The sequence below is a fragment of the Streptomyces sp. NPDC014676 genome (genome assembly GCF_043084105.1).
Lineage (GTDB): Bacteria > Actinomycetota > Actinomycetes > Streptomycetales > Streptomycetaceae > Streptomyces.
Window position 1 is genome coordinate 252,384 of record NZ_JBIBZI010000005.1, and the last position, 55,827, is coordinate 308,210.

Here is a 55,827-nt window from a genome sequence, read left to right on the forward strand (position 1 = left end):
CCTTGTCGATGACGGTGCGCGCGTCGGGGTTGGTGAAGGGGTCGATGTCGGAGGAGTTCTCCGGCCACAGCACGATGTCGGGGCGCTCGGCCTTGCCGGCCGCGACGTCCGCGGCCAGGCGCTCCGTCTCCCGCGCGTGGTAATCGAGGACCGCGCGCCGCTGGGAGTTGAAGTCGAGACCGAGGCGGGGCACGTTCCCCTGGATGACGGCGACGGTCACGGTGCCGGCCTCGGCCTCGTCGCTGACCAGCGACCGGGCGGCGAGGGCGGCCACCAGCGGTACGGCGACGCTCAGCACGCCGACGGCCGCCGCGGCCCGCCGTACGGTCCCGGTGCGCCGGGCCCGCAGGGTCAGCCGGACGATCTCGTACAGGCCGAAGCCGCACAGCACGACGGCGAAGCCCAGTACGGGGGTGCCGCCGAGCGCGGCGAGCGGCAGGAAGACACCGTCCGCCTGACCGAACGCGATCTTGCCCCAGGGGAAGCCGCTGAACGGTACGCGCGCGCGTACCGCCTCGCCGGCGATCCACAGCGCCGCCGCCCACACCGGCCACCCGGGGAGTTTCGACACCGCGGCGACACCCGCGCCGACCAGCGCGACGAAGACCGCCTCGATCACCACGAGGGCGATCCACGGGCCGGGGCCGACCTCCACACCGGTCCACACCAGCAGCGGCAGCAGGAAGCCGAGGCCGAAGAGGTAGCCGAGGCCGAGCGCCGCCTTCCAGCTCCGGCCGCGCAGCACCCAGCCGAAGACGGCGAAGGCGGGCAGGGCCAGCCACCACAGGGTGCGCGGCGGGAAGCTGACGTAGAGGAGCAGGCCCGAGAGCGCGGCTGCGGCGGCCGGGAGGAGGCGCACCAGCCGCCCGCCCCGCGCCGGGGGCGCGGTCCGCGGCGGCATCGGGTCCGACTCGTCGACGGGGGTTGCGGTGACGGTCACTCCGGGAGTCTACGGCGCGTGACCTGGCGGCCGACAGCACGGTCGGCGGGGTGCGGGACGCCGGGCGGACCCTCGCCGCCCCGGGTGTGCGGGCCGCGTGCCGCATCGTTTCCGCGCGGCTTGTCACCACACGTCCCCACACCGTGCACCAGCCGTTACGGTGTGCCGGTGCCCTGGTCGCGCGGCCCGGCGCTTGCGGGGCTTCTCCCAGGTCCCTGAGGCACTGGGGAGGCAGGACTGCCCGCGGCTGCGCGGTCAGTGTCTGCGGGGGCGGAGGCGGTCCCGGATGACTGTCACCGCCGCTTCCGCGTCGTCCACCGTCACCGTGAAGGTGTGGCCGTCCCACAGGCGCAGGATGATGCCCTCGCCGCGGCGTACGACGACCGCCGTGCCCTTCTCGGGGCGCCAGCGGTATCCCCAGCCGCCCCAGTGCCGCGGGGTGACGTGCGGGGCGAACTCCGCGCCCGCGACGTGCGAGAGCGGGATACGGCGGCGGGGCACGCCGATGTGACCGCAGCGCACCTCCAGATGCTCCTCGTCGACCCGCAGCGCGACGTGCACGAAGGCGAGGGTGCCGAACAGGACCAGCAGCCCGGCGGCGATGCAGCCGACGACGGCCATGGCCAGCGGCGCGATGCCGGACGTCCACTGGGAGTCGACGGCCAGCGCGATGCCGAGCGCCAGGCAGGCGGCGCCGATCAGCGCCAGGAACCACTGGAAGCGGTTGGTCGCGCGACCGGTCCAGACCTCGGGGTACGGGGCATGCTCGCCGTGGCGGTGGTCCCTCATGAAATCGAGGTTACTCAGAATTCGCTCCGCGGGTACCGCGTGGCGCAGCGTTACTGGGCCGTCCGGGCGGCAGCGGCGTGCCGCAGCAGCCGGCCCTCCGCGTAGGTGAGGGCGGCCGTGGGCAGCGCGCCCTCGCGTCCGCTCAGCAGCACCGTCAGGGTGCCGCTCGCCGACGTCTGGGGGGCGGGCTGCTCACCGAGGCGGCGCAGGGCCTGTGCGGCCACCGCTCCGGCGGAGCCGTGCAGGGCGAGCGGGGGGCGGCCGGGACGCTGCACGGCGGCCCGGATGCGCTCGGCGACCAGTTCGTAATGGGTGCAGCCCAGGACGACGGTCGTCACGTCGTCCGGGGTGAGCTCGGCGGCCGCGGCGACGGCGGCGTCGATCGCCGTCTCGTCCGCGCGCTCCACCGCCTCGGCCAGCCCCCAGCACGGCACCTCGGTGACGGTGACGCCGTCGGCGAAGTTCTCGATCAGGTCCCGCTGGTAGGGGCTGCCGGTCGTGGCCGGTGTGGCCCAGATCGCCAGCGGTCCGCCGCCGGCCGCCGCCGGTTTGATCGCCGGGACGGTGCCGATGACCGGCAGGCCGGGCTCGAGGCGGGCCCGCAGGGCGGTGAGGGCGTGCACCGTGGCGGTGTTGCAGCCGACGATCAGCGCGTCGGGCCGGTGCGCGGCGGCCGCCTCGGCGACGGCGAGGGCACGCCCGGTGAGGTCCTCCGGGGTCCTGGGCCCCCAGGGCATGCCGTCGGGGTCGAGGGAGAGGACGAGATCGGCGTCGGGGCGCAGACGCCGTACCGCGGCGGTGGCCGCCAGCAGCCCGATTCCGGAGTCCATGAGCGCGATCTTCACCCGGCCACGATAGACGATGAGCCGCTTCGGGCCTCTGTCGTGGGGCAGACTGCGGCAGGTGAGCGCCATTGTGTGGAGTGCCGCCGGATCACTCGCCGCCTGGTGGTGGCTGCTGTTCTGCCAGGGCTTCTTCTGGCGTACGGATGTGCGGCTCCCGCCGTCCCGCGACCCGGGGACCTGGCCGTCGGTGTGTGTCGTGGTCCCCGCCCGGGACGAGGCGGCGGTGCTGCCCGCGAGCCTGCCCTCGCTGCTCGCCCAGGACTATCCGGGCCGGGCCGAGGTCTTCCTCGTCGACGACGGCAGCACGGACGGCACCGGGGAGCTCGCGCGGGAGCTCGCGGACCGGCACGGCGGGCTGCCGCTCACGGTGGGCTCGCCGGGCGAGCCGCCCGCCGGCTGGACCGGCAAGCTGTGGGCGGTGCGGCACGGCATGGGGCTGGCACGCGCGCGTGACCCCGAGTACCTGCTGCTGACGGACGCCGACATCGCGCACGCCCCGGACAGTCTGCGCCGGCTGGTGGCGGCGGCCCGTACCGGGGGGTTCGACATCGTGTCGCAGATGGCCCGGCTGCGGGTGGAGAGCCTCTGGGAACGTCTGGTCGTACCGGCGTTCGTCTACTTCTTCGCGCAGTTGTACCCGTTCCGCCGGATCGGGCGGGAGGAAACCCGTACGGCCGCCGCGGCGGGCGGCTGTGTGCTGCTGCGTGCCGAGGCGGCCGGGCGGGCGCGGGTCCCGGACGTGATCCGGGGGGCCGTCATCGACGACGTGGCGCTCGCCCGCGCGGTGAAGCGGGGCGGCGGACGGGTCTGGCTGGGACTCGCGGACCGGGTGGACAGCGTGCGTCCGTATCCGCGGCTGCGCGACCTGTGGCGCATGGTGGCGCGGAGCGCGTACGCGCAACTGCGGCACAGCCCGGTGCTGCTGGCCGGTACGGTCGCCGGGCTGGCGCTGGTGTACCTGGTGCCGCCCGTCGCGGTGATCGTGGGCGCGGTGACGGGAAGCGGGGTGGCGGCGGTCCTCGGCGCGGCGGCCTGGCTGGTGATGTCGGGGACGTACGTGCCGATGCTCCGGTACTACCGGCAGCCGCTGTGGCTCGCTCCCCTGCTGCCGTTCACCGCGTTCCTGTACCTCCTGATGACGGTGGACTCGGCGGTGCGGCACCACCGGGGGCGCGGTGCGGCCTGGAAGGGCCGCACCTACGCACGTCCGGACGCCGTACCGGACGAGGGCTGAACAGCCCTCACTTGCGGCCGGGGGTCCAGTTCATGCCCCACCCGTAGGCGTGATCGACGGTGCGCTGCGGGCTCACTCCGCGCTCGGGGACCAGGTAGCGGGCCTCGCGCCGGACGACGAGCTCGCCGCCGCCGGTGTTGGTGATCAGGGCGAGCGCGCACACCGTCGAGGGGACGGTGCACTCGTCGAGGGAGAAGTCGATCGGCGCGCCGTGCTGCGGCCGGAGCGTGACCGTGGCGTGCAGGTCGGCGAAGGAGCGGGCGCCCTCGTAGATGGTGACGAAGACGAGGACGCGCCGGAGGAGGTGCTTGTGGTCGAGGTTGACGGTGAGGTTCTCGCCGTTCGCCGCGGCACCGGTGCGGTCGTCGCCGTCCAGGTGGATGAAGGGGGGCTGGTGCAGTGCGCCGAAGGCGTTGCCGAGGGCCTGGACGACGCCCTTGCGTCCGTCGGTGAGTTCGTACAGGGCGCACAGGTCGAGGTCGAGGTCGGAGTGCAGGGCGACCGGGCGGCCCAGCTTGCCGGCCCAGCCGGAGAACTGCTTGCGGACCTCCCAGTCGAGGTTCACGTGCAGGGCGCCCGACGTGCCGCCCTGTTTGGTCAGGGAGACGGAGGGGGCCGCCTTGGTGAGCGTCACCTTCGTCAGCCGGACCGGTGCGGGGGGTGCGGACGGCGGGGGCGGTGCGGCCGGAGGGGACATGGTGACCGGCGGCGCGACGGGCGGCACCGGGGCCACGGGGGCGGCGGGTGCCGCGGGGGCGCGCTGCGGCTCGTCCACCGTGATGCCGTAGTCGGTGGCGAGGCCCTCGAGTCCGCTGCTGTATCCCTGGCCTACGGCGCGGAACTTCCAGGCGCCCTGGCGCCGGTAGAACTCGCCGAGGACGAACGCCGTCTCGGTGGTCGCGCCCGTGCTGTCGAAGCGGGCCGCCACGGTGCCGTTCGCGGCGTCCTTGACCTCGATGCACAGGTCCTGGACCTGTCCGAACGTGCCGCCGTCGCAGGAGGCGGCCAGGATCACCGTCTCGATGCCGGGCTCCACGCGCGCGAGGTCGACGAGCAGGGTGTCGGTGGCCCGCCCTCCCGCGTCCCGCTTGCCCTCGTGGCGCACGGCGCCGGAGGCGTGGGCGGGCTGGTTGTAGAAGACGAAGTCGTCGTCGGAGCGGACCTTCCCGCCGGTCAGCAGGAGGGCCGAGGCGTCCGCGTCGGGTACGCCGGGGCCGGAGCGCCGGCCCACGTCCACCCGTAGGGCCGTCGTCGGCACCGGTGTGTTCGATCCCTTCGGCATTGACATGTCCGCCCCCATCACGGGTCGCCGCGCCGGGCCGGGACCCGGTGTCCGTCGGTGTTCGTGCGCACAACTTATTCCCCCGCCCGGGGAACTCCCACGGGGAGTGCGCGGGAACCGGTGGCCAACCGCCGGTAACCCGTCCGGAACTCGGCCTTTACACGAAATACTCCTGCCGATGTGCCCGTTTTCCACAAGTTCGCTCGTATTGGGGATCCCCGGTCACGCCGGGCACGGAAAACAACCCTCTTATCGGTCTCCCCAACCAGCACATCGTGGGCTTAACTTATGTGCCATGACCTCCCCCCGCTCCACTTATGGCGGCGGCTACTACTCCGCTGCCTTCCCGGACACCCCGATCTACGACTCCCTCGTGGCCGAGCGGGGTACCCCGCAGATCGCCCCGATCCGGGTCCCCGCCGCGTACGAGGCGCCGGCCAGCCATCTGCCCGCCCTCCCCTCGGCATTGCCCGCCCTCCCGGCGGCTCCGTCCCAGCCCTCCTACGGCTACCCGCAGGCGCCGCAGCCCGCCCCGTTCCAGCAGGCGCCCGCGGCGTACATCCCGCAGCAGGCGACCGCGCCGCGCGGCTACCCCGGCCCCCAGCCGCAGCCGCCGCGTCCGGTTCCGCCCGCGGGCTACGAGGCGATGCGCCCCGCGGCCCCGCGGCCGGGTCCCGCTCCCTACCAGGACCCGTACAACAGCCAGCAGTACCGCGGGTACTGAGCCTGCCCGGGGCTGTCGGTGCCGTACGGCACGACGGCCCCGCGGGCGTGCCCATCCGCACCCGATCCGCCGGAGGCCCCGAGGTCGCTTCCGGCTGTCCCCGGGGAGGGAACCGGACCTCCGCCCAGCGGGGCGGGAAACACGGTTCCGCCTCGGACAGCACCGACCGCCGCACTTCGCACGGAACGCCGCCGGGCCTCCGACCGGCGGCGTCCGGCTGTCCGCGGCGGGAACACGGGCATCGGCGCCGACGCGCGGGTCCGCGGCCCCGCGGTTCCCCTCGCGGGCGCGGGAACCGGGCCCCGGGCCCGTGCGTTGGCCTTTCACGAGAGATCCGTGAAAGGACCCGCGGGGGGAAGGGGGCGCGGACCGTGCGAGCGATCAGCGGACTCTGGCGCTGGCGGCACAACCCGTTGTGCCGCGGGACCGACCTGGCCGAGGCCTGGGTGGCGTTCACGGCGCTGCTGCTCGTCCTCGTCGCCGCACCGGTGGCCGGCGTCCTCGTCGGAGGCGCCGCCCAGGACGTCCTGCAGCGTTCCGTCCGCGCACAGCACCAGTCCCGGCACCTGGTGACGGCCACGGTGGTGCGCGAGCTCGATCCGTCCCCGTCGGCCGGCGACCCGGAGACGTCCGCCGGCGGGGATCCGCCCCACCGCGTCCTCGCCCACTGGACCGCGCCGGACGGCACCGAGCGGAGCGGGCCGGTACCGACCCGCCTGAAGGACCCCCGCCCGGGCGACCGCTTCCGGATATGGACCGACGGGCACGGGAGAACGGTGGCCCGGCCCCTGGACACCGCGACGGCCACGACGCACGCCGTGCTCGCCGGCCTCGGCGCCGCCCTGGCGACCGCGGCCCTCGCCGAGGGCTTCAGACGGCTGGCCGTCCGGCGCATGGTCCGCCGCCGGTACGCGCGTTGGGACCGGGCGTGGGAGAAGGCGGGCCCGGACTGGGGCAGGACCGGGACCGGCAGCTGACCGACGTTCCGGCTCCGGTCAACCCGGTGCCCGCGCGCACGCTACGGTGGTCCGGCCGAACCGATCGGCGGCAACACGCGCGCGAACGAGCCACGTACGACAAGGTGGGGGCACAGCTACGCCATGGCACAGGGCACGGTCCAGGTGACGCACACCGGCACATCGAGGTGGCGGCGCCGCACGGGTGAGTACGCATCGCTCGCCGCCGCCCTGGAGGCCGCGGCCGAGGGCGACGTCCTCACCGTCGCTCCCGGGACCTACCGGGAGAACCTCGTCGTGCAGCGGGCGGTGACCCTGCGCGGCCCCGAGGGCTCACCCGGCTCGGTGCGCATCGCGCCCCCGGACGGCGTTCCGCTGACCGTGCGCGCCTCGGCGGTGGTCCAGGACCTGCACGTGGAGGGGCAGGACGCCACCGCCCCGGCCGTGCTGGTCGAGGGTGGCACCCCGGAGCTGCGCGACATACGCGTGGTCACCCGGTCCGCGGCCGGCATCGAGGTGCGCGGTGGCGCCCGGCCCACGGTGCGCCGCTGCACGGTCGACAATCCGGCGGGCGCCGGCATCGCCGTACTGGACGGCGGGGGCGGGGTGTTCGAGGAGTGCGAGGTGGTCGCCGCGGGGCAGGCGGGGGTCGCGGTGCGCGGTGGCGCCCATCCGCGCCTCGAGCGCTGCCGGGTGCATCACGCCTCGGGCTCGGGACTGACCGTGACCGGGGAGAACTCGGCGCTGGAGGCGGTGGGTTGCGAGGTCTACGAGGTGCGGGGCAGCGGTGTCCAGGTCACCGGCCGCGCCACCGCGCACCTCACCGACTGCGATGTGCACCGGACGACCGGGGACGGCGTCACGCTCGACACGGACGCGGTGCTGACGCTGGCCGACTGCCGGATCCACGACATCCCGGAGAACGCGGTCGACCTGCGGTCCCGTTCGGTGCTCACGCTGACCCGCACCAGCGTGCGGCGGTTCGGCCGCAACGGTCTGTCGGTGTGGGACCCGGGCACCCGCGTGGACGCCAACCAGTGCGAGATCTTCGACAGCACCGGTGACTACCCCGCGGTGTGGGTGAGCGACGGCGCCACCGCCGTACTGGACTCCTGCCGGGTGCACGACGTGCCGGACGCCCTGTTCGTGCTCGACCGCGGTTCCCGCGCGGACGTCGTCGACAGCGATCTGACGCAGGTGCGCAACACGGCCGTGTCGGTGAGCGACGGCGCCACCGCGCAGCTCGACGACTGCCGGATCCGGGAGGCGGCGACGGGCGCCTGGTTCCGCGACCACGGCAGCGGCGGCACCCTCGACAACTGTTCCCTGGACGACGTGCAGACCGGCGTGATCGTCACCAAGGGCGCCGACCCGACCGTCGAACGCTGCACCGTCGGCTCCCCCGCCGAGGCCGGTGTCTACGTCTCGGCCGGCGGCCGCGGAACCTTCGTGAACTGCCGGGTCACGGGCAGCGGCGGCTACGGCTTCCATGTGATCGACGGCAGCCGTACGACGCTGCGGAGGTGCCGTACGGAGCGCTGCGCGCGCGGTGGGTACGAGTTCGCCGAGGGCGACGCGGCGTCCGGTTCGGGCGGTCCCGTCGTGGAGGACTGCACCAGCGACGAGAGCGGGAGCCCGAAGCCGGCGGCGGCACCGGAGCCGGCCGCCGTGCGGACGGTGAGCCACACCACCGGCCTGCTGAGCTCCGTTCCCGCCGCCCGCACGGCCGAGCCGGCACCCCCCGTCCCCGCCCCTGAGCCGCAGACCCGCACCTCCAAGGCCGTGCTCGGGGAACTCGACGCGCTGGTGGGCCTGGAGAGCGTCAAGCGCGAGGTGCGCGCCCTCACCGACATGATCGAGGTGGGCCGGCGCCGGCAGCGGGCGGGCCTGAAGGCGGCGTCGGTCAAGCGGCATCTGGTGTTCACCGGCTCCCCCGGCACCGGCAAGACCACCGTGGCCCGTCTGTACGGCGAGATCCTCGCCTCGCTCGGGGTGCTGGAGCAGGGGCATCTGGTCGAGGTGTCCCGGGTCGACCTGGTCGGCGAGCACATCGGCTCCACCGCGATCCGCACCCAGGAGGCGTTCGAGAAGGCGCGCGGCGGTGTGCTGTTCATCGACGAGGCGTACGCGCTCTCCCCTCAGGACGCCGGGCGCGACTTCGGCAAGGAGGCCATCGACACGCTGGTGAAGCTGATGGAGGACCAGCGGGACGCGGTGGTGGTGATCGTGGCCGGCTACACGGCCGAGATGGAGCGGTTCCTGTCGGTCAACCCGGGTGTGGCGTCCCGTTTCTCACGGACGATCACCTTCGGCGACTACGGCCCCGAGGAGCTGCTGCGGATCGTGCGGCAGCAGGCCGAGGAACACGAGTACCGGCTGGCGCCGGGCGCCGACGAGGCTCTGCTCGCGTACTTCACCGACATCCCCAAGGGGCCCGCGTTCGGCAACGGGCGCACCGCGCGGCAGACCTTCGAGGCGATGGTCGAGCGACACGCGAGCCGGGTGGCCCAGCTCGACGAGCCGACCACCGACGACCTGACCCTCCTCTACGCCGAGGACCTGCCCGCGCTGTCCTGAGCGCCGTCGGGCTCCTCCGTGTGCCGGGGCGCCGGTACCCCGGGACGCAGACGGGCGAGCAGCCGGTGCCGTTCCTCGGCGAACGCCGGGTCGGCCTGGTAGTCGGAGTGGCCGAGGATCGGCGCGGGCAGGGGGTGGGCCTCGGTGCGGCCGTAGGCGAGGGGGTCCTGGAGGGCGGGGCGGTCCACGGCGGGGCCGCAGTCGCCGGGCAGCCGCATCGGTCCGCCGATGGGGTCGGTGCGCCGGTGGAGGTTGCGCCAGCAGTCGACCTCCCGGTGCAGGGAGGTGAGCGCGTCCGGGCCGAAGTGGGCCGGGAACCAGCGGCCGTACAGCCGCTCCAGCGGGGAGCCGTAGGTCAGCAGCGCGACGCGTCTGCGGGTGGACGGCGCGAGCTGCCAGGCCGTGGCGGCGGCGAGGACGCTGCCCTGGGAGTGGCCGGAGATCACCAGCCGGCCGCCGGTGGCCCGGGTCCAGGTGGCGATCCGCCAGGTCAGGTCGGGCACCGCGCGCTCGGCGTAGCAGGGCGGCGCGAAGGGGTGCGCGGCGCGCGGCCAGAAGGTGCCGACGTCCCACAGGATGCCGATGGTGCGCCGCGCGGAGGCGTCCTTGTAGGCGCGGCGGCCCGAGGCGACGAGGAGGACGAAGCCGAGTCCGATCAGCCAGGAGCCCAGCGCCTGCGCGGTCTCGGCGGCGCCATGGACGACGGCGTACGAGCCCCGGGCGGCCTCGCCGGGTGTCCTGTCGGTGGTCAGGGCGCCGACGAGGGCACCGGCGCCCAGCAGCAGGGTCGCGGCGGAGGTGACGGCGAGGACGCGCGGCGCGCGGTCGGTGAGCGTGGCCATGGCGCGCACGGAGGCGATACGGCGGGTGCGGCCGGGGTCGCCCGTCTCGCCGGGGTACTCGCGTTCCACGGCGGCGCGCTCCGCGCGTGCGAGCCGCCAGGCGCGCCGGGCGAGCCAACCGCACAGCAGCAGCACCAGGACGAGCAGCGGCGGGATGACGGACGCCTGCCAGGTGAGCAGCACGGGCGGGCCGGGGATCGAGGTCCCGGTGCCGTCCAGCCAGTCGGAGACCCGCTGGGAGACACCGCCGGACATCACGCCGCCCAGCGCGCAGGCGAGCATGGCGACCGCCGGTCCGGCCAGGCCCCGCATCGCGGCGCGCCGGTCCGGGGCGGTGCGGTGCAGGCTGCGGGCGACTCCGGCGAGCACGATCACCAGCAGGCCCTGGACGAGGGCGAGGGCACCGAAGGTGGCGTCGCCCGGCAGCCTGCCCGCCGACTCCCAGCCGGGGCGCTCCCACCCGGCGTAGAGCAGGGTGAGGGCGAGCAGGACGAGCGCGGCGAGCGGCAGGTACCGTACCAGGCGCCGGTCGAGTCCGGCGTCCAGCCGGCGTTCGGAGCGGCCCCGGCGGCACACCACCCCCACCACGGCGCACGCCCCGGCGGCCAGTGCCGCCTCCAGGAGCACACCGAGGACGGCCAGGACGGCCGGGCCGCCCGGCTCGCGGTCGTGGCGGGCGGCGGCGGAGCCGACCGCGGCGGCGACGGTGAGCAGTCCCGCGGCGGTGTGCGCGGCGCGCAGCCGGGCGACCAGGCGCCGGCCGTACCAGAAGCCGGGCCGGCCCAGTGCGGCGCGCCCGCCGTCCTCCTCGGGCTCGGGGTCGTGGGTCATCGGCTGCTGGGACTCGTACGCGCTCCAGGTGCGCAGGGACAGGAACCACAGCAGGCCGGTGAGGGCGGCCGGCACCAGGGCGGCGAGCGCCAGCCTGCGGCCCGGCGCGCTCCACCAGCCGCCGTCGGACATCACGGGCGAGAGGAAGCCGAGCCAGGAGTGCCGTTCGGCGCACGCGCGCGTGCCCGCGCACTGCCAGGCGGCCAGGTCGAGGGCGACCTCGCAGACGGCCGCGACGAGCAGCACCGTCAGGCTCAGTGCGGCCAGCCGCACCAGCAGCCCGTACAGCCGGACCGCGCGCCGGCGGCCGTGGGCGGTGGGGCGCATCCAGTGGGCGAGGTTGACCACCATGAAGGGGAGCAGCAGCAGCCACAGGGCGCGGGTGCCGTTCCCGGAGGTGAGGTTGCACCAGACGTAGGCCTCGGGGACGGGCCCCTCGCGCCGTCCGGCGGGCCGGTGCTCCGCGTCGGCGTCGTCGGCGCGGCGGAACACGGCGGCGATGTCGTCACCGGTGATCCGGACCGTGCGCGGGTCGTCGAGCATCTCCTGGGGGGTGGTGCCGCCCACCCCGTGGACCAGGAGTTCCAGGGCGGTCCCGTCGGTGCCCTCGGCCGGTCCGTGCCGCTGCGCGTTCTCCACTGATCCGCACTTCCCCCGTGACGCCCCGTCGGCTCCGTCCGTGCGGGCACAGGATCTCCCGTACCGGAACGGCTCACACCTCTCGTCACGTAGTCTCCCCGATCCGTGGGGCAAGCAAGCGACATGTGGACCATCAGTGACATGCGCGCGACGAATCATCGATGGCGCCGCGCGGGGCACGGCATGCGAGGATGGGACGTCCGCGCACCGATGACGGTCGGAAACCTGCTCGTCGCAGAGGGTGCGGGGCGTGTCGGACGGTTTGCGGCGAAAGGACCGGAGCGTACGTGAGCGAGAATCAGAACCTGCTCGCGGAGCAGCGGCGCACCCTGATCCTCGACGAGGTCCGGCGCCGGGGCGGGGTCCGGGTCAACGAGCTGACCCGCAAGCTCGGCGTGTCGGACATGACGGTCCGCCGCGACCTGGACGCACTGGCCCGGCAGGGCGTGCTGGAGAAGGTGCACGGCGGCGCGGTCCCGGTGGTGGAGGCGAGCACGCACGAGCCCGGGTTCGAGGCCAAGTCGGGCCTGGAGCCGACCGCCAAGGAGGACATCGCGCGGGCGGCGGCCGAACTGGTCTCCCCCGGCGCGGCGATCGCGCTGTCGGGCGGTACGACGACCTTCGCGCTGGCGCACCGGCTGGTGGACGTCCCGGACCTCACGGTGGTCACCAACTCGGTACGGGTGGCCGATGTGTTCCACGCGGCGCAGCGCACGTCGGGGACCCGGCAGGGCGCGGCCACGGTCGTCCTGACCGGCGGGGTGCGCACGCCGTCCGACTCACTGGTGGGGCCGGTGGCCGACCAGGCGATCGCGGCGCTCCACTTCGACCTGCTGTTCCTCGGGGTGCACGGGATATCGGTGGAGGCGGGGCTGTCCACGCCGAACCTCGCGGAGGCGGAGACCAACCGGCGTCTGGTGCAGTCGGCCCGGCGGGTGGTCGTGGTCGCCGACCACACCAAGTGGGGCACGGTGGGGTTGAGTTCGTTCGCGTCCCTGGAGCAGGTCGACACCCTGGTGACGGATTCCGGGCTGCCCGCGGGGGCACGCGCGGAGGTGTCCGAGCATCTGCGGCGGCTGGTGGTGGCGGGCGAGCCGGAGGAGACCGCGGACCTCTGACGGGCCCGTCGTCCGCGGTGCGCCCGCATGCGGTCAAGTCCGGTGTATGTCAAGGAGGTTGTGTCCATGGCCCACCGTCTGCGCCCCGTGGGGCACGAGTTCGCGGCAACGGCACCCGTACGACTGGTCTTCGGGCGGGAGATCACCGCCGCACCGGAGCGGGTCCACCGTGCTCTCGCCGGGACGTGAGCGGCTGGACGGAATGGTTCGGGCCGGTCACGCCGGCCCGCCCCCTCGACGACGGGGCGGGGCGTGAGATCCGGCTCCGGGGCGGCGCCCGGTTCCGTGAGACGGTCCTGGTGGCCAGGGAGCCCGAGGTGTACGCCTATCGCGTCGACGTGACGAACACGCCGGGCGCCCGGGCCATGGCCGAGGAGTGGCTGCTCACCCCGGCCGGGTCGGGCACACGGGTCCGGTGGACCTTCGCAGCCGACGGCACGGCGGCCTTCCGGCTCGCGCTGAGGGCCGCGCGCCCGGGGCTGGGCCAGACCTTCCGCAACGCGCCGGCCGCTCTGGACCGCCGCCTGGCGGGGTAGCCGTCAGGCGGCCCAGACCCCGGTCCGCAGCAGGGAGTCGATCGCCGCCGTGTACGGCGCGATGTCCAGGCCCTGGCCGGACAGCCAGGCGTCCGAGTAGTACTTGTCCAGGTACCGGTCCCCCGGGTCGCACAGCAGCGTCACCACGCTTCCCCGCCGCCCGTCCGCCACCATCTCCGCGACGATCTTGAGCGCGCTCCACAGCCCGGTGCCGGTGGAGCCCCCCGCCTTGCGGCCGATGGCCCGCTCCAGGGCCCGCACCGCGGCGATGCCGGCCGCGTCGGGCACCTTCATCATCCGGTCGATCGCGCCGGGTACGAAGCTCGGCTCCATACGGGGCCGTCCGATGCCCTCGATCCGGGAGCCGCGGTCGCAGGCGACGCCCGGATCGCCGGTGGTCCAGCCCTGGAAGAAACACGAGTTCTCCGGGTCGGCGACACAGACGCGGGTGTCGTACTGCATGTAGTGGACGTAGCGCGCGAGGGTCGCCGAGGTGCCGCCGGTGCCGGCCGTGGCGACGATCCACGCGGGTTCCGGGAACCGCTCCAGCTCCAGCTGGCGGAAGATCGATTCGGCGATGTTGTTGTTGCCCCGCCAGTCGGTGGCCCGCTCGGCGTAGGTGAACTGGTCCATGTAGTGGCCGCCGGTCTCCGCCGCGAGGGCGGCGGACGCCTCGTACATGGTGCGGGGGTCGTCCACGAAGTGGCACCGACCGCCGTGGAACTCGATCAGGCGGCACTTCTCGGCACTCGTCGTGCGCGGCATGACGGCGATGAAGGGCACGCCGATCAGCTTCGCGAAGTACGCCTCCGACACGGCCGTGGAACCGCTGGACGCCTCGATCACCGGGCGGCCCGGACGGATCCAGCCGTTGCACAGCCCGTAGAGGAAGAGCGAGCGGGCCAGCCGGTGTTTGAGGCTGCCGGTGGGGTGGGTCGACTCGTCCTTCAGGTAGAGGTCGACGCCCCACCGCTCGGGCAGCGGAAAGCGCAGCAGATGGGTGTCGGCCGAGCGGTTGGCGTCGGCCTGCACCCTGCGCACGGCCTCTTTCAGCCAGGCCCGGTAGGCGGCGTCGCTGTGGTCGACGTCGAGGGTGGCACCGGTCAGGGTCTGTCGGGGAGTGCTCACGGCAGGGCTCCTTACGCTGAGCACCGACGGCGTACCGCGCTGCCGGTACCCCGATCATAAACACCATCCGCACCACCTCTCACCTGCATAAACACTCCTTTGAGCCGCTCAAAGGCGCCCTGGGGCGCGCAACGTGGCGACAGGGGGGCGCATTGGCGCGAGTGCACCCCGGGCCCCGGGGAACGGTGGCGCGCGCACTGGTGCTCGACGGCCGGTGCGGGCAGACTGCACCGGCGTGAGCAGGGCCCCGTACGGGGGCACACTGGAGCTGGGCAGGAGCCGGCCCGTGGAGCACGGTCCGGCACACCGACGCGCACAAGGGGGCGGGTGGCATGGCGGAGCCGGAGTTCACGGCCACGGGCGTGCGGATCGGCAAGCGGCTGCGTTCGCTCACCCGGGCCGGCCAGGTCCGGATCAGCGAGGGCCGGCTGGAGCTGCTCACCAGCTACGGCAGCGAGATCGACAGCGCGCCGGTGCAGGCGGTGCGGGCGTCCAGGCCCTGGTTCGCACCCGAGGACCGGGCGCTCGCGGACCTCAACGGCAACCGGTACTCGCTGACTCTGGGCGATCACGACCCCGCGCCGGGTGAACCCGGCCCGCCTGCCGCCAGCCGTTTCATCGAGGCCGTGCGCCGGGCGTCGGGGCGCGGCGCCTGAGATGTCCGTGACTTGCGTCACTTCGCCTCGTACGTCACGCTGGTCTCACGTCACTCTGGGTTTACCGGCGATAACGCTGCGAACCAGCCCGCCGGCCACGACAGCAGGCGGCAGTGTCACGCAGGCGCCCTGCTGGATCCGTCTTCCGTGTTCTTCCGGACCTCACGTCGGGGAGTCGCAGCCGTGATCACTCACCCAAGCAGGCACTGCGCGGTGGAGCTCCAAGCCCTGCCGTCGCGGATCGGCCAAGTCCGCAGAATCGTATCTGCGCAGTTGCGTTACTGGCATATGGACTCGTTGATAGACCGGGCATCGCTCGGTGTGACGGAGCTGTTGTCCAACGTCCACCGGCACGCCCGGCCCGACAAGACCTGCACCGTCGAGATCGAGCTGCTGCTCGACCGGCTCAAGGTGTCGGTGCACGACCACGACCCGCGCCTGCCGGTCATGGCGGACGCGAGCCCGCTCGCCACGTGCGGGCGCGGGCTGGCGATGATCGCCGCGATGAGCGAGAGCTGGGGCGCGGTGCCGGACGGCGAGTCCGGCAAGATCGTGTGGTTCACCCTGCCGACACCGTCCGCGCCCGCCGCGCCCGCATGGGACCGGCAACCGCGGATCACGGCCGACGAGCCCGCCGGCCACCGCTTCGCGGAGATCGCCCTCGTGGAACACACCACCGAGGACCACCACGCCGAACGGGCCCCCGCCCGCTCCGCCGTCCCCGGCTGACCGGCGCCGCACCCGCGGGCGATCGTGCCTCCTCCGGTGCCGTACAGGCCCGGGAGGCACCCCGCGCCCCGGGTCGCGCGCCCCGTCCCGCCCCGCGCCGGAGGTCGTGCCGGTCAACGTCCACCCCTCTCACCACGTCGGCCGAACTGCTCCTCCAGGACCGACGACCGGCGCCAGTACTCGTCCTCGTCGATCTCACCGGAGGCGAAGCGGTGGCCGAGCACCGCGAGGAGCGAGTTGTCCTCCGCCGTGAACCGTCCGGGGCCGGTACCACGGTGCCCGCGCCCCACCGTGCGGCGCAGCAGGGCGACACCGCCGCCGATGACCAGGGCCCAGATCAGGGGGAAGAACAGGATCCACGGGCCGGGCCCGCCGTCGCCGAAGTGCGCCAGGGTCTGCATGATCGTCCATCTCCTCGGATGCGCCGTCACGTCGCTACCTTGTGCGACGTCTTCCGAGCATCGCCCCGCGAGGGGAGCCGGGGCGTCGTACGGCCGGCGGCACTGTGCGTACCTCGCGGGGAGTACACGGACGGCCGCGTCCTGCCGAGGAGCACTCGGCTCCCGTGACCACCGGCACGCGCGGCGCCTCTGAGCGGTGGTGCGGGCACGCGCCCGAAGGGGGTCCTGGAGCGGTCGGGCGCGGGCCGGGGCAGCGTGCGTCACCCCCTTCGCGGGGAAGCCGGACCTCGTGGCCGTCCGGTCGGGCGGCGGTGGTCAGCCGCCCGCCTGGTCGCTGTCCTTCATCGCGCCCCAGCCGTGCCAGCGCTCGACCTCGAGCCAGCCGCTGACCCTCGTCCGCTCCCGGTCCGGGTACGGGTTGCCGGTGTAGTGGCGGGAGAGGCGGTCGATGTCGGCCAGGTCCTCGTCGTCGTAGAGCTCGGTCACCCGGCCGATCAGGGTGACGTGGGTGTACCAGCCGTCGCCGTCCAGGACCGTGAGGGTGACGCGGGGGTCGCGGCGGACGTGCTTCAGGCGGACCCGGCCCTCGTCGAAGTTGATCAGCGCGCGGCCGTCCTCCCACAGGTACCAGGTGGGGGTGGACACGGGCGCGCCGTCGGAGCGCAGCGTGGCCATGACGCAGGGGTTGGGCTTGCGCAGCAGTTCCTGCGCCTCGGGGGGAAGCGGGGGCTTGGACACCACGGACTCCTTCGTGTTCGCTGCTCGGCCGGTCAGGTGGCGGGATCGTCGTCGAAGCTGGCGTAGTAGGCGGCGGCCATGTCCTCGTCGCCGTGGCCCCGGGCGTCGGCCCGCTCGAACCGTTCGGCGCTCGCGGCGGCCACGTCCAGGCGGACGCCGTGCTGCTCGCCGGCCCGCACGATCAGTCTGGCGTCCTTCGCCGCGGTCGTCACGGCGAACTGGGCCGGGGTCAGCCGCCCGTCGAGGATCATCCCGGCCTTGGCGTGCAGGTAACCCATGTCGAGGGGGCCGCCGGCGATGAGGTCGAGGAAGCCGTCCGGTGCGACGTCGAGGGCCTTGGCCAGGGCGAGGGCCTCACCGGCGGCGGTGGTCGCGGCGAGCACCCAGCTGTTGGCGACCAGCTTCAGGCGGGTCGCGCCGGCCGTGGCGCCGTCCTCCCCGGTCCACACGGTGCGGGCGCCCACCGCGTCGAACACCGGGGTCACCCGGTCGCGGCCCTCGGCGGGGCCGGCGGCGAGCACGGTGAGCTGTCCGGCCTCGGCGGGCTGGCGGGTGCCGAGGACCGGGGCGTCGTAGAAGAGCAGGCCGTGCTCGCGGGCGAAGCCGGCCAGTTCGGCGACGCCCTCGACGCCCGCGGTGGTGGACTGCGCCCAGACGGTCCCGCGGCGCAGGGCGGGCGCGGCCTGACGCATCGTCTCCAGGGTGGCCGGGCCGTCGTACAGCATGGTCAGCACCACGTCGGCGGACTCGACCGCCTCGGCGGGGGTGCCGGCGATGTGCGCGCCGTCGGCGGCGAGCGGTTCGGCCTTGGCGCGGGTGCGGTTCCAGGCCCGTACGGTGTGCCCGGCGCGCAGGAGGCTGCGGGCCATCGCCGCGCCCATGATGCCGGTACCCAGGACGCTGACGGTGAGCTTCTCGGTCATGACTCCGCTTTCTGTCGGTCGGGCCGCCTTATCGCACCAGTGCCCCGAGAGGGTCGTCCAGCACCGGCTGCCAGGCCAGTTCCGCCGCGCCGACCAGGCTGTTGTGGTCCAGGGTGCAGGGGAGGATGGGGACGCCGCCACTGCGGCCCCACAGGCTGCGGTCGGCGACGACGGCGCGCAGCCGGTCCGGGTCGGCCTCCAGCAGGGTGCGGTGCAGTCCGCCGAGGATGATCCGGTCCGGGTTGAGGATGTTCACCAGTCCGGCCAGGCCCAGGCCGAGGCGGTCGATGAGGGACTCGGTGGCGGTGCGCACGTCCGGGTCGTCGTACTGGCCGCGGATCAGGTCCTCGGCCTGCTTCAGCAGGGAGAACTCGGGGCCCGGCGCACGGCCCGCCGCGGTGAGCAGGGCCAGCGGGTCCGCCTCGACGTCGAGGCAGCCCCGGCTGCCGCAGTGGCAGGGGCGGCCCTCGGGGTTGACGGCGAGGTGGCCGACCTCCAGGGCGAGGCCCGAACTGCCCGAGTGCAGGCGGCCGTCGAGCACCAGCGCGCCCCCCACCCCGCGGTGGCCGGTGGCCACGCACAGCAGGTCGCGGGAGCCGCGCCCGGCGCCGTGCCGGTGTTCGGCGAGGGCGGCGAGGTTGACGTCGTTGGCCGCGAAGGCGGGCCCGTCCAGGCCGGCCGCGCGCACCTGCTCGGCGAAGATCTCCCGCACCGGGGCGCCCGCGGGCCAGGCCAGGTGCAGGGGGTTGAGGGCGAGCCCTTCCGGTTCGGCCACCGCCGACGGCACGGCGAGCCCGGCGCCCACGCACCGCCGCCCCGTCTCCTCCAGCAGTCCGGCGCCGGCCGCGACGACGGAGCCGAGCACCTTCGCGGGGTCGGCGTCGACGACCTCGCAGCCGGGCGCCGTGGCGACGATACGGCCGCCCAGCCCGACCAGGGCCGCCCGGAAACCGTCGGCGTGCACCTGCGCGGCGAGCGCCACGGGCCCGTCCTCGGCGACCGAGAGCCGGTGCGAGGGACGTCCCTGTGAACCGGCCGCCGCGCCGGGCCGGGCGTCCACCCTGATCAGCCCGAGCGCCTCCAGTTCGGCGGCGACCGCGCCGGCCGTCGCGCGGGTCACGCCCAGCTCGACGGTGAGCACCGCGCGGGTCGGCGCGCGTCCGGTGTGCACGAGCTCCAGCGCGGGTCCGAGCGCGCCGCGCCCCCGGTCCAGCCGCGTCCTCGAGGTGGTCCCTTCCCCCGCCGGCCGGGGGTCCGCCTTCCCGCTCATGAACGCGAGTCTCCCATGATCCGCAACCGGAGACGGACTACAGACCACTGACCCGCAGCGTGAGGTTCAGTCTTCCGGCCAGTCCCAGCCCGGGCGGTGCCGTGCCCGCGCGCACCCGGGGAACGCCGTGGTACGCGAGCCTGGAGGGTCCGCCGAAGACGAACAGGTCGCCGCTGCGCGGCTCCACGTCCGTCCAGGGGCGGGTCCGGGTCGCCGTGTTGCCGAAGCGGAAGACACAGGTGTCGCCGAGGCTCAGCGACACCACGGGCGCGTCCGCCTTCTCGTCGCTGTCGCGGTGCATGCCCATGCGGGCGTCGCCGTCGTAGAAGTTGACGAGCGCGATGTCGTACGCGGCACCGCGCGCGGCGTCCGCGCCCAGCGCGTCGGTCACCGCACGGCGGCCCAGTTCGCCGAGCCGGCCGGGGAAGGGTTTCACCGGGGCGCCGTCACCGTCGACGACGGTGCGGGCGTAGCCGTACGGGTACCAGTGCCACCCGAGGCACACCTGCCGGGCGGTCATGGTGCCGCCGCCGGGCGTGCGGACGGTGCGCAGTCCGGCGGGCGGGCGGGCCCTCCCCCAGTCTCGGCTTCGCTCGACCGGGGGGACCCCCACCGGCACGCTTCCAGCAGCTCGTGCTGCGCCCGCGCGTCCAGCCAGTCCGGTACGTGCACCGCGCCGGGCGCGATCTCGCTCCGTGCCCGGGGGAACAGCTCGGTGTCCATGCCTCCCATCCTGCCGGACGCGGCCTGAGCTGCGGCTGGGCTAGCCTGGTCGGACGATGAACGACCGTATGACGACCGCGTGGGGCGAGCCGGTGCTGGCCAGGTTCCCCGAGGACCCGAGGGACAGGCTGCGGGCCTGGGACGCGTCCGACGAATATCTCCTCAGGCATCTCGCCGACCGGCGGGTCCCGCTGTCCGGCGCGGTCGTGGTCGTCGGCGACCGCTGGGGCGCGCTGGTGACGGCGCTCGCCGCGCACCGGCCGACGCAGATCACCGACTCCTGGCTCGGGCAGGAGGCGACCCGCGCGAACCTGGCCCGCAACGGCGTCGAGCCGGGCGCGGTACGGCTGCTCACCACGCAGGATCCCCCGCCGGCCCGGATCGACGTCCTGCTCGTCCGCGTGCCGAAGAGCCTGGCGCTGCTGGAGGACCAGTTGCTGCGGCTGGCGCCGGCGGTGCACGAGGGCACGGTCGTCGTCGGCACCGGCATGGTGAAGGAGATCCACACCTCGACGCTGGACCTCTTCGAGCGGATCCTCGGCCCGACCAGGACCTCGCTCGCCGAGAAGAAGGCCCGGCTGATCCTCTGCACGCCCGACCCCGCGCGGGAGCGCCCCGCGAACCCCTGGCCGTACCGCTACACGCTGCCCGACGGCATCGGCCCGGTGTCGGGCGCGACGGTCGTCAACCACGCCGGCGTCTTCTGCGCCGACCGCCTCGACATCGGCACCCGCTTCTTCCTGAAGCACCTGCCCGCCGGCAAGGACGGCGGACGGGTGGTGGACCTGGGCTGCGGCAACGGCGTCGTCGGTACGGCGATGGCGCTGGCCGATCCGCGCGCCGAGGTGCTGTTCGTGGACGAGTCGTTCCAGGCGGTGGCGTCCGCGCAGGCCACGTACCGGGAGAACGACGTGCCCGGACACGCCGAGTTCCGGGTCGGCGACGGCCTGTCGGGCATACCGGCCGGCAGCGTCGACCTGGTCCTGAACAACCCGCCCTTCCACTCCCATCAGGCGACCACCGACGCCACGGCCTGGCGCATGTTCACCGGCGCCCGGCGCACCCTGCGCCGGGGCGGCGAACTGTGGGTGATCGGCAACCGTCACCTGGGGTACCACGTGAAGCTGCGACGGCTGTTCGGCAACAGTGAAGTGGTGGCGTCGGACCCGAAGTTCGTGGTTCTGAGGGCCGTGAAGCGCTGACTCAGGACGGCGCCGGGACCGCGCCCAGCGCCTCGATGATCCCCGTCACCGTCCGCGCCATCGCCTCCCGGCCCGCCGTGAGGTAACCGCGGGAGTCGACCGCCCCGGGGTGGGCGGTGAGGAACTCCCTGATCGCGCCGGTCATGGCGATGTTCAGGGCCGTTCCCACGTTGACCTTGGCGATGCCGCCCGTGACCGCCGCGGCGAGTTCGTCGTCCGGGAGGCCGGAGGAGCCGTGCAGGACGAGGGGGACGTCCAGGGTGGCGGCCAGCCGTCCGAGGAGGGCGTGGTCGAGGGCGGCGGTGCGGGTGGTCATGGCGTGGGTGGTGCCGATGGCGACGGCCAGCGCGTCCACGCCGGAGTCGGTGACGAAGGCGCGGGCCCGGTCGGGGTCGGTACGGGCGCCGGGCGCGTGGGCGTCCGGCGCGGGCCGGCCGTCCTTGCCGCCGATCTCGCCCAGCTCGGCCTCGATCCAGAGCCCTTGGCCGTGGGCCCAGTCGACGGCGGCCCGGGTCGCGGCGAGGTTGTCGGCGTAGGGCAGTCGGGCCGCGTCGTACATCACGGAGCCGAATCCGGCGTCCGGGGCCTGGCGCAGCAGGGTGTCGCTCTGTACGTGGTCGAGGTGCAGGGCGACGGGGACGGCGGCGTGTTCGGCGGCGGCGACGGCGGCGCGGGCGAGCGGGAGCAGCCGGCCGTGGCGGAACCTCACGGCGTTCTCGCTGATCTGGAGGACGACGGGGCGTTCGCCGACTCGGCGCCGGCGATGACGGCCTCGACGTGTTCGAGGGTGATGATGTTGAACGAGGCGACCGCCGAGCGGTGGGCGGCGGCGCGGGTGACGAGCTCGCCGGTGGTGGTGAGGGGCACGGTCCGTCCTTTCCTGCGGGGTCGTGTCCTTTCCGGCGGGTCAGGGTGCGAGGACGACCGAGCGGGTGAGGTGGCGGGGCCGGTCGGGGTCCAGGCCGCGAGCCGCGGCGACGGCGACCGCGAGCCGCTGGACGCGGACGAGTTCGGCGAGCGGGTCGAGGGTGCCCTCGATCCACAGCCCGCCGGTGTCCCGCACCTGCCGGGCCAGCCCCTCAGGGGCGTCGCCGAGCATCCAGGTCGCGGTGGTGGAGGTGGTGATGCTGATGGGTCCGTGCCGGTATTCCATCGCCGGGTAGGCCTCCGTCCAGGCGAGGGCCGCCTCGCGCATCTTCAGTGCGGCCTCGTTGGCCAGGCCGACGCTCCAGCCGCGGCCGAGGAAGGTGAACTGGGCGCGGTCCACGAGCCCTTCGGGCAGCAGGTCGGCCAGCGCCGTGCGCCCGTCCTCGACGACCGTGTCGGTGTGCAGGCCCAGATGGGCGCGGAGCAGGGTGAGGGCCGTGGTGGCGAACCGGGTCTGGACGACGGAGCGTTCGTCCGCGTGGTCGAGGACCACCGTCTCGTCGGCGAGTGACATCACGGGGGTGGACGGGTCGGCGGTGACCGCGGTGGTGCGGGTGCCGCCCTTCAGCCGGCCCAGCAGGCCGAGGACTTCGGTGGTGGTGCCGGAGCGGGTGAGGGCGACGACACGGTCGTAGGCCCGGTGGTGCGGGAACTCCGAGGCGGCGAAGGCGTCGGTCTCGCCCTGGCCCGCGCCCTCGCGCAGGGCCGCGACCGCCTGCGCCATGAAGTACGACGTCCCGCAGCCGACCACCGCGACCCGCTCCCCCGCCGCCGGAAGCACCGGGGCGTGGGACGGGGCCTGCGCGGCGGCGCGGCTCCAGCACTCGGGCTGACTGTTCAGTTCGTCCTCGACATGGGTCATGCCGCACCCCCGAAGGCTCGATGCTCGTTCTTGCAACATTGAGTGAGGTTTCGAGCAAAATCAAGCATCAGGTCGAAGGCCGGGTGCGTTAGGGTCGCCGGAGACCGAAGGAGGCCGGGGGAGACGACGGGAGGGCGGATGTCTCGGGACGCCCGCTGGAAGACGCTGCTGGAGCTGCTCGTCGAGCGCGGCCGGCTGGACGTCGAGGAGGCGGCCGGCGAGCTGGCGGTGTCGGCCGCGACGATCCGGCGCGACTTCGACCGGCTCGCCGAGCAGCAGATGCTGGTGCGCACCCGTGGCGGCGCGGTGGTGCACGGGGTGTCGTACGAGCTGCCGCTGCGTTACAAGACCGCGCGGCACGCCTCCGAGAAGCAGCGCGTCGCGAAGGCGGTGGCGGATCTCGTCGCACCGGGCGAGGCGGTCGGGCTGACCGGCGGTACGACCACCACGGAGGTGGCGCGGGCGCTGGCCGTACGCGGGGACCTCGCCTCGGGCTCGCCCGCGCTGACCGTGGTGACGAACGCGCTGAACATCGCCAACGAGCTGGCCGTGCGCCCCCAGTTCAAGATCGTGCTGACCGGCGGGGTGGCGCGGGCCCAGTCGTACGAGCTGGTCGGGCCGCTCGCGGAGGGGGTGCTGGGGCAGATCACCCTCGATGTGGCGGTGCTGGGTGTCGTCGCCTTCGACACCGTGCACGGGGCGGCGGCCCACGACGAGGCGGAGGCGGCGGTCAACCGGCTGCTGTGCGAGCGGGCCGAGCGGGTGATCGTGGCCGCCGACTCCAGCAAACTGGGCCGGCGGGCGTTCGCCCGGATCTGCGCCGCCGGGCAGGTGGACACCCTGGTCACGGACACGGGCGCGGACCCGGAGGCGGTGGGCCGCTTCGAGGAGGCGGGACTGCGGGTCGTGCTGGCCTGAGCCGGTCCGGCCGAAGCTGCCTAAGCTGGCACATGAGCACGGCGTGCCGGCCCAGGGAGGCTGCGATGAACGCGATGGCCAGGGAACAGGACGGGTCCGGGGCGCGCCGGTACGTGCCGATCGCCGACCACGGGCTGATCGGCGATCTGCGCAGTGTGGCGCTGGTGGGGACCGACGGCACCATCGACTGGTACTGCTGCCCGTCCTTCGACGCGCCGAGCGTGTTCGGGGCGATCCTGGACACCGAGCGGGGCGGCTGCTTCGAGCTGGCGGCGGCCGTGCCGGCCCGCACCAAGCAGTTCTACTTCCCCGACACCAACGTCCTGATCACCCGGTTCTTCACCGAGGACGGGGTCGGTGAGGTGCAGGACTTCATGCCGGTCGGCGGCACGCCGGCCGACGAGGCCCGGCACCGGCTGATCCGGCGGGTGCTGTGCGTACGCGGCTCCGTGCCGTTCCGGACGCTGGTGGCGCCGCGGTTCGGTTACGGCTCCCGCCCGCACACCGTGCGGCCGGCCGGCGGCATCGCGGTCTTCGATTCCGGGGAACTGTCCCTGGCGCTCACCGCGACCGTCCCGATGGAGACCGACGGGCCGGACGTACGGGCCGAGTTCAAGCTGACCGAGGGGGAGACGGCGGTGTTCGCCCTGGACCAGGTCGGTCCGGAGGCGACTGTGGACCGCTGTGAGTGCGGGGAGGCGGAGCGGCAGTTCGCCGCGACGGTGGCGTACTGGAGGCGGTGGCTGTCCTCCTCGCGTTACCGGGGCCGCTGGCGGGAGATGGTGCACCGCTCCGCCCTCACCCTGAAGCTGCTCACCTACGCGCCGACCGGGGCGATCGTGGCGGCGCCGACGACCAGCCTGCCCGAGGAACTCGGCGGGGAACGCAACTGGGACTACCGGTACGTGTGGGTGCGCGACGCGGCGTTCTGCGTGTACGCGCTGCTGCGGCTGGGCTTCACCGAGGAGGCCGAGGCGTTCATGGGGTTCGTCTCCCGGCACATCAGTCCGGGCGACCGCAAGGCCTGCGGTCCGCTGCAGATCATGTACGGCATCGACGGCCGCACCGACCTCCCCGAGCGTGAGCTCGGCCATCTGGAGGGCCACCACGGCTCGGCACCGGTCCGCGTCGGCAACGCGGCGGCCGACCAGCTCCAACTGGACGTCTACGGGGCGCTGATCGACTCCATCTACCTCTACGACAAGTGGGCCGAGCCCGTCTCCAGCGAGCAGTGGGACCATGTGACGGCGCTGGTGGACTGGGTGTGCGCGCACTGGGACCAGCCCGACGAGGGCATCTGGGAGACGCGCGGCGGGCGGAAGAACTTCCTGTACTCGCGCCTGATGTGCTGGGTGGCGATCGAGCGCGCCGTCCGGATGGCCAACCGGCGGGGCCTGCCCGCCGATCTCCCCCGCTGGCAGTCGAGCCGGGACGCCATCTACCGGCGGATCATGGACCGCGGCTGGTCGGCGTCGCGCCGGGCCTTCGTGCAGCACGAGGACGGGGAGGTGCTGGACGCGGCGGTGCTGATGATGCCGCTGTCGAAGTTCATCGCGCCGACCGACCCGAAGTGGCTGTCGACGCTCGACTCCCTCACCGAGGACCTGGTGTCCGACTCGCTGGTCTACCGTTACGACCCGCTGGTGAGCCCCGACGGACTGCACGGCGAGGAGGGCACGTTCTCCATCTGTTCGTTCTGGTACGTCGAGGCGCTGACCCGTGCCGGGCGGCTCGACGAGGCGTCCCTCGCCTTCGAGAAGATGCTGACCTACGGCAACCATCTCGGCCTGTACGCCGAGGAGATCGGCCACACCGGGGAGCAACAGGGCAACTTCCCGCAGGCGTTCACCCACCTCGCCCTGATCAGCGCCGCGTTCAACCTGGACCGGGCCCTGGGCTGAGGTGCCGCGGACATGCGGGCGGGCGCGGTCCTGGGCGGAACCGGCGCGGTGACCACGGACCGGCCGGGGTGGGCGAGCCCGTGCGGATGGATCATGCGTACCGTGGGCACCTGGTGATTCGTCCACGATGCCATCGCGGGAGAGACAGATGAGCGAGCCGCCCACCACCGACCACCAGGACGTCACCCGTCCGCTCACCCGGCCCGTGCCGCCCGCCGACGGACTGCGCAGGGTCGCCGCCGCGGTCCTCGGCGATCTCAGGGCCGTGGACGGTGCCCTGTACGCGGCGGTCGCCGCCACGCCGACGCCCACGCTCGACCGGGCGCTGCGCAGGCTGTCCCACACGGCCGACCACTCGAAGATCTCCTTCGCCATCGCCGGGGTCCTCGCACTGGGCGGGGCACGGCCGCGGCGGGCGGCGCTGGCCGGGGTCGGCGCCGTGGCCGTGGCGTCGGCGTCGGCCAATCTGCTGGGCAAGCGGCTGGTCCGCAGGGCCCGGCCGGACCGGGAGGCGGCGCGGGTGACCGTGGACCGGCACGTGCCGATGCCGACGTCGGCGTCGTTCCCCTCGGGGCACACGGCGTCGGCGGTCGCGTTCGCGACGGCGGTGGGCACGGTACTGCCCGCGGCGTCGGTCCCGTTGGGGGCGCTGGCGTGCGCGGTGGGGTACTCGCGGGTGCACACGGGGGTGCACTATCCGGGTGATGTGGCCGCCGGGGCGATCCTGGGCATCGCCAGTGCGGCCACCGCACTGGCCGTGGGCGCGGCCCGGCTTCCGGCGTCGTACGCCCCGCGCCGCACGCGGTCCCCGCGCCGGCCGTGACCCACGGACGCCGGCGCGGCCCGCTCCGCGGCCGCCGGTGACGGGGACCGCGCCCGGTCCGTCGGCCGCGGTCCCGCGCCGCGGGCTCAGCCCGAGCGAGCGACGACCTGTCCGACGACGGAGCAGCGCCTCTCGCACTGCGGACAGGTCGCCTCGCCGAAGGCATGGGTCAGGGCGTGCGCCACGTCCTCGTGGCCGTCCGCCAGGGCCAGCCCGTGGAGGCGGCGGCCGAGGCCGTCGAGGGCACCGGGAGCGGCCGGGTGGAGAGGGAGGGTGTCGACGCCGTCGGAGAGGGCGTAATCCTCCGACGTGCTGAAGAAGCCCCGCTCGCCGATGACCACCCACAGCGCCGCGGAGCAGTCCTCCGCAGGGCATTCGAGCTCGTACTCCTCGCTGACGACGCCCCAGAGCAGCTCCTCGCCCCAGTGGATGTCGCCTTCCAGGTTCAGGACCGCTTCGAGGAGGTGGCAGTAGTCGACGCGGTCCCTGGTGACCCGGCGCCACCGGTGGGCGGCGGCCAGCAGGCGCGCGACCTCGGGTGCGCGCCGTTCCCGCAGGTCCCGGGGCTCGTACCGCTGATCGGCCTGGACGAGGAGCGCGCCGGCCAGGTGGAGGGCCGAAGCGGCGGTGCAGGCGTCGTCCCCCTCGGCCATGTCCGTCAGCGCGGGCAGCACCAGCGGATGGGACGCTTCGATCGTGCCGTTGTGGTACAGCTCCGTCCAGAGGTCGTTCCAGGCCCGGCCGTCCCGGTCGGTGGCGGCACGTTCCAGCAGGGCGGCCGCCCTGCCGGAACCGGCTTCGTCCGCACGGGGATCCGGGGAGTTGTTCGTCACCCGCGACATCCAAGCAGACTCCGCCGGGCCGGCGGCACCGGGAGGGTCCCGGCGCCGTCCGTGCGGGCGGCGGGTTCACCCGCCCCCGTACGGCACGGTGACCCCCGGCAGCCCGTACTCGTCCCGCCGCCCGCACATCCCGTACCCGCCGCGCCGGCTGGGCTCCGCCTCGTACGCCGTCGCCCCGGTCAGATGGGCGAAGTCACCGTCCGCCAGCGCGTCCAACTGCGCACCCGTGCGTTCCGCGGCCGCCAGTGCGCCCGCCCGCCACAACTCCCTCCATACCGGCACCCGTTCCCGCACCAGCCCCGCGGCCGCCCGCAGGAACTCCCGGTACGGTCCGTCGTCACCGGCGCGAAGTGCCTCCCGCAGCACGAGGTACCCCTCGACCGCGAGGTCCCGTCGCCGCCGCGCCGCCGCCTTGGCCCTCGTGCCCGTACCGGCCGGAAGCGTCGCGGCGTCCGCGTACCGTCCGGGGTCGGACAGCACCTTTGCCGGGAAGGTGAACACCGCGTCCCCGGCCTCCGGCAGCCCGCTGTTCTGCATCAGCACCGTGACCCGCAGATCACCGCCCTGCACCATCCGGTGCACGGTCCCCGGCGTGAACCACGCGAGCGTCCCCGCCTCCAGCGGGATGTCCCGGTACCCGTCGGAACCCAGCGTCTGCACGGCGCCCCGGCCGCCGGTGACGACGTACGCCTCCGTGCACACCGTGTGCAGATGCGGGCTCCCCCCCGCACACCCCGTCCGCGGCCTCCCACGCGTACGCGCTCAGGTGCGACAGCCCCACGGCCCCCGGCAGCGGCGCACCGCCCCCGCTCACCAGGGCAGCCCGTCCAGATACGACGCCACCCGCGCCCGGTCCCACGCGCCGTCCGCGACCACGATCCGGTAGCGGTACGAGAAGGACTCCCCCGGCGGCAACGCGAACTCCTCGAAGAACGCCCAGGAGAACGCCACCGAGGGAATGGGATCCGACCGCACGAACCAGTGCGAGGGATGAACGGCGGTCCTCTCGTCGAGGTTCCCGGGTGCGTGCGCGAAGACCAGTGTGGAGTGGGCGTCCACGTCGTCGTGCTCGGCGGTGAAGGCGAGCCACGGTCCTTGCGTCCCCATGAGCTCACCGGCCCCGGCCTCGGCCCCGAACGCCGTACCGCCGGTGAAGTCCCGGGCCCCCCGCCACTGCAACCCGGTGTAACCGGCCATCTCCCGCCCCGCGGTGGTGGGGGACCCGAACACCAGGTCGACATCCCGCGCGTTGCCCAACCGGATCGACCAGTCGAGCACCCACGCCCCGGCCTGCTCGTCGACCGAGTGGACGCTCAGCCCACGCTCCTCCCGCGCCCACTCGTCCCCGCCGTTCTCCACCCAGGTGAGCTCCTCGACGAGATCGAGCCGTTCGTCCCCCACGGCGAACCCGGAGAACCCGTCGTGCCGCATCGAGCCGATGCGCTCGGGCAGGGGCAGGTAACCCCGCCCGTGCACATACGAGTTGCCGCCCCAGAAGTTCTGCCCGGACAGGTGACTGGCCGTCATCTGCAGGCCCTTGTGCCAGCGGTGGTCGTTCGGCCGGTATCCGGTGACCGTACGCCCGCCCAGCGTCCGCACCGGATGGGCGTACGGCTTCCGGGACTCGAACGCCTCGGGGTCGGGCCGGTAGACGTACCGCAGGATCTCCGTACCCCCCGCGGCCGTCACCACCACGGCCTCGCCGACCTCATGCGTGACGCGGATGCTCATCCGTGCTCCTCGGGCGTCCAGTCGGAGTGACCACCGTGCATGGCCGCGTAGAACGGATCACCGGGGCCGATCTCCCCGGCCCGCACCGGCCGCCCGGTGAACGCGGCCTTGTACAGCGCGGCGGCGAACTCGAGGGTGCTCCGCGCCTCCGCCCCGCTCCCCGGCGGTCGCGTACCGGCGTCGTAGGAGTCGAGGAGGGTGCCCAGCTGCGCCGTGTGCGAACTGGGCACGTCCCGCGGGGGCGTGCGCCACGCCGCGGCGCGCTCGGCGGGGACGTGCCGGGCCGGGGTGTAGGCCCAGTCGTCGTTGACGTGCCCGTACAGATGGGTGAGTTCGACCGTCGCGTCGGCGCAGTCGACACGGATCCGGCTCACCTCGTCCGGGGAGAGCACGCTGTTGACGACGGTCGCGAGCGCGCCGCCCCGGAAGCGGACCAGGGCGGTGGAGACGTCCTCGCTCTCGGTGTCGTGGACGAGGCGCGCCGCCATGGCCCGTATCTCCTCCCACTCGCCGAGCAGATGCAGCAGCAGGTCGTACTGGTGGATGCCGTGCCCCATGGTGGGCCCGCCGCCCTCGGTGGCCCAGCGTCCGCGCCAGGGCACGGAGTAGTACGCGGCGTCCCGGTGCCAGGTGGTCTGGCAGTGCGCGACCAGCGGGGCACCCAGTTCACCGCCGCGGATCAGCTCACGGGCGTGGGCGGCGCCGGAGCCGTAGCGGTGCTGGAAGACCACGGAGGCGTACGCCCCCGAGGCCTCCTCGGCGGCCGCGATGTCGTCGTACTCGGCGAGCGACAGGCACAGCGGCTTCTCGCACAGGACCCACGCGCCGGCCTTGAGCGCGGCCACCGTCTGCTCCCGGTGGAGCGACGGCGGGGTCCCGATCAGCACCAGGTCCGGCCGTACGGCGTCCAGCATCGCGCTCATCGAGGTGAACCCGGCGACCTGCTCCCCGGCGGTCGCGCGGAAGGCGTCGAGCCGGTCCTGGTCCACGTCGACGGCGGCGACCAGTTCGGTGCGGTCGGCGTGGGCGCGCAGCGCGGGCAGGTGGCCGCCGCTGACGATGGCGCCGGTGCCGACGACGGCGACACGGCGGCGGACGGGGGACAAGGACATGCGGCGCTCCTCGGAACGACGGCGAAGGCAGACCGGAAAGCGTTTCAGAAAGCGCTTACCCCGATGGTCGACCCTAGGCCCGCCCGCAGCCGGGGACAACCCCGTGCCCCGTATCCGAGACCGATCGGAACCGAAGCCGAAACCGGATCCGCACCCCTTACGCCCGCGCCTCACCCCCCGGCCGCAGTCCCCCGCCCCGCCCCAGGAACCGGTACCGCCGCTCGGGCCGCCCCGTGGACCCGTACCGCAGCGACACCTCCACGGCGCCCACGGTGTGGAAGTACTCCAGATACCGCCGGGCACTGACCCGCGAGACGCCGGTCAGAGCGGCGCACTCGGTGGCCGACAGGGTGCCGTCGGTCTCGCGCAGGGTGCGCTCGACCAGCCCCGCGGTCTCCGCGCTCATGCCCTTGGGCAGCACCGGTGACACCGACCCCGCCGCACCGCCCGCCAGCACCCGGTCGACGTCCGCCTGACCGCGCACCACCGTGCCGAGCAGCCGCCCGCGCTGCACGGCGTAACGCTCCAGACGTCCCCGCAGGTCCTCGAAGTCGAACGGCTTGAGCAGATAGTCGACGACCCCGTGCCGCACCGCGCCGCGCACCGCGTCCGCCTCCCGGGCGGCGCTGATGACCATCACATCGCAGTCGTGCCCGGCGGTCCGCAGCCGGGGGATGACATCGAGACCGAAGAGGTCCGGCAGATACAGGTCGAGCAGCACCAGGTCGGGACGGAGTTCGTCCACGGCGGCGATGGCCTGCTCCCCCGTCCCCGCGACACCGACGACCCGGAACACGTCGAGGCGTTCGACGTAGGCCCGGTGCACCCGGGCCACCCGGAAGTCGTCGTCGACCACGAGCACATCGATCGTGTCGGCTGTCGCGGGCGCAGGGCGACCGCCCCGACCACTGTCCATCGGCTTGCTCCTTCCGCCACCGCGTCGGTGAGGTGACCGGAACCGCCCATCATGGCCCCCACCTGCGGCTGGGGAAAGAGACGTGCGCCACTGACGCACCCGCGCTGACGCAATGACCACAACCTCCATTGCTTCCGCAAGCGCGACAGCCCGGCGGCGCGCGGGCACCATGTGGCCCGCGTCACCCTCCCCCACAGGGCCTGACGTGATCCCAGACGACCGACCGACAGGTGGTGGCATCCGTGCGCCTGCGCACACCCCTCGCCCTGCTCGGGGCCGCCGTGCTCGTACTCGTGGGCCCGCCGCTGCTCACGACCGGCAGCGGCTCCGAGACAGGCACGCAGATCCCGGGCCTGCGCTTCATGGTTCCCAACACGCCCGGCGGCGGCTACGACATCACGGCCCGTACGGCCGCGAAGGACGCCGAGGACGCCGGACTCACCCACTCCGTCGAGGTGTTCAACCTGCCCGGCGCCGGCGGCACCGTCGGCCTGAGCCGGCTGGTGAGCGAGCACGGCAACGGCAAGCTCGCCATGTCGATGGGCCTGGGCGTGGTGGGCGCCGTCCGCTCCAACGACGCGCCGAAGACCCTCTCGGACACCACGCCGATCGCCCGGCTCACCGAGGAGCAGGACGTCGTCGTGGTCGGGAAGGACTCCCCGTACAAGACGATCGACGACCTGATCGGCGCCTGGAAGGAGAACCCCGGCAAGCTCCCGGTGGGCGGCGGGTCCTCCCCCGGCGGGCCCGACCACCTCGCGCCGATGCTGATGGCGCGGGCGGCCGGCATCGCGCCGAAGGAGGTCAACTACATCCCCTTCGACGGCGGCGGCGAACTGCTCGCCTCGATCCTCGGCGCCAAGGTCGCCTTCGGTGTCTCCGGGGTCGGTGAGTACCTCGACCAGATCAACTCCGGTGAGCTGCGCCTGCTCGCGGTCACCGGCCCGCAGCGCGTCGCGGGACTCGACGCGCCCACGCTCCAGGAGGCGGGCTACGACGTGAGTTTCACCAACTGGCGCGGCATCGTCGCCCCGCCCGGCCTCACCGACGCCGAACGCGGCAAGCTCGTCCGCCTGGCGCGGGAGCTGCACGACTCGGACGAGTGGCGGGAGTCGATGAAGCGCAACGGCTGGGACGACGCCTTCCTGACCGGCGAGGAGTTCGGCGCGTTCCTGGACGCCGAGGACAAGCGCGTGGTCTCGGTGCTGAAGGAGCTCGGACTGTGACGACGACCACCGACGACAACACCCCCGCCCCCACCGCCACACGCCGCTCCTGGCTCCGCGACCACTCCGAACTCGGCGTCTGTGTCCTGCTGCTGGCCCTCGGCGTGCTCGTCCTCACCGACGCCCTCACCATGGACGTCGACATCACCCAGCGCGGGCCGGTCGGCCCGAGGACCGTGCCGGTCGTGGTCGGTGCCGGCCTGCTGGTCATCGCCGCGCTTCTCGCCGTCGACGTGCTGCGCGGCGGCCGGGGGCAGGCCGAGACCGGCGAGGACGTCGACCTGTCCGAACCCGCCGACTGGCGCACGGTGTCGCTGCTGGCCGGGGTGTTCCTGGGATCCGCCGTACTCATCGAGCCACTCGGTTTCCCCCTCGCGGGCGCGCTGCTCTTCTGGGGCGCGGCCTTCGCGCTCGGCAGCCGCAGGCCCGACCGCGATCCGCTGATCGCGGCGGTGGTCTCCTTCGTCACCTACGCCGTGTTCAACAACCTGCTCGGAGTGCCGCTGCCCGGCGGTCCGCTGATGGGAGTGCTCTGACGTGAACGCCCTCAACTCCCTCATGGACGGCTTCGGCACGGCCCTCACCCCGCTCAACCTGCTCTGGGCCGCCGTGGGCGTGCTGCTCGGCACCGCGATCGGCGTACTGCCCGGCATCGGCCCGGCGATGGCGGTGGCGCTGCTGCTGCCGGTGACGTACGGGCTCGAACCGACCGGCGCGTTCATCATGTTCGCCGGGATCTACTACGGCGCGATGTTCGGCGGTTCGACGACCTCCATCCTGCTGAACACGCCCGGGGAGAGCGCGGCCGTGGTCGCGGCCATGGAGGGCAACCCCATGGCCAAGTCGGGGCGCGGCGCCCAGGCCCTCGCGGCCGCCGCGATCGGGCACTTCGCGGGCGGCATGGTCGGCACGGTCCTGCTGGTGGCGCTGGCTCCGACGGTCGCCGATCTCGCGGTGGACATCGGCGCCCCGGACTACTTCGCCATCATGGTGCTGGCGTTCATCGCGGTGACGTCGGTGCTGGGTTCGTCCCGGATCCGGGGCATGGCCTCGCTGCTGATCGGTCTGACGATCGGCCTGGTGGGCCTGGACCAGATGACCGGCCAGCAGCGGCTGACCTTCGGCTCGCTGCAACTCGCCGACGGCATCGACGTGGTGATCGTCGCGGTGGGCCTGTTCGCCATCGGCGAGGCCCTGTGGGTCGCCGCGCACCTGCGGCGCAGGCCGCCGGAGCCGATCCCGGTGGGCCGGCCGTGGCTGGGCCGCGGTGATCTCAAGCGCACCTGGAAGTCCTGGGCGCGCGGCCCGTTCATCGGCTTCCCGTTCGGCGCGATCCCGGCGGGCGGTGCGGAGATCCCGACCTTCCTGTCGTACGTCACCGAGAAGCGGCTCTCGAAGCACAAGGACGAGTGGGGCAAGGGCGCCATCGAGGGTGTCGCGGGCCCGGAATCGGCGGCGTCGGCCTCGGCGGCGGGCACGCTGGTGTCGATGCTGACCCTGGGCCTGCCGACCACGGCGGTCGCGGCGGTGATGCTGGCCGCGTTCCAGCAGTACGGCATCCAGCCCGGCCCGCTGCTCTTCGAACGCGAACCCGACCTGGTGTGGGGCCTGATCGCCTCGCTCTTCGTCGGCATGGTGCTGCTGCTCGCCCTCAACCTGCCGCTGGCGCCGGTGTGGGCGAAGCTGCTGCGCATCCCGCGGCCGTACCTCTACGCCGGGATCATGTTCTTCGCGGCGGTGGGCGCGTACGCGGTCGGCGGTGAGGTGATCGACCTGGTGATCCTGCTGATCATCGGCCTGATCGGGTTCGGCATGCGGCGGTACGGACTGCCGGTGCTGCCCGCCGTCATCGGCGTCATCCTCGGCCCGGCCGCCGAACAGCAGCTGCGCCGCGCCCTGCAGATCAGCGACGGCAGCGTCACGGGTCTGGTCGACACGCCGTTCTCGGTGATCGTCTACGCGGTCGTCGTCCTGCTGCTGGTCTGGCCGCTGGTGCGCAAGGCGCTGCCCCGGAAGGGCGCCGGGGCCTGATCGCTCGCGGGTTCCTCCCCCCACGGGGCGTGCGGGCCCCGGCGGCGCGGGGAAGGATCACGTCGGCCGGCGCGTCCGCCGTCCGCCGGATCCCCCCGCAGTAGGGCACGCACGGTCGCGGCCCTCGAGGACGCGTCCGACCCGCGAGCGGCGTCGTCGTCCGGCGGCCTCGGGCACCGGGACGCTCGGCGCGCCACCGGTCACGCGCCGCCGGCCGTACAACGTGGTGGCTCGTCCGCGCCGTTGCCGCACGCACTCCGGGCGGCAACGGCGCCTCGGCCGCGGTGGACACCGGGCACACCGCGGCCCGGCCGTCCCGGCCACGCCCGCCGCCGGCCGCGGTGAGCCGGGATGCCCGCTGCTCGCGGGGCCTGTCCGTCCGCCGTGTCAGGTATCCGCCCCCGTGGCGGTGTGCCACGGCACGAAGGCGTTCGTCAGGCCCGCGAGGGCCGGGCGCAGCTCCGGGTGGTGGCGCAGCAGCACCGTGATCATGCTGTTGTCGTCGATCCAGGCCAGGCCGGCCTTGGAATACACCTCGGGGGTGTAGTGGTCGGTGAAGAAGCGGTCGCTGTTCAGCCGGCGCGAGGCCATCAGGACGAAGACGCGGAACGCCGTGTCGCTGAACGCGAACCCGGCCGGCAGCCTCTCCGCGTACAGCCCGACCATGAGGTCGACCTTCTCGATGTCGCCGTCGTAGAGCCGCTCGATCTGCTCCGCCCACACCGGGTCGTCCGTCAGCTCGGCGAAGTCCGCCGCGGGCCGCAGCCGCAGCAGCCGCCGGAACTCGTTGTACCGGGGGACGCCCAGTTCGCGGGAGCGCAGGATGTCCGTGGCGGCGAGGTCCTGCAGATGCCCGTCCGGGCGCTCGAACTCCTGGAGGAACCTGGGGAAGTTGTGCAAGGTGACCAGTCCCGGGTGGAGCGTGCCGAAACTGTAGAGCAGGTCGGCCGCCCCGGTGGTCCGCAGGACCTCCAGTGCGCCGGGCCCCGAGATGTCACGGAGGCTGCAGTGCCGCAGGGTCCGGTCGTCGGTCACGGAACGCAGATGCCACGCGTCACGGATGAGCGGGTGCATCCGGTAGACGGCGACGAACTCCTCGGTGAGGGAGTACGGGACGCCGTAGTGGTCACGGGCGCCACCGGGGATGCCGCTGACGACCTCGCTGCGGCTGATCCGGCCGAACAGGTCGTGCACGCGTTCGCCCGCGAGGCCCCACCAGTTGGCCCGCAGCGCCTTGACGGTCGTGGGGTGGCTGATCACCGCCGGCGTCCACTCCACGGTGTGGATCTTGGCGAGGAGGGCCGCGTTGACCAGCCGGGCGCGCTGGAACAGCTCCTCGTCGGCCCACGACGGGTACACGCCGTGCAGGTGGTCGCAGATCGCGTTGTGCTCCCGGGCGAACAGGTCCTGCATCATCGCGAGTCCCAGCCAGAACCCGGGCACGCGGGAGGAGTCCGTGGGCGACGGTGACCGCTCGTCGTCCCACAGACGGATCCTGCCCCTCTCGCCGGTGCGCGTCAGCCGCTGTGCGGTCTCGTCCGCCCCGTAGATCTGTGAGGCGTCCCACCAGTGGGAGGAGACGTTGACACGGGTGTCGGGCGTCCCGGCGGGTGCCCGCGGGTCCCGGGTCGGGTCGTCCGGCGTCCGCATGATCCGCATGGGCCGTTCCGGCCAGGGATCGTCGTCCGTGAGCGGCACTTCCCAGGGCCGTTCCGTGGGACTCGTCCCGTGGCTGAACCAGTCACGGACCATGAACTGGAGCCAGGCGGCGACCAGCGAGTTGACCGACTCGGCCGGGATCAACGCGTCACGGGTGAGCAGGGCGCGGCTGACCTCGCGGGGACTCGGCCGGGACAGCACGTCCTCGGGGGTGGCCGGGCCGATCCTGTCCAGTGGGATGTTCCGGCCGAAACGGGTGCCCGCCATGCCCATGCGCGGCTCGTCGAGGTCGTTGTAACTGCCGTCGGCGGTCCGGTTGACCCGGTGACTCCCGGAAGGCGGCCCGATGTCGGGCGGATTCACCGAGGGCAGGGAACCGGTGTCGTGGAGGTTCTCCTGCCGGAGCCTGACACGCAGTCCCAGGAGAGTCAGCAGACCCGGCAGGACGGGCAGCCGGTCCCAGCCGACGCGCCGGTCGACGTACTCGGCGCCGCCGGTGACGATCCGCCAGAAGAGGGACGTACGGTACCCGGCCGTGGAAGGCCGTCCGGCACGTCGTTGCTCGGTCAACGTGATACTCCTTGCTCCGCCGCCGCTTCCGTCACCAATCCGTAAAGCGGTGGGCGCGGGAGGTCCCGGCGGCGGGCAGCGTGCCGGCGGCCGGGACGGCAGTGGTCGGCTCACGGCCGGAACCGGGGTGCCGGGTGAGCGGGACCGGGAAAGGGGAGTTTCCGACACGCCCCGCGATCCATGCTAGGAGGGGCCTCGCTCACCTGCACGCCGAGGACGGCGGCGTGACCGGCCGGCGCGCGCCGCCCACCCGATCGGCCTAGTGTGGACGGAGGGGGTGACTTGCCGTGGGGCCGACACGAGGAGAGCACGATGGGCAGCGTCGCCACGAACACCTTCCCTACGTACCGAGCGGTCGCCAGTTTCGAACGGGCCAGGGAAGTCGCCCGCACGACCTCGCCGTTCACCATCGAGGTCCGCTTCCTCGGCGGACTGACGAGCACTCAGCAGGACGCCTTCGCCACGGCGGCCGACCGCTGGGCCAGGGTCGTCGTCGGGGACCTGGACACCGCACTCGTCGGCGGTGATGTCATCGACGACCTGCTGATCGAAGCCGAAGGGGTGGACATCGACGGTCCCGGGCAGATCCTGGGGATGGCCGGGCCCACCGACTTCCGCGACGAGTCCGCCCAGTTCGGCCGGCTTCTGCCGGCGAAGGGCGTGATGAGGTTCGACTCCGCCGACCTCGCCGTGATGGAAGCGAACGGCACGCTGGTCGACGTCATCACGCACGAGATGGGACACGTCCTGTGCGTCGGCACCCTGTGGAGCGACTTCGGCCTCCTCAAGGGCGCCGGCAGCCGGAACCCCACCTTCGTGGGCGCGGGCGCGATGGCGGAGTTCGCCGCGCTCCTCGGCGAGGAGGACCCGGTCCCGGTACCGGTCGCCAACTTCGGCGGCCCCGGAACCCAGGACAGCCACTGGCGTGAGGCCGTCTTCGTCAACGAACTGATGTCGCCGTTCATCTCCGGTGCGCACAACCCGCTGAGCCGGATGACCGCGGCGAGCCTCGGCGACATGGGCTACCAGGTCGACCTCGAGGGCGCCGAGCCCTACGAGCTCCCGGACCTGCTCCAGATCGCCAGGGAAGGCGCCCTCGTACCGCACACGGCGCCCCTGGGCGACGGCATGATGCTGCCGGTGGTGCCCACCCGGCTCCCCGCCGCGACACCGTAGAGCCACCCCCGGGCCGCGGCGGTCACCGTCGTACGGCTGTCGCGGCCCGCCCCGCCCGGTCCTCTCATCGCACCCGGTGACGGAGAAGCCCGCAGCGCGGAATCCGGCCTCTCGTGGCACCCACCTCGCCCCGGCCTCTTGACGCGTCAATGACAACGATGGCTTGATGTTCCGCATGGGAGCGCTCCCACATCCTTCAGGGAAGGGGAACAACCATGCGCGACATCCGCCTCCTGGGCATACGCACGCTTCCGTCACTCGGCCTGCTGGCCGCCCTGCTCCTCCCCGTGGGCGTGACCGCCGCCCCGGCCGCGGCAGCCGCACCGGCGGCGGCCGGCCCGGTGCGCGTCATGCCACTGGGCGACTCCATCACCGGGTCGCCCGGCTGCTGGCGGGCCCTGCTGTGGAACCGGCTGCTGGGCGCCGGGCACACGGACGTCGACTTCGTCGGCACCCTGCCCGCACAGGGCTGCGGCGTGCCGCACGACGGGGACAACGAAGGGCACGGCGGCGAACTGGTCACCAACGTGGCGGACCAGAACCTGCTTCCCGCGCGGCTGGCGGCGACGCTGCCGGACATCGTTGTCATGCACTTCGGTACGAACGACGTCTGGAGCAACGTCTCCCCGGACCGCGTCCTCGCCGCCTACACCAGGCTCGTGGGAGAGATGCGGGAGTCCAACCCGGACATGCGGGTCCTCGTCGCCCAGATCATTCCCATGAACCCCGGCACCTGCGCCGCCTGCGCCCAGCGCGTGGCCGACCTCAACGCCCGGATCCCCGCGTGGGCCGCGGCGACGAGCACCGACCGCTCCCCGGTGACCGTGGTCGACCAGTGGACGGGGTTCGACACGGCCACCGACACCTACGACGGCGTCCACCCGAACGACGCCGGCGACGAGAAGATCGCCGCGCGCTGGTTCCCGGCCCTGGCCGCGCTTCTCGGCCAAGGCGTCCCCGGTGATCCCGGTGACCCGAACGAGCCCGGCGACGCCGCCTGCACCGCGTCCTTCCGCGCGGTCTCCACCTGGCAGGGCGGCTACCAGGCCGAGGTGACGGTACGCAACACCTCGGCCGCGACCGTCACGGGCTGGACGGTGACGGTCGTACCGGCCGGCGGCGCCCGTGTCGGCCAGGTCTGGAACGGCGCCCTGAGCACGGCCGCCGACGGCACGGCCACCGTCACCAACGCGAACTGGAACGGAACCCTGGCCCCTGGCGCGAGCGCCTCCTTCGGCTTCATCGCCACCGCCCCGGCAACCTCCCCGGCCCCGGCGGCGACCGTCGACTGCACGGCCACCTCCTGACGCACGGCACGGACCGACGCACGACGCACAGCAAGGACAGCCGACCACACTTCCACGGAGCCGCCATGAGACCCCGTACGCCCCCCTCCCCACGAGCCGTCGGCCTGCTCGCCGCCCTCCTGGGACTCCTCCTCCCGTTCCTCGCCTTCACCACTCCGGCGCACGCGGCGCCCACCGGGTTCCGCGTCGAGAACGGCCGGCTCCTCGAAGCGTCCGGGAACGACTTCGTGATGCGCGGCGTCAACCACGCGCACACCTGGTACGCCGACCGGATCGGCTCGCTGGCGCACATCAAGGCCAAGGGCGCCAACACCGTGCGCGTCGTCCTCTCCAGCGGCGACCGCTGGACCCGTAACGACGCCTCCGACGTGGGAGACGTCGTCGCGCAGTGCAAGCGGAACCGGCTGATCTGCGTCTTGGAGGTGCACGACACCACCGGCTACGGCGAGCAGAGCGGAGCGGCCACCCTCTCCCGGGCCGCCGACTACTGGATCAGCGTCCAGAGCGCCCTGGCCGGCCAGGAGGACCACGTCATCGTCAACATCGGCAACGAGCCGTACGGCAACACCGGTTACACGGCCTGGACGGCCGACACCAAGGCCGCCATCCAGAAGCTGCGCGGCGCCGGGTTCGACCACACGCTGATGGTCGACGCCCCCAACTGGGGTCAGGACTGGGCGTTCACGATGCGGGACAACGCCGCCTCGGTCTTCGCCGCCGACCCGGACGCCAACACCGTGTTCTCCATCCACATGTACGGCGTCTTCGACACCGCCGCCGAGATCAGCGACTACCTGGGACGCTTCGTCTCGGCGAAACTTCCCATCGTGGTGGGCGAGTTCGGCCACAACCACTCCGACGGCGACCCCGACGAGGACACCATCCTGGCCGTCACCCGGCAGCTCGGCCTCGGCTACCTCGGCTGGTCCTGGAGCGGCAACGGCGGCGGCGTCGAGTACCTCGACATGGTCACGGACTTCGACCCGAACCGGCTCACCGGCTGGGGCGAGCGTCTCTTCAACGGCGCCGACGGCATCGCGGCCACGTCCGAGGAGGCCGCGGTCTACGGATCCGGCCCGGGCGACGACACCACGGCCCCGACCGCTCCCGGCACCCCGGCCGCCTCGGCGGTGACCGCCTCGTCCGCGACCCTCACCTGGGGCGCCGCCACCGACGCGAACGGTGTCACGGGCTATGACGTCGTGCGGATCAGCGGCGGCGCGGAGACCGTCGTCACCACGACGGCCGGCACCTCCGCCACCGTCACCGGCCTCACCGCGGACACGGCCTACACCTTCGCCGTCTACGCCCGGGACGCCGCCGGCAACCGCTCGCAGCGCTCCGCCACGGTGACCGTCACCACGTCCTCCGGCGGCACGACGGGCGCCTGCGAGATCGGCTACCGGGTGACCGGCGAGTGGCCCGGCGGCTTCCAGGGCGAGGTCACCGTCCGCAACACCGGCAGCTCGGCGGTCAACGGCTGGACGCTGACCTGGACCTTCCCGGCCGGCCAGCGGATCACCACCATGTGGGGCGGCACACCGACGCAGGGCGGTTCCGAGGTCAGCGTCGCCTCCGCCCCGTACACCGCGTCGATCCCCGCGTCCGGCTCGGTCTCCCTGGGCTTCACGGCCTCGTGGACCGGCGCGAACCCCAGTCCCACGGCGTTCGGCCTGAACGGCGCGGACTGCTCCGTGGCCTGACGGACCGCTGCCCGGAAGGCGTCCTCCCCCTTCCGGGCAGCCGGTTCAGACGAGATGGGCGAAGACCACCAGGTTCTCGGTGTAGTCCTTGGCGGCGCGGTCGTACTCCCCGGCGCAGGTGATGAGCCGCACCTGGGCGTCGGGAGTGTCGGCGTACACACGATCGTCGGGGAAGTCGTCCTTCTCGAAGTACTCCTTCTCGTCCACCACGAACGTCGCCTTGCCGCCGTCGGCGCGCAGCACCCGGAAACGGTCGCCCTTCTTCAGTTCGCTGAGCCGTGCGAACACGGCCGGGGACGTCGTCGTGTCCACGTGCCCGGCGATGATCGCCGTACCGCGTTCGCCCGGGGAGACGCCCTTGGCGTACCAGCCGACCAGGTTGGTGTTGTGGGGCGGCGGTGGTTCGAGCCGGCCCTTGCTGTCGATGGCGAGGTCGGTGAAGGGGGCGTCGACGCCGATGTCGGGGATGAGCAGCCGCTTCGGCTCGGAGCGCGGCAGGTGCTCGGCCGCCGGTTCACGGGTGGTCGAGGTGCTCGCGGCGGACGGTGCGGCGGAGACCGCGGATGCCGCGCGCGGGCCGTGCGCGTCGTCGGGAGGGTCCTCCCCGCCGCCCATCAGCGTCGCGGCCAGCAGCAGGCCGGCTCCGCTCCAGAAGACCGCCGTCATGGCGGCGCGCAGCCTCCGCCGCGTCGGCGACGCCTGATCGGTTTCGAGGGGAGAAGGGGGACTGGCCGGCATCGGGGGGACCACCTCATTCGGACACGGCACACGGACGAACGAGCGGGGCCGTCATGACGTGCGGGGCACGTACGACGGCCCCGTCTATGGAGCCGGGCATGGCTCAGGCCACGCTCCCGGCGGCCTTCTTACGGCGCAGCGCGTATGCGCCGGCGCCGAGGACCGCCAGTGCGGCCAGACCGCCCGTGGTGACACCGGGGTCGGCGAGTCCGCCGCCACCGGTGTGCATCCCGCCGCGCGGCTTCTCCTCCTTGCTCCACTCCTTGTCCTGCTTGCCGCCGTAGGACTCCTCGCTGCCCGAGTCGTCCTTCTCCTTGTACGTCTCGGGGTCGTACTTCGGGTCCTTGGCGGTGCCCCAGTCCTCCTCGTTCACGGCCGCCAGGGCCCCACCGCCCGTGTGCACGCCGCCGTGCGGCTTGTCGTGCTTGCCGTGCTCCTCTTCCTTGCTCTCCTTGCCGTGCTCCTCTTCCTTGCTCTCCTCGTCGTACCCCTCTTCCTTGCTCTCCTTGCCGTGCTCCTCTTCCTTGCTCTCCTCGCTGTACTCCTCTTCCTTGCTCTCCTCGCTGTACCCCTCTTCCTTGCTCTCCTTGCCGTACTCCTCTTCCTTGCTCTCCTTGCCGTACTCCTCTTCCTTGCTCTCCTCGTCGTACTCCTTGCTGTGAGAAGACTTGTCGTAGCCTCCGTCGCCCGAGTGGTCGGCGTAGGCTGCGGGCGCGGCAATCGCGAGGGCCGCCGTGGCCGTCGCGGTGGCGAGCACCATGCGGGCAGAGCGCATCTGGGAGTCCTTCCACGGGAGACTGGGCAGCTGACTCCTCGTCAGCACGGATGTCCCGGTCTCCGGCACGGCCCACGTTCGTCCACAGCGCCCGGCCTCACCATCCGGGGCGATCACACGGGTTAACGTCCTCACTCCTCCGGCGGCACACCGGCCGCGTCCGCCCCTTCCCGGCCTCTCTTGCCGCAGGCCGCGACACTGCCTAGCCTGACTTTGTGCCACTGATAAACAAAACCCGTTCGCACAGTGTGGTGCCGGGTACCGACCTCGTCCGACTCCGTCTCGCCCTGACCGCCTTCTTCGCCCTCGACGGCTTCGTCTTCGCCGGCTGGGTGGTGCGCATCCCCGCCGTCAAGGAACAGACCGGCGCCTCCGCGAGCGCCCTCGGCCTGGCCCTGCTCGGCGTCTCCGCCGGGGCCGTGATCACCATGACGCTCACCGGCCGCCTGTGCCGCCGGTACGGCAGCCATCTCGTCACCGTCGTCTGCGCGATCCTGCTCTGTCTGAGCGTCGGGCTGCCTCCGCTGACCCATTCCGCCCTCGCGCTCGGCACCGTACTGCTGCTGTTCGGCGCGGCGTACGGCGGGATCAACGTCGCCTTCAACAGTGCCGCCGTCGATCTGGTGGCCGCGCTGGGGCGGCCCGTCATGCCGAGCTTCCACGCCGCGTTCAGTCTGGGCGGCATGATCGGCGCGGGGCTGGGCGCCCTGGTCGCCGGTTCGCTGTCGCCCACCCGGCATCTGTGGGGGCTCGCCGCCGTGGGGCTGCTCGTGACGGCCGTCGCGGGGCGGGCGCTGATGCGGTGCGAGCCACTGACCCCGGCGGGCGCGGGACGGACCGGGCAGGGCGCCCCGCGCCGGCCGGACCGCCGTACCCGCACACTGGTGATCGTCTTCGGGCTCATCGCGCTGTGCACCGCGTACGGCGAAGGGGCGCTGGCCGACTGGGGCGCGCTCCACCTGGAGGAGGACCTCGGCGCCTCGCCGGGTGCCGCGGCCGTCGGGTACTCCTGTTTCGCGCTGGCCATGACGATCGGACGGCTCTCCGGGACGACGCTGCTGGAACGGCTGGGCCGGACCCGTACCGTCCTCGCCGGCGGTTCCACCGCGGCGGCCGGCATGCTGCTCGGCGCGCTCGCGCCGTCCCTGTGGGCGGCCCTGCTCGGTTACGCGGTCACCGGCCTCGGGCTCGCGAACCTGTTCCCCGTGGCCGTCGAGCGGGCGGGCGCGCTCGCAGGTCCTAGCGGGGTCGCCACCGCCTCCACCCTGGGCTACGGCGGCATGCTGCTCGGCCCGCCCGCGATCGGCTTCATGGCGGACTGGTTCAGCCTCCCGGCCGCGCTGACCAGCGTGGCGGTCCTGGCGGCGGTGGCCACCGCCATCGGCTTCGCCACCCGCCACGTGCGCGCGGACTGACTCCGTCCGGTCCCCCGGCCGTCCGGGTGGCGTCGGGGAGGGCCGGATCGGATGCGCGGTGCCGGGGTACCCGGACGACGACGTCCGCCGGTTCTCCGCCGGCGGGCGCCGACCGCACGACCGCCCCTCCACGGACCCGGGAGAGACCGTGACCGAGCAGCAGAATCCCGTCGAGCAGCACCCGACCCCCGACTTCCCGTCCCAGGACCAGCCGCATCCCGGCTGGACCGGTCCCATGGACCCGCCGCCGGACCACGGGGAGGACTCCTACCGGGGCAGCGGCCGGCTGACGGACCGCACGGCCGTGATCACGGGCGGGGACTCGGGGATCGGCCGGGCGGTCGCCCTGGCGTTCGCCCGCGAGGGCGCCGACGTGGTCTTCACGTACCTGGACAGCGAGAAGGACGACGCCGCCGAGACCGCGCGGTGGGTGGAGGAGGCCGGCCGGCGGGCCGTGCCCGTCGCGTGCGACGTCCGGGAGGAGGAGAACTGCCGGGCGCTGATCGACCGCGCGGTCTCGGAGTTCGGCCGGATCGACATCCTGGTGAACAACGCGGCGTACCAGATGTCGCAGCCCGACGGCATCGAGGCGATCTCCACCGAGCAGTTCGACCGCGTGATGCGGACCAACCTGTACGGCATGTTCTGGCTGTGCAAGCTGGCCGTGCCGCACATGCGGGAGGGCGGCAGCATCATCAACTCGGCCTCCGTGCAGGCCTACAAGCCGAGCCCGCACCTGCTGGACTACGCCACCACGAAGGGCGCCATCGTCACGTTCACCCAGGGGCTGGCGCAGATGCTGATCGAGCGGGGCATCCGGGTCAACGCCGTGGCGCCGGGGCCGGTGTGGACGCCACTGATCCCGGCGACCCTGCCGGACACCGCGGAGTTCGGCAAGCAGGCGCCCATCGGACGTCCGGCCCAGCCGGCCGAGATGGCTCCGGCGTACGTGTTCCTCGCCTCGCAGGAGGCGTCGTACATCACCGCGGAGATCGTGAACGCGACGGGCGGGACCCCGCTCCCGTAGACCCGGCCGGGCGTCCGTACGGCAGACTCCTGCCCATGGACACTGCCTGGTTCCTGGAAACACTGGAGAAAGAGGGCCAGTTGCTGGCCGACGCCGCGGAGCGGGCCGGCACGGACGCCGCCGTGCCGACCTGCCCGGGGTGGCGTACGCGGGACCTGGTCCGGCACACCGGTGTGGTGCACCGGTGGGCCGCGGCCTTCGTCGCGGACGGGCACGCCGCGCCGCGTCCGATGGGTGAACACCCCGCGCTGGACGGCCCCGCGCTCGTGGCCTGGTACCGCGACGGTCACCGCCGCCTGGTGGACACCCTGGCGGGGGCGGCGCCCGGCGTGGAGTGCTTCACCTTTCTGCCCGGACCGCCCTCCTCGCTCGCGTTCTGGGCCCGTCGGCAGGCGCACGAGACGACCGTCCACCGGTTCGACGCCGAGTCGGCACGCGGCGGCACGCCGTCGCCGGTCGCCACGGATTTCGCCGTGGACGGTGTCGACGAGCTGCTGCGCGGGTTCCACGCACGGCCCAAAAGCCGGGTGCGCACCCGGGCACCCCGCGTCCTGCGGGTGCGCGCGACCGACGCGGACGCGGTGTGGACCGTACGGCTGTCCCAGGAACCGCCCGTGACCAGCCGGGACGCGGCCGGGGACGCGGAGTGCGAACTGGCCGGACCCGCCGATCAGTTGTATCTCGCGCTGTGGAACCGGGTGCCGATACCGGCGGTGTCGGGTGATCCGGAGCTCGCCGCGCTGTGGCGGGAGACGTCCGCCGTGGGCTGAGGCCCCGCCGGTCAGCCGTCGGAGAGCATCCGGGCCAGCACCGCGCGCTGCACGGGCAGTACCTCGCCGTGCAGCGCGCGCCCCTTCGCCGTGAGCGACACCCGTACTCCCCGCCGGTCCTCCGGGCACGTCCCGCGCTCGGCGAGGCCCTCCCTCTCCAGCCGGGCGACCAGCCGGGAGAGGGCGCTCTGACTGAGATGGACGTGCTCGGAGATCTCCTGGACGCGGTAGGCGCAGCCGCCCGGTCCGGGGCCCTGCGCGAGGACGTCGAGGACCTCGAAGTCGCTGGCGCACAGGCCGTGTCCGTGCAGGGCGCGGTCGATCTCGCACTGGGTGCGCGCATGCAGCGCGAGCACGTCCCGCCACCGTTCCACGAGCGCCTGTTCGGCCTGCTTCGCCGCCATGGGCGCACCGTAGCAGGCATGTGCGTACGAGTCTTCCGAGCACACCTTCTCTCCACGCACCACCCCCGTCCCCGACGGACGCCGGCCCCGGCTGCGGGGCACCTCGCCGCGAGGGTGGCCGGTCCGTGGTCGTGACCGAGTCCACCGGCCGGCAGACGGAGGCGGCGTGCGTCGGCGCCCGCGGCCGGGACCGTCTCCGGTGCGTGCGCCCCGGCCGGGTTCCTTGCCCGCCGGGGCGCACGTCTGTTCGACTCCTCGGGTGGCCGGATGCGGGGGGCGGGCATGACGGGGTACGGGGGACGGCGGAGCCGGGCGGAGCGGGACGCGGTCACCGTCGAGATCGGGTACGCGCTGTGCAGCGCGGCGTTCGCGGCGGCGGTCGTCCTCGGGGCCGTGGCGGGACCGGTGCTGCTCTTCGAGCTGCCGGGCGCCTTCGAGACGGTGCTGCGCCACACCGGGGTGATGCTCGCGACGGTCCTGTTCGCCGTCCGCACGGTCGCCGTACTGGTCCGGTTCCGGCGGGCGGGTCAGCCCAGCCAGCCCGGCCGCACCAGCCCCGACTCGTAGGCCAGCACCACCAGTTGGGCCCGGTCGCGGGCACCCAGTTTCACCATCGTGCGGCTGACGTGGGTCTTCGCGGTGAGCGGGCTGACCACCAGACGGCGGGCGATCTCCTCGTTGGACAGGCCGATGCCGACCAGCGCCATGACCTCCCGCTCCCGCTCGGTGAGCCCGGACAGGGCGCCGGCGGCGGCCGGTTCCTTGGAACGGGCCGCGAACTCGGCGATCAGCCGGCGGGTCACCCCCGGCGAGAGCAGGGCGTCACCCTCCACCACCGCCCGCACCGCGCGCAGCAGTTCCTCCGGCTCGGTGTCCTTGACCAGGAAGCCCGAGGCTCCCGAGCGGATCGCCTCGAAGACGTACTCGTCGAGCTCGAAGGTGGTGAGCATGACCACCTTCACGTCCCCCAGGTCCTTGTCCTCGGTCACGCGGCGGGTGGCGGCCAGGCCGTCGAGTGCGGGCATCCGGATGTCCATCAGCACGACGTCGGGCCGCAGTTCGCGGATCAGCCGCACGGCCTCAGCGCCGTCGGGCGCCTCCCCCGCCACCTCGATGTCCGGCTGCGCGTCCAGCAGCGCGCGGAATCCCGCCCGGACCAGTGACTGGTCGTCGGCGAGCAGTACGCGGATCACCGGTCCTCCTCGGCCTCGATCGGCAGTACGGCGAGCACCCGGAAGCCGCCGTCCGGGCGCGGGCCCGCCTCGATGGTGCCCTTCAGCGCGGCGGCCCGCTCCCTCATCCCGGCGAGCCCGTTCCCGCTGCCGCCCGCGTCGGCTCCGGTGGCGGGCCCGTCGTCGTCGACGCGCAGCCGCAGCCGCCCCGCGTCCCGTTCGATCCGCACCCGTGCCTCGCGCGAGCCCGAATGCCGTACGACGTTGGTGAGGGCCTCCTGGACGATGCGGAAGGCCGCCAGGTCCGCGCCGGGCGGCAGGTGCGGCGGCTCCCCCTCGACCGTCACGGTGAGGCCCGCGCTCGCGGCCTGTTCCACCAGCTCGGGCAGCCGGTCCAGGCCGGGCGCCGGGGCGCGCGGCGCGGCGCCCGGCGCGCGCAGCGTGTCGAGCACCTGACGCACCTCCCCGAGCGCCTCCTTGCTCTTGGCCTTGATGGTGGTGAGCGCGCTGCGCGCCTGCTCCGGGTCGCTGTCCAGCAGGGCGAGACCGACGCCCGCCTGCACGTTGATGACGGAGATGCTGTGCGCGAGGACGTCGTGCAGTTCGCGGGCGATCCGCAGCCGCTCCTCGTCCGCGCGCCGCCGTGCCGCCCGGGCCCGCTCGGCCCGCTCCCGCGCCCACTGCTCACGACGGGTCCGGGCCAGTTCCGACACCGCCACGAGCGCCACCACCCAGGTGGCGATCACGATCTCCTGGTTCCAGGAGGGCTCCTCGTCGCCGGAGGGCGGCAGCCATCCGTACAGCACATGGGTGATCAGCGCATGTCCCGCCCAGAACGTCCCCATCGCCGCCCACGCGGCATGCCGGTGCCCCGAGACGACGGCGCTGAAGCAGGCGACGGCGACGGTGAGGAACACCGGTCCGTACGGGTATCCGGCCCCGGTGTAGAGCAGGACGGCGGCCACGGTGGCGAACACGACGGGCACGGGACGACGCCCGCGCCACAGCAGGAGCGCGCCCGCCAGGAACAGCAGGATCCGCCCGAAGGGGTCCAGGGCGACCCGCTCGCCCTCCTGGGCGTGCTCGGCGAAGCCGGAGCCGACCAGCACGAACACCGTGAGCAGCACGGTGGAGCGCCAGGGCCACCGGGAGCGTCGGTTCTCACCGCCGTCGGTGGCTGCGGCTCCGTGGGCTCCGTGTGCTCCAAGAACCCCGTCGTCCTCGTGGGCCCGGCGGATCCCGCCGGACGGGCCGTGCCGGAACGGCCGCCCCGGGCGCCACCACCCCGGCGGCCCGCCGCCGGGTCCGCGCTGCTCGTCCATGTCCGTCACGCTAGACGCCGGACGCCCGGTGCGGCGTCGGCCCGGCGTGGTGATCACATGTACTCCCGGCGGAGTACGTCCGTCCGCCCGGCCTCCTACGACGGCTCGACGGCGGGTCCGCCCGGTGCGGCCACGGGGCCCTGCTGCGGGTACACCAGCCCCACGGAGTGCGCGAGCTGCCCCACCGCGTGGCGGAAGAACGTGTCGCGGTCCTCCACCACCCGGTTGAACTGCCCGAACAGCTCGAACCCGATCAGCCCGAACAACTGGGCCCAGGCGGCCACCATCGCCACCACCACCTCGGGCGGCAGGTCGGGGGCGAGGTCGGCGGCCATGCGCACGGCCTCGGGCCTCAGCTCGGCCGGCAGCGGGGGCTTGGCGAGGCCGAGGCCCTGATGCGCCTCGCGGAGGATGCCGATGACGACGAGAACGGAGCGGGCGGCGGCCGGCACGGTCGTCTCGGGCGCGGTGTAGCCGGGCACCGGCGTGCCGTAGATCAGCGCGTACTCGTGCGGGTGCCCGAGCGCCCAGCGGCGCATGCCCTCGCACACGGCGGTCCAGCGCCGCACCGGTCCGACGTCGGCGGCCGTGTCCCGGGCCGCTTCGGCCGCCGCGCCGAGGGAGTCGTAGGCGTCGATGATGAGCGCGGTCAGCAGGTCGTCACGGCTGGGGAAATAGCGGTAGAGCGCGGAGGAGGCCATGCCGAGTTCGCGGGCGACGGCCCGCAGCGAGAGCTTGACGGCACCCTCCTTCGCGAGCTGGCTGCGGGCCTCTTCCTTGATGGCCGCGGTGACTTCGATCCTGGCCCGGGCACGGGCGCCATGTGCGGTGCTGCTCATGCGGGCCAGTGTTCCACGAATCCAGAGCAGTGCACACAAACGAGAGCGGCAAACGCAGGCGAGAGCAGCGCACACAAGCGAGAGCGGCGAACGCAGGCGAGAGCAGCGCACACAAGCGAGAGCGGCGAACGCAGATGAGAGCGACGTAGGCAATCGAGAGCGATGCACACAGAAAAGAGCAGCGCACAAAAACGAGAGCAGTGCTCTTGCTTTGCCGCACCGGCATCGTGCAGACTGAAGGCACCCCGCGAGAGCAGTGCTCACAAAAGAGAGCGCCGCTCTCGTCACCACGTCGACCCAGGAGTCACCGATGTCATCGTCCGCGCCGTACTACCTCAAGGGCAGCCCCTTGGCCGTCCGGTTCAACAGCGTCATCGGCTGGCTGGCCCGGCACGGCGTCAGCCTCGCCGGAACCGCGGAGATGTCCGTCCGCGGCCGCAAGAGCGGACGGATGCAGCGCATCCCGGTCAACCCGCACACCCACGACGGCGAGCGGTACCTGGTCTCGGCGCGCGGTCACTCCCAGTGGGTGCGCAACATGCGCGCCGCCGGCGGCGGGGAGCTGCGCGTGGGACGCAAGGTCCGCGCCTTCACGGCCGTGGAGCTTCCCGACGAGGAGAAGCTCCCGATCCTGCGGGGCTACCTGGAGAAGTGGGGCTGGGAGGTGAACCAGTACTTCCAGGGGGTCACCGCCCGGTCCTCCGACGAGGAGATCGCCGCGGCCGCCCAGGACCACCCGGTCTTCCGGATCACCGTCAGGAGCTGACCTCGTCGCCCGCGGGACGCCGGTCCAGCGCCATCAGCGCGCGGTGCGCCAACGGGTGGGTGCGGACCAGCTCGCCGAGCGTCGTCGAGCCCTGCGTGATGTCCTTGAACGCCTTCCAGGCCGGGCGGAAGCCGGTGAGGACCGCGTGGAACACCCCGGGACGCCGCTCGAACGCCGCCAGCATCCGCTTGCCGACGCTCATCTCCACGCCGAGCCCCGCCTTGACGGCGAAGGCGTAGTTCAGCGCCTGCCGGCGCGTGTCCACCGCGTCGTGCGCCTCGGCGATCCGCACCGCCCACTCCCCCGCCAGCCGGCCCGAGCGCAGCGCGAAGGAGATGCCCTCGCGGGTCCACGGCTCCAGCAGCCCCGCCGCGTCCCCGCACACCAGCACCCGCCCGCGCGACAGCGGCGAGTCGTCGGCGCGGCAGCGCGTCAAGTGGCCGGAGGAGATGCTCGGCTCGAACCCGGCGAGGCCGAGCCGTCCGATGAAGTCCTCCAAGTAGCGCTTGGTCGCGGCGCCTTCACCACGCCGCGAGATCACGCCGACGGTGAGCGTGTCGCCCTTGGGGAAGACCCAGCCGTAACTGCCGGGCATCGGGCCCCAGTCGATGAGCACCCGCCCCTTCCAGTCCTCGGCGACCGTCTCCGGCACCGGGATCTCCGCCTCCAGGCCCAGGTCGACCTGGTCCAGCTTGACGCCGACGTGGGCCCCTATGCGGCCGGCACTGCCGTCCGCGCCGACCACGGCCCGCGCCAGCACCGTCCCGCCGCCCTGCAGGACGACGGCGACCGTGCGCCGGTCCGGTACGGCCGAGCCGTGCTGCTCCACCCGCTGCACGGCGACGCCGGTGCGCAGCTCGGCGCCCGCCTTCTGCGCGTGCTCCACGAGCTGCTGGTCGAACTCGGGCCGGTTGATCAGCCCGAACAGCATCTGCCGGGAGCGGCGGGTGCGGCTGAAGCGGCCGTTGTGGGAGAACGTCACCGCGTGCACCCGGTCCTTGAACGGCAGCTCGAAGCCGGGAGGGAGCGAATCGCGGGAGGGGCCGATGATGCCGCCGCCGCACGTTTTGTAGCGCGGCAGCTCCGCCTTCTCCAGCAACAGCACGCGCCGTCCCGCGACCGCCGCCGCGTAGGCGGCCGAGGCCCCCGCGGGTCCCGCGCCCACCACGACGACGTCCCACACCTGCTGTACGTCGTCCGCCGAAGAGTTCTCGCTGCTCACGATGGTCTACTGCTCCCGATCCAGCCGCCTGCCGCTGATGTCCTCCCGCATCCTACGGCGGCGATCACCTCGGGCCGCTGTGGGAGGATCGGCGGCGTGGGTGCCCCGTACACGGGTCCTCACGCACACCGCGCGATCATCTCGTACGAAGATGTCCGCGGAAGTTCCAACGTCGCACCCACAAGGAGCGTGCCCATGTCGTCGAATCCGGTCGCCGCGACCGTCGCCTCGCTGATGCCCAGGGCGAAGGAGGAGCTCGCCGAGCTGGTGGCCTTCAAGTCGGTGGCGGACTTCGACCAGTTCCCGCGCGAGGAGAGCGAGGGCGCCGCCCGCTGGATCGCCGACGCGCTCACCGCCGAGGGCTTCCAGGACGTGGCGCTGCTCGACACCCCGGACGGCACGCAGTCGGTGTACGGCTTCCTGCCGGGCCCGGAGGGCGCGAAGACCGTGCTGCTGTACGCGCACTACGACGTGCAGCCGCCGCTGGACGAGGCCGGCTGGGCCACCCCGCCCTTCGAGCTGACCGAGCGCGACGGCCGCTGGTACGGGCGCGGGGCCGCCGACTGCAAGGGCGGCGTGATCATGCACCTGCTGGCGCTGCGGGCGCTGAAGGCGAACGGCGGCGTCCCCGTGCACGTCAAGGTGATCGTCGAGGGTTCGGAGGAGCAGGGCACCGGCGGCCTGGAGCGGCACGCCGAGGAGCACCCCGACCTGCTGACGGCCGACACGATCGTGATCGGCGACGCGGGCAACTTCCGCGCCGGTCTGCCCACGGTCACGTCCACGCTGCGCGGCATGACGCTCGTACGGGTGCGGATCGACACCCTGGAGGGCAACCTGCACTCCGGCCAGTTCGGCGGGGCCGCGCCGGACGCGCTGGCCGCGCTGGTGCGCGTACTGGACTCGCTGCGCGCCGAGGACGGCAGTACGACCGTCGACGGGCTGGCCGGCGACGAGGCGTGGGACGGACTGCGGTACGACGACGAGCAGTTCCGCAAGGACGCCAAGGTGCTGGACGGTGTGGAGCTGATCGGTTCCGGCACGGTCGCCGACCGCATCTGGGCGCGCCCGGCGGTCACCGTGCTCGGCATCGACTGCCCGCCGGTGGTCGGCGCCACGCCGTCGGTGCAGGCGAGCGCCCGCGCGCTGATCAGCCTGCGGGTGCCGCCGGGCGTCGACGCGGCCGAGGCGACGAAGCTCCTGCGGGCGCACGTGGAGGCGCACACGCCGTGGGGTGCGCGGGTGAGCACCGAACAGATCGGCCAGGGACAGGCGTTCCGCGCGGACACCACCAGCCCGGCCTACCAGGCCATGGCCGACGCGATGGCGGTGGCGTACCCGGGCCAGGAGATGCAGTACGCCGGCCAGGGCGGCTCGATCCCCCTGTGCAACACCCTCGCCGCCCTCTACCCGAAGGCGGAGATCCTGCTCATCGGCCTGAGCGAGCCGGAGGCGCAGATCCACGCGGTGAACGAGAGCGTGTCCCCCGACGAACTCGAGCGGCTGTCGGTCACGGAGGCACTGTTCCTGCGCGCCTACGCGTCCGGAGCGAACTGATCGCCGTGGTCCGTCGCTCTGCCCGGGGGAGGGCGACGGACCACGGGCGGGCCCGGCCCCGCCCGAGCCGGACGGCTCCCTGACCCGGCTGGGCGTTCGGACTCCCCCGGGAGAGAGGCCGCAGGCCGGTGAGAGGCGTCCGCCGGTCCGGGCTCAGCCGACCGGCACTCCGGCCTCCAGGTACATCGCCTTCCCGCGTTCCCGTGCCCGCAGGGCTCTGCGCAGCCGTTCGTAGCGGACCGGGGGCAGCAGATCGGCGGCCTCGGCCTCGGAGGCGAAGCGCCAGCCGCGCAGTTCCGGGCCGGGCAGCAGGAGGCGTCCGGCGGCCGCGGAGTCGAGACGGCCGCCGTCGAAGAGCAGCCGCAGGCCGCCGAATCCGGGCGGCGCGGGCGGCTCCCAGTCGACGACGAGGAGCGCCGGTACGTCGTCGAGGCGGATCCCGGTCTCCTCGGCGACCTCGCGCATGCCCGCCCGCGCGGGGGCCTCACCGCGTTCCACGACCCCGCCCGGGAACTCCCAGCCCGGCTTGTAGGTCGGGTCGACGAGCAGCACCCGGTCCTGCTCGTCGAAGAGCAGCACCCCGGCGGCGACCGTCTCGGCGGTGGGCTCGGGCGTCTGCACGATGTCACAGGCCGGCGCCTCCCCGCTGCCGACCGCCTCGGCTATCCGCAGGGCGGTCTCGTAGGGGCTGAGGGTCCCGCTGTCGACCGGGTAGGCGTCGGCGGTGAGCCAGGCGGCGAGGGCCGCCTTGTACGGCTCGATGTGGTCGTACGACCATTGCCGGACGTGTATCTCTCCGTCGGGGAGGTCCGCCGGGAACTCACGGGCGGCTATGCGTTCACGCAGGATCGTTTCCGCCGGGGCGAGGAGGACATGCCTCACCGGTATGCGCCGGGCGGCGAGCCCGCCGAAGATCTCATCGCGGTACTCCTGACGCAGCAGGGTCATGGGGACCACGAGGGTCCCGCCGAGCTCGGCGAGCATCGCGGCCGCCGTGTCGATCACGAGTCGTCGCCAGATCGGGAGGTCCTGGAAGTCGCCGACCTCGGCGAGGCACTTGGGCGGGAGCAGCCGTTCCAGTGCTCCGCCGATGACCTCGGGGTCGAAGAGCGTGCTGTTCGGGATCAGCTCGATCAGTTCGTGCGCGGTGGTGGTCTTTCCCGCACCGAACGCGCCGTTGACCCAGACGATCACGTTTCCCCCTCTTCTGTTGGCCCCCTGTGGCTTGCCCGCTCCACCCTGCCACGGAAACCAGATCCGGGAGAGAACGCACGAGAACGGCGCCGGCGCCCCTGTGGTCCCAGGGGCCGCCGACGCCGTACGACCGTGCCGTGAGGGGTCTCGTCAGGCCTTGGTGCCCCGGTCGACGTCCAGGTCCAGGGTGTTGTCCTCGGCGATGGTCCGGTCGAGGGTGCCGAGGGTGTCGTCGACGCCGAGCGGGGCGGCACCGTCGGCGACCGCGTGCGACGGGGTGACGGCCGCGACGACGAAACCGGTGGCGAGGGAGGCGATGGCCAGCATGCTGCGCTTCTTCATACCCGCCACAACGGCCGGAACGGCCCCGAGGTCACGCGCGCGGTTCCCGGCCCCCGACCGCCCGCCGTCCCGCGGTCCTCAGACCCCCGCCACCGCCGTGTCCGTCCTGCCCGCCAGCGCTGCCGCCGCCGCGCCCACCAGGCCCGCGTCCGTGCCCATCCGGGCCGGGGCCACGGCGAGGCGCTGGACGAAGGACAGGGTGGCGTACTCGGTGAGGGTCTTGCGGAGGGGGGCGAAGAGGACCTCGCCCGCCTTGCCCACGCCCCCGCCGATCACGGCGATGTCGATCTCGACGAGTGTCGCGGTGGCCGCGATCCCGGCGGCCAGCGCCCTGGCCGCCCGCTCGAAGGACGCCACGGCCACCGGGTCCCCGGCGCGGGCGGCGGCGGCCACCGCGGCGGCGGAGGTGTCGCCGTCCGGGCCCGGACGCCAGCCGTTGTCCAGGGCGCGGCGGGCGATGTTGGGGCCGCTCGCGATGCGCTCCACGCAGCCGCGCGAACCGCACGGGCACAGGTCGCCGTCGAGATCCACGCTGATGTGACCGATGTGGCCGGCGTTGCCGGTGGGCCCGGGGTGCAGCCGGCCGCCGAGCACCAGGCCGCCGCCGACCCCGGTGGAGACGACCATGCACAGCGCGTTGTCGTGGCCGCGGGCGGCGCCCTGCCAGTGTTCGGCGGCCGTGATCGCCACCCCGTCGCCGATCAGCTCCACGGGCAGGCCCCCGGCCGCGTCCCGGACCCTGGCGACGAGCGGGTAGCCGCGCCAGCCGGGCACGTTGACCGGGCTCACCGTGCCGGCGGAGGCGTCCACGGGGCCGGCACTGCCGATGCCCACCGCGCCGGCGCGGTGCCACAGCGGGGACGCGGTGAGCTCACCGAGCACCGCCTCGACCGCCCGCATCACGGTCTCACCGTTCTCCTGCGCGGGCGTCGGCCGCTGGGCACGGACCAGGATCCGGCCCTGGCCGTCCACCAGCGCGCCCGCGATCTTGGTGCCGCCGATGTCGAGCGCGGCCACGAGGTCGGTGTGCATCAGTGTCGGATCTCCCCGTTGAAACATCAGAAAATCGCCGAGAACGACCATGTGCGAGCACGAGGCAACACATGGAGCACGAGCAACGGTCCGGTCGTGCGGCGAGGTGTGGGCCGGAGTGTGCGTTGGACAGTGTCCCCCGAGCCTGACAACGTTGTCCAGGCTCTATGCTCGACGCCACATCCTCATACAAGCCCATGGACCTACTCATCCCCGTGGCCGACAGGACAGGACACCGCACCGTGCCGGAGACGACCCGCCGCACCGACCGCATCCCAGGGACCCGTTACGGCAACCGTCCGACGATGAAGGACGTGGCCGCGCGTGCCGGCGTCGGGCTCAAGACGGTCTCCCGCGTGGTCAACGGCGAGCCCGGTGTCACACCGGAGACGGAGCGCCGTGTCCAGGAGGCGATCGACGCGCTCGCCTTCCGCCGCAACGACAGCGCCCGCGTGCTGCGCAAGG

The 55,827-nt window shown here is 73.3% G+C and carries 50 protein-coding genes and 4 pseudogenes (2 of these 54 running past the window's edge); 25 read left to right on the forward strand and 29 right to left on the reverse strand.

Annotated features, from left to right (window positions below; genetic code table 11):
* The 3 genes from lnt to ACF1DX_RS16630 form a co-directional block, all read right to left on the reverse strand.
* Positions 1–940 carry the 5' portion of an apolipoprotein N-acyltransferase gene (lnt, locus tag ACF1DX_RS16620; RefSeq protein WP_391791884.1) on the reverse strand. It extends 674 nt beyond the left edge of the window, so only the first 940 of its 1,614 coding nucleotides appear in the window; it begins with the start codon at positions 938–940; its stop codon lies off the left edge, out of view.
* Between the two features lie 255 nt (positions 941–1,195).
* Positions 1,196–1,729, reverse strand: a complete 534-nt coding sequence (locus ACF1DX_RS16625; protein ID WP_391791885.1) for a hypothetical protein — start codon at positions 1,727–1,729, stop codon at positions 1,196–1,198.
* 50 nt (positions 1,730–1,779) lie between these two features.
* On the reverse strand, positions 1,780–2,574 hold the full coding sequence (locus tag ACF1DX_RS16630) for a glutamate racemase (RefSeq protein WP_391791886.1): 795 nt from the start codon (positions 2,572–2,574) through the stop codon (positions 1,780–1,782).
* A gap of 16 nt (positions 2,575–2,590) precedes the next feature.
* Between ACF1DX_RS16630 and ACF1DX_RS16635 the strand changes: the two genes are divergently transcribed.
* Positions 2,591–3,808: a glycosyltransferase gene (locus ACF1DX_RS16635; RefSeq protein WP_391791887.1), complete on the forward strand. Its 1,218-nt coding sequence runs from the start codon at positions 2,591–2,593 to the stop codon at positions 3,806–3,808.
* 7 nt (positions 3,809–3,815) lie between these two features.
* Here ACF1DX_RS16635 and ACF1DX_RS16640 read toward each other — a convergent pair whose 3' ends face one another.
* Positions 3,816–5,090, reverse strand: coding sequence for a TerD family protein (locus ACF1DX_RS16640; protein WP_391791888.1), 1,275 nt, complete (start codon positions 5,088–5,090; stop codon positions 3,816–3,818).
* Positions 5,091–5,385: 295 nt separating this feature from the next.
* Between ACF1DX_RS16640 and ACF1DX_RS16645 the strand changes: the two genes are divergently transcribed.
* The 3 genes from ACF1DX_RS16645 to ACF1DX_RS16655 all read left to right on the forward strand — a co-directional run bounded on the left by ACF1DX_RS16645 (position 5,386) and on the right by ACF1DX_RS16655 (position 9,347).
* The gene (locus ACF1DX_RS16645; protein WP_391791889.1) at positions 5,386–5,814 is read left to right on the forward strand and encodes a DUF6643 family protein; all 429 of its coding nucleotides are present in this window, start codon (positions 5,386–5,388) and stop codon (positions 5,812–5,814) included.
* Positions 5,815–6,185: 371 nt separating this feature from the next.
* Positions 6,186–6,791, forward strand: coding sequence for a hypothetical protein (locus ACF1DX_RS16650; protein WP_391791890.1), 606 nt, complete (start codon positions 6,186–6,188; stop codon positions 6,789–6,791).
* A 123-nt stretch (positions 6,792–6,914) separates the two neighbouring features.
* Complete coding sequence (locus tag ACF1DX_RS16655; protein WP_391791891.1) at positions 6,915–9,347, forward strand: right-handed parallel beta-helix repeat-containing protein; 2,433 nt, start codon at positions 6,915–6,917, stop codon at positions 9,345–9,347.
* Here the strand turns inward: ACF1DX_RS16655 and ACF1DX_RS16660 are convergent.
* On the reverse strand, positions 9,317–11,659 hold the full coding sequence (locus ACF1DX_RS16660; RefSeq protein WP_391791892.1) for a hypothetical protein: 2,343 nt from the start codon (positions 11,657–11,659) through the stop codon (positions 9,317–9,319). The genes ACF1DX_RS16655 and ACF1DX_RS16660 overlap by 31 nt on opposite strands.
* Positions 11,660–11,946: 287 nt before the next feature.
* Here ACF1DX_RS16660 and ACF1DX_RS16665 point away from each other — a divergent pair, with 287 nt between their 5' ends.
* Positions 11,947–12,777, forward strand: coding sequence for a DeoR/GlpR family DNA-binding transcription regulator (locus tag ACF1DX_RS16665; protein WP_391791893.1), 831 nt, complete (start codon positions 11,947–11,949; stop codon positions 12,775–12,777).
* A gap of 66 nt (positions 12,778–12,843) precedes the next feature.
* Positions 12,844–13,313 (forward strand): annotated as a pseudogene (locus ACF1DX_RS16670) (SRPBCC family protein).
* 3 nt (positions 13,314–13,316) lie between these two features.
* On the opposite strand, the gene ACF1DX_RS16675 reads toward ACF1DX_RS16670, so the two are convergent.
* A complete protein-coding gene (locus ACF1DX_RS16675; RefSeq protein WP_391791894.1) occupies positions 13,317–14,441 on the reverse strand; it encodes a PLP-dependent cysteine synthase family protein in 1,125 nt (374 codons plus the stop codon).
* Positions 14,442–14,773: 332 nt separating this feature from the next.
* Between ACF1DX_RS16675 and ACF1DX_RS16680 the strand changes: the two genes are divergently transcribed.
* Positions 14,774–15,097 (forward strand): hypothetical protein, encoded by a 324-nt coding sequence (locus ACF1DX_RS16680; protein WP_030865918.1) that lies wholly within the window; start codon positions 14,774–14,776, stop codon positions 15,095–15,097.
* A gap of 183 nt (positions 15,098–15,280) precedes the next feature.
* Positions 15,281–15,826, forward strand: coding sequence for an ATP-binding protein (locus ACF1DX_RS16685; RefSeq protein ID WP_391791895.1), 546 nt, complete (start codon positions 15,281–15,283; stop codon positions 15,824–15,826).
* Positions 15,827–15,939: 113 nt separating this feature from the next.
* On the opposite strand, the gene ACF1DX_RS16690 is transcribed toward ACF1DX_RS16685, so the two are convergent.
* The 5 genes and pseudogenes from ACF1DX_RS16690 to ACF1DX_RS16710 form a co-directional block, all read right to left on the reverse strand.
* Positions 15,940–16,227 (reverse strand): SHOCT domain-containing protein, encoded by a 288-nt coding sequence (locus ACF1DX_RS16690; RefSeq protein WP_391791896.1) that lies wholly within the window; start codon positions 16,225–16,227, stop codon positions 15,940–15,942.
* Between the two features lie 315 nt (positions 16,228–16,542).
* Positions 16,543–16,965: a PPOX class F420-dependent oxidoreductase gene (locus ACF1DX_RS16695; protein WP_391791897.1), complete on the reverse strand. Its 423-nt coding sequence runs from the start codon at positions 16,963–16,965 to the stop codon at positions 16,543–16,545.
* Between the two features lie 32 nt (positions 16,966–16,997).
* Complete coding sequence (locus ACF1DX_RS16700; protein WP_391791898.1) at positions 16,998–17,888, reverse strand: NAD(P)-dependent oxidoreductase; 891 nt, start codon at positions 17,886–17,888, stop codon at positions 16,998–17,000.
* A 28-nt stretch (positions 17,889–17,916) separates the two neighbouring features.
* Positions 17,917–19,158, reverse strand: coding sequence for an ROK family protein (locus ACF1DX_RS16705; protein ID WP_391791899.1), 1,242 nt, complete (start codon positions 19,156–19,158; stop codon positions 17,917–17,919).
* 37 nt (positions 19,159–19,195) lie between these two features.
* Positions 19,196–19,881 (reverse strand): annotated as a pseudogene (locus ACF1DX_RS16710) (alpha-ketoglutarate-dependent dioxygenase AlkB family protein).
* A 68-nt stretch (positions 19,882–19,949) separates the two neighbouring features.
* Here ACF1DX_RS16710 and ACF1DX_RS16715 point away from each other — a divergent pair.
* A complete protein-coding gene (locus tag ACF1DX_RS16715) occupies positions 19,950–21,083 on the forward strand; it encodes a methyltransferase (protein ID WP_391791900.1) in 1,134 nt (377 codons plus the stop codon).
* A gap of 1 nt (position 21,084) precedes the next feature.
* Here the strand turns inward: ACF1DX_RS16715 and ACF1DX_RS16720 are convergent.
* Together ACF1DX_RS16720 and ACF1DX_RS16725 are read right to left on the reverse strand one after the other, a co-directional pair.
* Positions 21,085–21,950, reverse strand: a pseudogene (locus ACF1DX_RS16720) (ketose-bisphosphate aldolase).
* A 40-nt stretch (positions 21,951–21,990) separates the two neighbouring features.
* The gene (locus tag ACF1DX_RS16725) at positions 21,991–22,872 is read right to left on the reverse strand and encodes an SIS domain-containing protein (RefSeq protein WP_391791901.1); all 882 of its coding nucleotides are present in this window, start codon (positions 22,870–22,872) and stop codon (positions 21,991–21,993) included.
* 138 nt (positions 22,873–23,010) lie between these two features.
* Between ACF1DX_RS16725 and ACF1DX_RS16730 the strand changes: the two genes are divergently transcribed.
* The 3 genes from ACF1DX_RS16730 to ACF1DX_RS16740 all read left to right on the forward strand — a co-directional run bounded on the left by ACF1DX_RS16730 (position 23,011) and on the right by ACF1DX_RS16740 (position 26,514).
* Entirely contained in the window at positions 23,011–23,790 is a 780-nt protein-coding gene (locus tag ACF1DX_RS16730) for a DeoR/GlpR family DNA-binding transcription regulator (protein WP_391791902.1), read from the forward strand.
* A 65-nt stretch (positions 23,791–23,855) separates the two neighbouring features.
* Positions 23,856–25,691, forward strand: a complete 1,836-nt coding sequence (locus ACF1DX_RS16735) for a glycoside hydrolase family 15 protein (RefSeq protein WP_391791903.1) — start codon at positions 23,856–23,858, stop codon at positions 25,689–25,691.
* 148 nt (positions 25,692–25,839) lie between these two features.
* Complete coding sequence (locus tag ACF1DX_RS16740; RefSeq protein ID WP_391791904.1) at positions 25,840–26,514, forward strand: phosphatase PAP2 family protein; 675 nt, start codon at positions 25,840–25,842, stop codon at positions 26,512–26,514.
* An 86-nt stretch (positions 26,515–26,600) separates the two neighbouring features.
* Here the strand turns inward: ACF1DX_RS16740 and ACF1DX_RS16745 are convergent, their stop codons facing one another.
* From ACF1DX_RS16745 to ACF1DX_RS16765, 5 genes and pseudogenes are all read right to left on the reverse strand, one after another.
* The gene (locus tag ACF1DX_RS16745) at positions 26,601–27,356 is read right to left on the reverse strand and encodes a hypothetical protein (protein ID WP_391791905.1); all 756 of its coding nucleotides are present in this window, start codon (positions 27,354–27,356) and stop codon (positions 26,601–26,603) included.
* A 66-nt stretch (positions 27,357–27,422) separates the two neighbouring features.
* A pseudogene (locus ACF1DX_RS16750) lies at positions 27,423–28,170 on the reverse strand (cupin domain-containing protein).
* Positions 28,167–29,087: a PmoA family protein gene (locus tag ACF1DX_RS16755; protein WP_391791906.1), complete on the reverse strand. Its 921-nt coding sequence runs from the start codon at positions 29,085–29,087 to the stop codon at positions 28,167–28,169. Before ACF1DX_RS16755 ends, ACF1DX_RS16750 begins: the two are co-directional and overlap by 4 nt.
* Positions 29,084–30,199, reverse strand: coding sequence for a Gfo/Idh/MocA family protein (locus ACF1DX_RS16760; RefSeq protein WP_391791907.1), 1,116 nt, complete (start codon positions 30,197–30,199; stop codon positions 29,084–29,086). The genes ACF1DX_RS16755 and ACF1DX_RS16760 overlap by 4 nt, the downstream gene beginning before the upstream one ends.
* Positions 30,200–30,356: 157 nt before the next feature.
* A complete protein-coding gene (locus ACF1DX_RS16765) occupies positions 30,357–31,115 on the reverse strand; it encodes a response regulator (RefSeq protein ID WP_391791908.1) in 759 nt (252 codons plus the stop codon).
* 242 nt (positions 31,116–31,357) lie between these two features.
* Here ACF1DX_RS16765 and ACF1DX_RS16770 point away from each other — a divergent pair, with 242 nt between their 5' ends.
* Genes ACF1DX_RS16770 through ACF1DX_RS16780 form a run of 3 tightly spaced genes read left to right on the forward strand, consistent with a single transcriptional unit; the run spans position 31,358 to position 34,372 of the window.
* Entirely contained in the window at positions 31,358–32,341 is a 984-nt protein-coding gene (locus tag ACF1DX_RS16770; RefSeq protein ID WP_391792138.1) for a Bug family tripartite tricarboxylate transporter substrate binding protein, read from the forward strand.
* Positions 32,338–32,877: a tripartite tricarboxylate transporter TctB family protein gene (locus ACF1DX_RS16775; RefSeq protein WP_391791909.1), complete on the forward strand. Its 540-nt coding sequence runs from the start codon at positions 32,338–32,340 to the stop codon at positions 32,875–32,877. The genes ACF1DX_RS16770 and ACF1DX_RS16775 overlap by 4 nt, the downstream gene beginning before the upstream one ends.
* Before the next feature lies 1 nt (position 32,878).
* On the forward strand, positions 32,879–34,372 hold the full coding sequence (locus ACF1DX_RS16780) for a tripartite tricarboxylate transporter permease (protein ID WP_391791910.1): 1,494 nt from the start codon (positions 32,879–32,881) through the stop codon (positions 34,370–34,372).
* Between the two features lie 387 nt (positions 34,373–34,759).
* Here the strand turns inward: ACF1DX_RS16780 and ACF1DX_RS16785 are convergent, their stop codons facing one another.
* Complete coding sequence (locus ACF1DX_RS16785) at positions 34,760–36,601, reverse strand: peroxidase family protein (protein ID WP_391791911.1); 1,842 nt, start codon at positions 36,599–36,601, stop codon at positions 34,760–34,762.
* A gap of 312 nt (positions 36,602–36,913) precedes the next feature.
* Here ACF1DX_RS16785 and ACF1DX_RS16790 point away from each other — a divergent pair, with 312 nt between their 5' ends.
* From ACF1DX_RS16790 to ACF1DX_RS16800, 3 genes are all read left to right on the forward strand, one after another.
* Positions 36,914–37,777: a leishmanolysin-related zinc metalloendopeptidase gene (locus tag ACF1DX_RS16790; protein ID WP_391791912.1), complete on the forward strand. Its 864-nt coding sequence runs from the start codon at positions 36,914–36,916 to the stop codon at positions 37,775–37,777.
* Positions 37,778–37,992: 215 nt separating this feature from the next.
* Complete coding sequence (locus ACF1DX_RS16795; protein ID WP_391791913.1) at positions 37,993–39,084, forward strand: GDSL-type esterase/lipase family protein; 1,092 nt, start codon at positions 37,993–37,995, stop codon at positions 39,082–39,084.
* Positions 39,085–39,149: 65 nt separating this feature from the next.
* Complete coding sequence (locus tag ACF1DX_RS16800) at positions 39,150–40,787, forward strand: cellulase family glycosylhydrolase (RefSeq protein WP_391791914.1); 1,638 nt, start codon at positions 39,150–39,152, stop codon at positions 40,785–40,787.
* A gap of 45 nt (positions 40,788–40,832) precedes the next feature.
* Here ACF1DX_RS16800 and ACF1DX_RS16805 read toward each other — a convergent pair whose 3' ends face one another.
* Both ACF1DX_RS16805 and ACF1DX_RS16810 read right to left on the reverse strand, forming a co-directional pair.
* Positions 40,833–41,453: a class F sortase gene (locus ACF1DX_RS16805; protein ID WP_391791915.1), complete on the reverse strand. Its 621-nt coding sequence runs from the start codon at positions 41,451–41,453 to the stop codon at positions 40,833–40,835.
* Positions 41,454–41,628: 175 nt separating this feature from the next.
* Complete coding sequence (locus ACF1DX_RS16810; protein WP_391791916.1) at positions 41,629–42,300, reverse strand: hypothetical protein; 672 nt, start codon at positions 42,298–42,300, stop codon at positions 41,629–41,631.
* 251 nt (positions 42,301–42,551) lie between these two features.
* Here ACF1DX_RS16810 and ACF1DX_RS16815 point away from each other — a divergent pair, with 251 nt between their 5' ends.
* The 3 genes from ACF1DX_RS16815 to ACF1DX_RS16825 all read left to right on the forward strand — a co-directional run bounded on the left by ACF1DX_RS16815 (position 42,552) and on the right by ACF1DX_RS16825 (position 45,512).
* Positions 42,552–43,715, forward strand: a complete 1,164-nt coding sequence (locus ACF1DX_RS16815; RefSeq protein WP_391792139.1) for an MFS transporter — start codon at positions 42,552–42,554, stop codon at positions 43,713–43,715.
* Positions 43,716–43,863: 148 nt separating this feature from the next.
* Positions 43,864–44,742: an SDR family oxidoreductase gene (locus tag ACF1DX_RS16820; RefSeq protein WP_391791917.1), complete on the forward strand. Its 879-nt coding sequence runs from the start codon at positions 43,864–43,866 to the stop codon at positions 44,740–44,742.
* Positions 44,743–44,777: 35 nt separating this feature from the next.
* Positions 44,778–45,512, forward strand: coding sequence for a maleylpyruvate isomerase family mycothiol-dependent enzyme (locus ACF1DX_RS16825; RefSeq protein ID WP_391791918.1), 735 nt, complete (start codon positions 44,778–44,780; stop codon positions 45,510–45,512).
* Between the two features lie 11 nt (positions 45,513–45,523).
* On the opposite strand, the gene ACF1DX_RS16830 is transcribed toward ACF1DX_RS16825, so the two are convergent.
* Positions 45,524–45,916 carry a MarR family winged helix-turn-helix transcriptional regulator gene (locus ACF1DX_RS16830; protein ID WP_391791919.1) on the reverse strand — a complete coding sequence of 131 codons (393 nt, stop codon included), beginning with the start codon at positions 45,914–45,916 and terminating at the stop codon, positions 45,524–45,526.
* Positions 45,917–46,198: 282 nt separating this feature from the next.
* Here ACF1DX_RS16830 and ACF1DX_RS16835 point away from each other — a divergent pair, with 282 nt between their 5' ends.
* Positions 46,199–46,483, forward strand: a complete 285-nt coding sequence (locus tag ACF1DX_RS16835) for a DUF6332 family protein (RefSeq protein WP_391791920.1) — start codon at positions 46,199–46,201, stop codon at positions 46,481–46,483.
* On the opposite strand, the gene ACF1DX_RS16840 is transcribed toward ACF1DX_RS16835, so the two are convergent.
* The 3 genes from ACF1DX_RS16840 to ACF1DX_RS16850 all read right to left on the reverse strand — a co-directional run bounded on the left by ACF1DX_RS16840 (position 46,444) and on the right by ACF1DX_RS16850 (position 49,249).
* The gene (locus tag ACF1DX_RS16840; protein ID WP_391791921.1) at positions 46,444–47,109 is read right to left on the reverse strand and encodes a response regulator; all 666 of its coding nucleotides are present in this window, start codon (positions 47,107–47,109) and stop codon (positions 46,444–46,446) included. The two genes, ACF1DX_RS16835 and ACF1DX_RS16840, sit on opposite strands and share 40 nt — an antisense overlap.
* Entirely contained in the window at positions 47,106–48,410 is a 1,305-nt protein-coding gene (locus ACF1DX_RS16845) for a sensor histidine kinase (protein WP_391791922.1), read from the reverse strand. The genes ACF1DX_RS16840 and ACF1DX_RS16845 overlap by 4 nt, the downstream gene beginning before the upstream one ends.
* Positions 48,411–48,505: 95 nt before the next feature.
* Positions 48,506–49,249 (reverse strand): TetR/AcrR family transcriptional regulator, encoded by a 744-nt coding sequence (locus ACF1DX_RS16850; protein WP_391791923.1) that lies wholly within the window; start codon positions 49,247–49,249, stop codon positions 48,506–48,508.
* Positions 49,250–49,559: 310 nt separating this feature from the next.
* On the opposite strand from ACF1DX_RS16850, the gene ACF1DX_RS16855 reads away from it, so the two are divergent.
* Positions 49,560–50,015 carry a nitroreductase family deazaflavin-dependent oxidoreductase gene (locus ACF1DX_RS16855; protein WP_391791924.1) on the forward strand — a complete coding sequence of 152 codons (456 nt, stop codon included), beginning with the start codon at positions 49,560–49,562 and terminating at the stop codon, positions 50,013–50,015.
* Here the strand turns inward: ACF1DX_RS16855 and ACF1DX_RS16860 are convergent.
* On the reverse strand, positions 50,005–51,237 hold the full coding sequence (locus ACF1DX_RS16860; RefSeq protein WP_391791925.1) for a geranylgeranyl reductase family protein: 1,233 nt from the start codon (positions 51,235–51,237) through the stop codon (positions 50,005–50,007). The genes ACF1DX_RS16855 and ACF1DX_RS16860 overlap by 11 nt on opposite strands.
* A 195-nt stretch (positions 51,238–51,432) precedes the next feature.
* On the opposite strand from ACF1DX_RS16860, the gene ACF1DX_RS16865 reads away from it, so the two are divergent.
* Positions 51,433–52,794: a dipeptidase gene (locus ACF1DX_RS16865; RefSeq protein WP_391791926.1), complete on the forward strand. Its 1,362-nt coding sequence runs from the start codon at positions 51,433–51,435 to the stop codon at positions 52,792–52,794.
* Between the two features lie 153 nt (positions 52,795–52,947).
* Here ACF1DX_RS16865 and ACF1DX_RS16870 read toward each other — a convergent pair whose 3' ends face one another.
* The 3 genes from ACF1DX_RS16870 to ACF1DX_RS16880 all read right to left on the reverse strand — a co-directional run bounded on the left by ACF1DX_RS16870 (position 52,948) and on the right by ACF1DX_RS16880 (position 55,362).
* Positions 52,948–53,988, reverse strand: coding sequence for an NUDIX domain-containing protein (locus tag ACF1DX_RS16870; RefSeq protein ID WP_391791927.1), 1,041 nt, complete (start codon positions 53,986–53,988; stop codon positions 52,948–52,950).
* 150 nt (positions 53,989–54,138) lie between these two features.
* Positions 54,139–54,330: a hypothetical protein gene (locus ACF1DX_RS16875; RefSeq protein ID WP_391791928.1), complete on the reverse strand. Its 192-nt coding sequence runs from the start codon at positions 54,328–54,330 to the stop codon at positions 54,139–54,141.
* 78 nt (positions 54,331–54,408) lie between these two features.
* Positions 54,409–55,362, reverse strand: a complete 954-nt coding sequence (locus tag ACF1DX_RS16880; RefSeq protein ID WP_391791929.1) for an ROK family protein — start codon at positions 55,360–55,362, stop codon at positions 54,409–54,411.
* A gap of 197 nt (positions 55,363–55,559) precedes the next feature.
* Between ACF1DX_RS16880 and ACF1DX_RS16885 the strand changes: the two genes are divergently transcribed.
* A protein-coding gene (locus tag ACF1DX_RS16885; protein WP_391791930.1) for a LacI family DNA-binding transcriptional regulator crosses the window boundary here: on the forward strand, positions 55,560–55,827 show its start. The gene runs 827 nt beyond the window's last position; the window shows 268 of its 1,095 coding nt (coding positions 1–268); it begins with the start codon at positions 55,560–55,562; its stop codon lies beyond the right edge, outside the window.

What these genes read in the sequence shown, in the direction of transcription:
- ACF1DX_RS16625 (WP_391791885.1), bottom strand. Translation starts at nt 1,729, where the DNA reads ATGAGGGACCACCGCCACGGCGAGCATGCCCCGTACCCCGAGGTCTGG.
- ACF1DX_RS16635 (WP_391791887.1), top strand. Translation starts at nt 2,591, where the DNA reads ATGAGCCGCTTCGGGCCTCTGTCGTGGGGCAGACTGCGGCAGGTGAGC.
- ACF1DX_RS16640 (WP_391791888.1), bottom strand. Translation starts at nt 5,090, where the DNA reads ATGCCGAAGGGATCGAACACACCGGTGCCGACGACGGCCCTACGGGTG.
- ACF1DX_RS16645 (WP_391791889.1), top strand. Translation starts at nt 5,386, where the DNA reads ATGACCTCCCCCCGCTCCACTTATGGCGGCGGCTACTACTCCGCTGCC.
- ACF1DX_RS16655 (WP_391791891.1), top strand. Translation starts at nt 6,915, where the DNA reads ATGGCACAGGGCACGGTCCAGGTGACGCACACCGGCACATCGAGGTGG.
- ACF1DX_RS16680 (WP_030865918.1), top strand. Translation starts at nt 14,774, where the DNA reads ATGGCGGAGCCGGAGTTCACGGCCACGGGCGTGCGGATCGGCAAGCGG.
- ACF1DX_RS16690 (WP_391791896.1), bottom strand. Translation starts at nt 16,227, where the DNA reads ATGCAGACCCTGGCGCACTTCGGCGACGGCGGGCCCGGCCCGTGGATC.
- ACF1DX_RS16700 (WP_391791898.1), bottom strand. Translation starts at nt 17,888, where the DNA reads ATGACCGAGAAGCTCACCGTCAGCGTCCTGGGTACCGGCATCATGGGC.
- ACF1DX_RS16705 (WP_391791899.1), bottom strand. Translation starts at nt 19,158, where the DNA reads ATGAGCGGGAAGGCGGACCCCCGGCCGGCGGGGGAAGGGACCACCTCG.
- ACF1DX_RS16715 (WP_391791900.1), top strand. Translation starts at nt 19,950, where the DNA reads ATGACGACCGCGTGGGGCGAGCCGGTGCTGGCCAGGTTCCCCGAGGAC.
- ACF1DX_RS16725 (WP_391791901.1), bottom strand. Translation starts at nt 22,872, where the DNA reads ATGACCCATGTCGAGGACGAACTGAACAGTCAGCCCGAGTGCTGGAGC.
- ACF1DX_RS16730 (WP_391791902.1), top strand. Translation starts at nt 23,011, where the DNA reads ATGTCTCGGGACGCCCGCTGGAAGACGCTGCTGGAGCTGCTCGTCGAG.
- ACF1DX_RS16735 (WP_391791903.1), top strand. Translation starts at nt 23,856, where the DNA reads ATGAACGCGATGGCCAGGGAACAGGACGGGTCCGGGGCGCGCCGGTAC.
- ACF1DX_RS16740 (WP_391791904.1), top strand. Translation starts at nt 25,840, where the DNA reads ATGAGCGAGCCGCCCACCACCGACCACCAGGACGTCACCCGTCCGCTC.
- ACF1DX_RS16745 (WP_391791905.1), bottom strand. Translation starts at nt 27,356, where the DNA reads ATGTCGCGGGTGACGAACAACTCCCCGGATCCCCGTGCGGACGAAGCC.
- ACF1DX_RS16755 (WP_391791906.1), bottom strand. Translation starts at nt 29,087, where the DNA reads ATGAGCATCCGCGTCACGCATGAGGTCGGCGAGGCCGTGGTGGTGACG.
- ACF1DX_RS16760 (WP_391791907.1), bottom strand. Translation starts at nt 30,199, where the DNA reads ATGTCCTTGTCCCCCGTCCGCCGCCGTGTCGCCGTCGTCGGCACCGGC.
- ACF1DX_RS16765 (WP_391791908.1), bottom strand. Translation starts at nt 31,115, where the DNA reads ATGGACAGTGGTCGGGGCGGTCGCCCTGCGCCCGCGACAGCCGACACG.
- ACF1DX_RS16790 (WP_391791912.1), top strand. Translation starts at nt 36,914, where the DNA reads ATGGGCAGCGTCGCCACGAACACCTTCCCTACGTACCGAGCGGTCGCC.
- ACF1DX_RS16795 (WP_391791913.1), top strand. Translation starts at nt 37,993, where the DNA reads ATGCGCGACATCCGCCTCCTGGGCATACGCACGCTTCCGTCACTCGGC.
- ACF1DX_RS16800 (WP_391791914.1), top strand. Translation starts at nt 39,150, where the DNA reads ATGAGACCCCGTACGCCCCCCTCCCCACGAGCCGTCGGCCTGCTCGCC.
- ACF1DX_RS16805 (WP_391791915.1), bottom strand. Translation starts at nt 41,453, where the DNA reads ATGACGGCGGTCTTCTGGAGCGGAGCCGGCCTGCTGCTGGCCGCGACG.
- ACF1DX_RS16810 (WP_391791916.1), bottom strand. Translation starts at nt 42,300, where the DNA reads ATGCGCTCTGCCCGCATGGTGCTCGCCACCGCGACGGCCACGGCGGCC.
- ACF1DX_RS16825 (WP_391791918.1), top strand. Translation starts at nt 44,778, where the DNA reads ATGGACACTGCCTGGTTCCTGGAAACACTGGAGAAAGAGGGCCAGTTG.
- ACF1DX_RS16830 (WP_391791919.1), bottom strand. Translation starts at nt 45,916, where the DNA reads ATGGCGGCGAAGCAGGCCGAACAGGCGCTCGTGGAACGGTGGCGGGAC.
- ACF1DX_RS16835 (WP_391791920.1), top strand. Translation starts at nt 46,199, where the DNA reads ATGACGGGGTACGGGGGACGGCGGAGCCGGGCGGAGCGGGACGCGGTC.
- ACF1DX_RS16845 (WP_391791922.1), bottom strand. Translation starts at nt 48,410, where the DNA reads ATGGACGAGCAGCGCGGACCCGGCGGCGGGCCGCCGGGGTGGTGGCGC.
- ACF1DX_RS16850 (WP_391791923.1), bottom strand. Translation starts at nt 49,249, where the DNA reads ATGAGCAGCACCGCACATGGCGCCCGTGCCCGGGCCAGGATCGAAGTC.
- ACF1DX_RS16855 (WP_391791924.1), top strand. Translation starts at nt 49,560, where the DNA reads ATGTCATCGTCCGCGCCGTACTACCTCAAGGGCAGCCCCTTGGCCGTC.
- ACF1DX_RS16865 (WP_391791926.1), top strand. Translation starts at nt 51,433, where the DNA reads ATGTCGTCGAATCCGGTCGCCGCGACCGTCGCCTCGCTGATGCCCAGG.
- ACF1DX_RS16875 (WP_391791928.1), bottom strand. Translation starts at nt 54,330, where the DNA reads ATGAAGAAGCGCAGCATGCTGGCCATCGCCTCCCTCGCCACCGGTTTC.
- ACF1DX_RS16880 (WP_391791929.1), bottom strand. Translation starts at nt 55,362, where the DNA reads ATGCACACCGACCTCGTGGCCGCGCTCGACATCGGCGGCACCAAGATC.